Raw genomic sequence first — 56677 nt, forward strand, 5'->3', positions numbered from 1 at the left:
CCGTGGGCGTCGTACATCGTCGGGATGCCGCCGCCACCGGCGCAGATCACGATGCTGCCTTTTTCCAGCAGCCACTTGATCGGACGGATTTCAAAGATGCGCTTGGGTCGTGGGCTGGCCACCACCCGGCGGTACTTGTCGCCGTCCGGGGCGATGGCCCAGCCTTTCTCGGCGGCGAGTCTTTCGGCTTCGGTCTTGTCGTAGACCGGGCCGATGGGCTTGGTGGGGTGCTGGAAGGCCGGGTCGCCGGCGTCCACCTCCACCTGGGTCAGCAACGTGGCGAACGGCACTTCGAAGTCCAGCAGGTTGCCCAGTTCCTGTTCGATGATGTAGCCGATCATGCCCTCGGTTTCGGCCCCCAGCACGTCCAGCGGATAGGGTGTGACCGAGGTGTAGGCCGCCGCCTGCAATGACAGCAGGCCGACCTGCGGGCCGTTGCCGTGGGCGATGACCAGCTGGTTGCCGGCATGGATCTTGGCGATCTGCTCGGTCGCGGTGCGGATGTTGCTGCGTTGGTTGTCTGCGGTCATGGGCTCACCCCGACGCAGGAGGGCGTTACCGCCCAGGGCAACGACGATGCGCATGATGCTGTCCTTCTAAAAATGTGATGAGCAACGTAGCCCCTGTGGGAGCGAGCTTGCTCCCACAGTGATTCGCGTCGGGCATTCAGATATCCGCCAATGCCGACACCAGGATCGCCTTGATGGTGTGCATGCGGTTTTCCGCCTGCTCGAAGGCGATGTTGGCCGGGGACTCGAAGACGTCCTCGGTCACTTCCACGCCGTTGGCCAGGTGCGGGTAGCGGCCGGCGATGTCCTTGCCGACCTTGGTCTCGCTGTTGTGGAACGCGGGCAGGCAGTGCATGAATTTCACCCGGGGATTGCCCGAGGCTTTCATCATCTGGGCGTTGACCTGGTAGGGCAGCAACTGCTCGATGCGCTCGTCCCAGGCTTCCACCGGCTCGCCCATGGAGACCCAGATGTCGGTGTGGATGAAGTCCACGCCCTTGACGGCTTCTTTCGGGTCTTCAGTGATGGTGATGCGTGCGCCACTTTCGGCGGCGAAGGCCTGGCACTGGTCGATGAAATCCTGGTGCGGCCACAGGGCTTTCGGTGCGCCGATGCGCACGTCCATGCCCAGTTTGGCGCCGATCATCAGCAGCGAATTGCCCATGTTGTAGCGCGCGTCGCCCAGGTAGGCGTAGCTGATGTCATGCAGCGGCTTGTCGCTGTGCTCGCGCATGGTCAGGGTGTCGGCGATCATCTGGGTGGGGTGGAATTCGGCGGTCAGGCCGTTGAACACCGGCACGCCGGCGAACTTGGCCAGTTCCTCGACGATCTCTTGTTCGAAGCCGCGGTACTCGATGGCGTCGAACATCCGCCCCAGGACGCGGGCGGTGTCCTTCATGCTTTCCTTGTGGCCGATCTGCGACGACACCGGGTCGATGTAGGTGACGTGGGCGCCCTGGTCATGGGCTGCGACTTCGAAGGCGCAGCGGGTGCGGGTCGAAGTCTTTTCGAAGATCAACGCGATGTTCTTGCCCTTGAGGTGGGGCTGCTCGGTGCCGGTGTACTTGGCGCGTTTGAGGTCGCGGGACAGGTCCAGCAGGTAATGCAGCTCGCGGTTGGTGTGGTGCATCAAACTCAGCAGGCTGCGGTTGCGCATGTTGAAAGCCATGATGGATCTCCTTGGGTTTCGGTTATCCCCTGGGCGGGATCGGGTCGATGCCGCCCAGGCTCGAAGGTCAGTAGTCGATGGGGTCGCGGATGATCGGGCAGGTCATGCAGTGGCCGCCGCCGCGGCCGCGGCCCAGTTCGCTGGCGCTGATGGTGATCACTTCCACGCCGGCCTTGCGCAGCAGCGTGTTGGTGTAGGTGTTGCGGTCATAGCCGATCACCACGCCGGGCTCCACGGCCACCACGTTGTTGCCGTCGTCCCATTGCTCGCGCTCGGCGGCGAAGCTGTTGCCACCGGTTTCCACCACCCGCAGCGCCGGCAGCTTGAGGGCGGCGGCCACGGTGTCGAGGAAGCTGCCTTCCTCGCGGCGCACGTCGATGCCGCCGGGCTTGCTCTCGTCGGGCCGCAGGGAGAAGGCGACGATCTGGCCGACGACTTCGGGGAAGATGGTCACCAGGTCGCGGTCGCAGAAACTGAACACGGTGTCCAGGTGCATGGCGGCACGGGACTTGGGCAGGCCGGCGACGATCACCCGTTCCACGGCCTTGTGCTTGAACAGGTTCAGCGCCAGTTGGCCGATGGCCTGGCGGGACGAGCGCTCGCCCATGCCGATCAGCACCACGCCATTGCCGACGGGCATCACGTCACCGCCTTCGAGGGTGGCGTTGCCATGGTCCTGGTCCGGGTCGCCGTACCAGATCTGGAAGTCGGCGTGGGTGAACTCGGGGTGGAACTTGTAGATGGCGGTGGTCAGCAGGGTCTCCTGGCGACGCGCCGGCCAGTACATCGGGTTCAGGGTCACGCCGCCGTAGATCCAGCAGGTGGTGTCGCGGGTGAACTGGGTGTTGGGCAGCGGCGGCAGGATGAAGCTGGAGTGGCCGAGAAAATCGCGGAACATCTGGATGGTCTTGCCACCGAAGCTGTCCGGCAAGTCGTCGGCCGAGACGCCGCCGATCAGGAATTCGGCGATCTTGCGCGGTTCCAGGCTGCGCAGCCACGAACCGACTTCATTCACCAGGCCCAGGCCCACCGAGTTGGCGGTGATCTTGCGCTGCAGGATCCAGTCCAGGGCGTCGGGCATGGCGACGATGTCGGTCAGCAGGTTGTGCATCTCCAGCACATCGATGCCGCGCTCGCGCATCTTGGTGACGAAATCGAAATGGTCGCGCTTGGCCTGGTTGACCCAGATCACATCGTCGAACAGCAGTTCATCGCAGTTGTTCGGGGTCAAGCGCTGATGAGCCAGGCCTGGGGAGCACACCATGACTTTACGCAGTTTGCCGGCTTCGGAATGAACGCCGTACTTCACTTTTTCCGTGGTCATTACACATCCTCCAGTTGAACAGTCGGCTACAGGGTCAGGAAGCCGTCGTAGAGTCCATAGGCCGCCACCAGGGCGCCTGCGACCACTGCGGCGAAAATCAGCTTCTCGACAGAGGTGAAAACCGGTTTGCCCAGCTCGCGCTTGGCCTTGGCGAACAGGATCGCGCCGGGGGCGTAGAGCAGGGCGGACAGCAGCAGGTACTTGATCCCGCCGGCATACAGCAGCCAGACGGCGTAGACCAGGGCGATGGCGCCGATGGCCAGGTCCTTGCGCCGCTCGGCCGCGAAGCCCTCGTAGGTCTCGCCACGCACCGCCAGCAGCAGCGCGTAGGCCGCCGACCACAGGTACGGCACCAGGATCATCGAGGTGGCGAGGTAGATCAGGGACAGGTAGGTGCTGGCCGAGAACAGGGTGATGATCAAGAACAGCTGGACCATCGCGTTGGTCAGCCACAGGGCGTTGGCCGGTACGTGGTTGGCGTTCTCGCGGCGCAGGAACTCCGGCATGGTGTGGTCCTTGGCGGCGGCGAACATGATCTCGGCGCACAGCAGCACCCAGGACAAGAGGGCGCCCAGCAGCGAGATGATCAGGCCGACGCTGATGAGCACCGCACCCCAGTGGCCCACCACGTGCTCCAGCACCGCGGCCATGGATGGATTCTGCAGCTTGGCCAGTTCCGGCTGGGTCATGATGCCCAGGGACAATACGTTCACCAGCACCAGGAACAGCAGCACGGTGATGAAGCCGATCACGGTGGCCTTGCCCACGTCGGTGCGTTTCTCGGCGCGGGCGGAAAAGATGCTCGCCCCCTCGATGCCGATGAACACCCACACGGTGACCAGCATCATGTTGCGCACCTGGTTCATCACGCTGCCCAGGTCGGGGTTCATCGTGCCCCAGATGTCCCGGGTGAAGATCTCGAGCTTGAAGGCGAACAGCGCGATCAGCACGAACAGCAACAGCGGCACGACCTTGGCGACGGTGGTCACCAGGTTGATGAACGCCGCCTCCCTGATGCCGCGCAGCACCAGCCAATGCACCGCCCACAACAGCACCGAGGCACCGATCACCGCCGCCACGGTGTTGCCCTCGCCGAAAATCGGGAAGAAGTAGCCCAGGGTACTGAACAGCAGGACGAAATAACCGACGTTGCCCAACCAGGCGCTGATCCAGTAGCCCCAGGCCGAAGAGAAGCCCATGTAGTCGCCGAAACCGGCCTTGGCGTAGGCATACACGCCGCCGTCCAGGTCGGGTTTGCGGTTGGCCAGGGTCTGGAAGACGAAGGCCAGGGTCAGCATGCCGACGGCGGTGATGGCCCAACCGATCAGTACCGCTCCGACATCGGCGCTGGCGGCCATGTTCTGCGGCAGGGAAAAGATCCCGCCACCGATCATGGAGCCGACAACCAGTGCAACCAATGCACCAAGGTGCAGTTTTCCAGGCGCTTCAGACATGGCATGACTCCATAGGTGGCAAGCGGTGTTTTAGGCTCTGTACGAAAAGCCTTGATACTCGTTCAGGCAGCGTTGAAAACTGCCTGACCTTGATCTCAAGACTTTTCGTACAGCGCCTGGTTTTTAAATAACAAATTCCATGGTTTTGCCTTTCGCCGGATTGACGTTAGACAAGTTTTTAATGTTGTAAAGGATGCTTGTTTATTCTGTTTGTGCTTTGTATGTTTATTTGCAATTAAAAATAACTGCTGAGCTGTTTTTGTAATAAAGAGGGCAAGACATCGCCTCGATAGCGTGGTTTCTCGCGGAATGCTCGGGCAGGATTTCGTTTTGGGGCGTTCAATAGGGAATATTGAAAGGCAGGGGCAATATCCCAAGCGTTTGAAGGGTGCTTATGGATTTTGGCGATCAGTAAAGAAATTAATGGAATGGAAAGATATAGTTCATCCACGCAGCCATCCGCAACAGTATCTTGCGCATCATGCCTATATGGTGAAAGTGCTGACTATAAACCGCCGCCTGACCGTAGGCGCCACCGGGGACGAAGTCCCGATACTGGGTAAAATCCGGATCATTGATTTCAATGACGACAGGAACTCGACCTGGTGGCGGTGAGCCGGTATAGCTGGTGAGTGTTCCCGAAGGCTGAACCTGCCCCTCTCCGATGACGCTCAAGACACTCGCAACCTTGCCTTTGAATACTTTTCCCGGGATTCCGTCGAATGCCACTTCCGCTTCATCGCCAACGACCAGACGCAATAAACTGTTCTGGCGCATCCAGGCCGCGAAATATTGGCCCTCGTCAGGGATGAATATCATTGAAGGCCTTAGCGGTAGTTTGGTTGCCATCATCCCGGGCCGCAAGGAGACCTGTGCGACGAACCCTTTGCTCGGGGCACGCACGATCGTGTTATCCAATTCATATTGAGCGTGATCCAGCTGTGCTTGCAGATCGTCCGTACGGGCGATGGTGGCCTCCAGCTCACGTTGGGTGCCAAAGCTGCGCTTGATCAGCTCGGTGATCCTGGCGCGATCGCCTTTTGCGGCGATCAGCTGCGCCTTGATTGACTTGACCCGGTACGTGAATGGCGTCGGGTCTATGCGAAATAGAATATCGCCTTTTTGAATGAGTTCGTTGCCTTTTACCGGAACCTCGATGACTTGACCACTGACGACCGGAATCACTGGGACGGAAACAAAATAATAACGGGCCACCTCTGAATAAGGGTGGTTGTAATTCATCGTAAAAATCAGGGCGCCAATGATAAGGATGCCGCCCAGGACAGCGGTAGGCACCGTCCATTTATTTAACGGAATATGAAAGATTTTAAAGATGGCAACACAGAGGGCGGCATAGGTCAAAATGAGCAAAAGGTCCATGACCTAAATCCCCCCGTCGCTGTTGCTGGGTGCCGGTGTTTGTCGACTTTTGCCGGCGGATATTTCCAGTCGCTCAACGCGGCCTTGCAGTTCTGCCAGTTGCTGCTCTAACTGGGTAACGTGACTGAGGGGAGATTTACCATCGCCAAAACCCCAGCCCCGATCCTCGCGATAGGCCATTGCCCAAATCCATAGAAATGGCCAAAGCGCATGCAGCGTGAACAGGCTGACCCAGCCGGTCGCATGGATGGCATCCTGGTGCGGGTGGTTTCGGTGCACGGCAATTTCATAAGGAATGTCGTGCAATAAGATGATTCCGTAGAAAAGGAACAGTCCGGCAAAGATCAGGATACCCAGCGCAAAATAATCAAGCACGACAGCCTCCCATCCGCACGGTTCACCATGAGGAATGATTGTAGTCGTGACTTTTCCATTCGCTTGGTCGACAACAAAAATATCAGCGACCAGGCTTCACCACGGTGATGCAAGGGCTCCAGGCCGGGTCGAACAACGAGTCCCGGTAGAAGGGTGAACGATGAGTCTATTCGGTTCTTTCTGTTGGCTGCGCAGTCACTGACGCCTGCGGATAATCATAATCTGCGCCGGAACGCTTCCAGTATTTCCTGTGTGCCTTTTTTCAGCTGCAACTGGGCGATGGCGTCCAGTGGATGCCAGAGGCAGTCGTGGATTTCATTCAGTGGACGGGCCGCCTTCGAGTCGTTGACCGAGGCTTCGAATACGTGATGTTCGGTGCCGCCGTCGTTGAGGCGCATCAGGTAGAGCAGATTTTCAGCGGTCAGTCCGGTTTCTTCGGCCAGCTCCCTGAGGGCGGCATCGGCATGGGTTTCGCCGCGCTCGACGGTTCCACCCGGCAACGCCCAACGGCTGTTGGGCTTTCGCACCAACAGCACATGGCGATTTTCCTGGCAGATGACGGTCGCTCGAATTTTCATGGGGGTGTCCGGCACATCGCTGTCATAAAAATGAAATATAACTGAAACATAGGACGCAGGTCTTGTTGCAAGTGTTCAATCAGATTTTTGGACTCTCTATCGGTACGACCACATCCATCCAGGAAAGATTGAACCTGATTCGAATGAATAGGTGCGGTCGAGTATCCCGTCTGAATCATGGTCGCCGGACAGATGAGCTGACCGGCCATCGCCTAAAATGAATCAGATGGGAAAAAAGGTATCCATGTTGAGTGGATAGCCACCCCGGGCAGTGGGGAGAGAGGAAAAATGACCACTGTGGAAGACTTCAAGATCAAATCCCACGAGCTTCTTGTGGAGCTCGATGCGGCGACTTCGGAAATGATGACCCTTATCTGTGCCCACCAGATGACCGGTGCGGCCTGGGAAGAGGCGGTTCGGCGTCAGCATGAAGCCTATGAGCAGTGGATCGGCTATCTGAATGAGCGTCCCTCTTAGTCGCAGTACGAAAAAGCCTTGATACTCGTTTATGCGGCATTGAGAACAGGCTCGTGCGCGAGTCCGGTCGAGATGCTTGTTGACAGCCGGTAGACTCCGCTTCCTCGCCCCGTTTCCCTTGCCTGGCCTTCGCGCAAACCTATGCAGGCAACGCCAGGACATCTGGCAGATTTTTTGAACGGTCCCGGGGCGCCCAGGCCTAATCCTTAGACCTTGAATGGAGGATTGGGCCATGTCTGAATTAGCCAGTTATTTCTGGATTGCTGTCGCAGTGCTTTTGCTGCTGGTAGATCTCTGGGCAATCGTCAGCGTCTTTCGCAGCGACAAATCAGCCGGTACCAAGGCCGGCTGGGCCCTGTTACTGATTATCCTGCCGGTAGTGGGCTTGATCATCTGGGGCGTGGCTGGTCCACGCGGGGTCAAGGAGCCGCCGTCGTCGCCGGAGCACAGCAAAGGCTAGTCGTCGGGTATTGCTCGCAGGGCTGAACATCAGCGATTCTGCCAGCGGCCGCCGGTGGTTTCGCAGTCCTTTTTTGCCTGCTGCAGTTGCTCGACACCGTAGTAGTACCAGATGACTTGCGCGTCGTCCGGGATGTTGGCCGAGCCCCCCGTCCTGTCTTTGCTGGTGGAATGCGGATTGGCCAGGGCTTCCTGGGTCAGCCTGGCCTCGCATGTGGCGACGTGGCCGGCAGCGCAGCGTTCGACCGGTGTCTTGCGGGTGCTCAGGGTTCCCTTGCTTTCATTGCTGCAAGACCAGCCGATGGCTTCGGCGGGCACGCCTTTGTACTCATAGCAACTGTGGGTTTCGATTTCCGACACTGACTGGCTCTGGGACTGGGTCCTGACATCGCAGCCTTGTGCCATGACGGCGGTGGGGCTGGCGCAAGCCGTCATCAGCAGCAGGACTTTGGCGTTCATGATGGATCTCCTTTTCGCGGTTTTTGCACCTGTTTCAATATCGAGGAGCAAAAAGCCGCCGCGTTCCATCGATTTTCAGGGTCGACGTACGTGAGCAGACGCGGGTCTGACGCGCTTGAAGCTAGCGGAATTTGGGCAAGGGCCGTTCGACTGGCTTGAGTGACGACAGGGCGTGCTGGATCGATGGGGCATCCTTCTCGATGTCGTTGAGGCGGTCCCGGATGCGCACGGCCGTTGGGTGGCCGCCGTTGTGGTCGACCCAGTCGGCGATTTCCTTGCAGGCAGCCGTCAACCGGGCCTGGCGCGATTCCAGCAGGGTGAGCAGGGTGGTGATGGACTCTTTTTCAGACATGTCACACCTCCAATTCAGAGTTGATCGGGCAGCACGAGGCCCGCTGGAGGCGGGTCGTGCTGTCGATTAAGCGTAGTAGAGTTATCGGGGTTGCGCCGCAGGCTCCGGCACCCGGCTGGACAGCCGGCACGCCGGAAAAAGGGTTTGTATGATCAGCCGGATTCCTTGATCCAGCTCGGTGCGACGCTTGCGCGCCAGCGCACATCCGTGATGCCGTATTTCTCCGCAAGGGGCTTGGTGACCCGCTTGACCTTTTCTCTCCCGAATTTGGGTATGCGCCCGACACCTGCGTCGCAACTGGCCCAATGCCAAGCCTCGGAGTTATTCATCACCTCTGCTCGAATGATGAATGACTTGGGTTCGCCATGGAGCATGTAGTCGATGATGTAAAGCGATGGCCCGCCCATAAATCCTCCCTAATTTAGTCCTATACGGATGGATGCGGAGGCGTCCGGAAAATTCCATCGGATTTCCAGACGGTCAGGACAAGGCCAGAAAAGGGCGGCGTTGAGCGCCGGCAAGCGAAACCCACCGGAAGCGTTCGCGGCCAGGAACCAAACCCGGTTAACCTTCTCCAAGCTGGGCTTGAGCACCATGGCCAGGGAACGAAGGCGAAGCAGTCAGCATCATGAAAGGTAGAACATGAGGAACCTCGCCAGGGTAGTGGTCAGTGTAGTCCTTGCCTGTGGTTTGGCGGGATGTATCGGACCGCCCATCGAACTCACCGCGCAAACCGAGCAACGCCTGCGTACGCAACCGCCGATCCGTTTCCTCCTGACATTCGATGACGGGCCCAGCGCATCGTCTTTCTGGAACCCTAGCCTGAGCGTGCTGGATGCCCTTGCGGATAATCCGGTGCAACCCGGTATCAAGGCGGTATTTTTCGTACAGACTCGTGCCCCGCGTGCCGGTGGCAGCGAAATCGGTCGCTCGGTGATGCAGCGTGAGCAACGCGAAGGGCACGTACTGGGCTTTCACACTGCCACAGGGTGGCATACCAATCATCGCTCCCTCGGTCCCGACGAGCTGGAGCAGTCACTGGTCAACGGCGCAGCCGATATCGCGGCGATCACCGGTGTCGCTCCGACCCTGGTGAGGCCGCCGTTCTGGAGCTATGACAGGCGCACCTTCGCGGCTTATCAACGGCAGGGCATGCACGTATTGCTCACCGACCTGAGCGCCAACGACGGCAAGGTCTGGGGCATCACGGCCAGTCCGCGTCGGCGGATCAACCTGATACGCCAGCTTTCAGAGGTACGCGAGCGCATCGCGGCCGGGGAGCTTGCGGCGGTGGAGGGGGTGATCCCGGTGGTGGTGACCTTTCATGATCTCAACCGCTACACCGCCCGGCACGCCCGGGAATATCTGCAGATCCTGCTGGACGCCGCCAGGACCACCGGGGTCAAGACCGATGCCAAGCCGTTCTATGACGACCGCCAGGCACTGGAGCGAGCCGCCATGGCACGTACGGTCAAGGAAAGCGGTCAGCCGGTGCGCCTGCCGGGCCTGTGGGACTGGATATGGGATTCGGACGCGCGATGAGCTGCATGATCGGTGGTGTGCGTCACGACGTTCGGTGCGCATCCCGGCACGAAGTGCGTGTAAGGTAGGCGAGCTAACCTGGTTATCTCGGAGGAGTTGACGATGAGTACCGCGATGCTGACGAAAATGCACATCAACGGTTATGACGTTCTCAGCGTAAACAGCGGCCCTTGGAGGGTCTGTACCCAGGCTGACCGACTGGGATCCTTTGCTTCCCGTGAAGAAGCGCTGGCATACGCCGCCGCGTTGCCGGTCAGGAAGAACCGTGATGAGCGTACTGCCAGCGACAAATAGCGCCGGTGGTTGACGGTTTGGCTCGCGAAGGCGCAGAACAATTGCCACGAGGCGGATTGTCTCGTCGTCTTCGCGGGCTCGGGCTCCAGGCCGTGAGCCAGCGCTGCTGGCAATCGGTTTGAAGCGTGTCCAATGCTCTGCGGGCGCCGTCAGGCGAGCCACCTTCAGGCAGGTGCCAGTTCCAACGGAATCTCCAGCGTGAACAGGGCGCCTTGCCCGGGGCCGTCGCTATGGACATGGAGGTGACCATTCATCTCGACGGCCGCCAGGGCGCAGCTGTGCAAGCCGAACCCATGACCCTCCTTGCGCGTCGTGAAGCCGTGGTTGAAGATGCGGGCCAGGTTCTCGGGCGCAATACCTTCCCCTCGATCCTGGACGCTGAGGCATAACCTGGTCTGGTCGAGGATTCGTATGCCCAAGGTCATTTCCCGTGGATGCTCGCAGACATGGGACATGGCGAACTTGGCGTTGCTGATGAGGTTGATCAGGATCAGCAGCAGCCTGTGCTTGTCGCCCATGATCGTGGGCGTGTCCTGATAGTCCTTGATGACGGTGACGTGGTGTCGGCTCAGGGCGCCGGTATTCATGCGCAGCGCGTCTTCGAACAGATCGCTGATCCTGAGCGGTTCCACCAGCCTTGCGGCACCGGCATAGGCTTGCTGGGTGGTGACGATTTCCTTGATGTGGTCGACGCTTTTGGTCAGTTGCGCCAGCTCCTCGATCAGCTGTGCCTGCTCGGCGCTGATGGACTCCACCAGCTCGTTGAAGTAGCGGGGCAGCAACTTGCCTTTTTCGTCGAGGGTGATGAACCGGCCCACATCGTCGGCATGTTCGTTCATCATCCTGACCGCTTTCCCAAGCCCTGCCGTCCTGCTGTTCTTCAACTTGCGGGTCACCAGGTCCGCTGAAATATTCACGCTGTTCAGAACGTTCCCGACGTTGTGCAGCACGTTGGTGGCAATTTCCGCCATGCCCGCCATGCGGGCGGCGTCCACCAGCTCGCGTTCGGCTTCCCTCAGTTCGCGAGTGCGTTCCTCCACTCGTTCTTCCAGGCGTTCGTTGGATTGTTGCAGCTCATGGTTGATCTGGTTGATGACCGAATAGCTGCGAACCAGCCGTACCGCCAGGTAGATCATCAACAGTGCCATCAGGCTGGCGCATACGGCCAGGTAAATATGGTATTGGCGGTCGGTGGCGGCGGTCCTGCGTTGTGTCTCGTTCAGCAGCTCATTGATGTTGTCCAGCTCCTGGGCCACCGGAATGACGCTGATGCGGTCGAGCAGGTCATTGACGATGGGCTGCTCCTGGATGATGGTCCTCACATGTTGCGTCAGCCTGGCGAAGGCCGGCCGATATTCGTTGGGCAACCGGTCGATGTAGCTGTCCAGCTTGCTCAGTTGGCCTTGGATTTCCCGAGCCTTGTCCGACGTGACATAAAGCGCGAATTCCAGCGTCGTCAATGTCAGGTCCAGAACATCGGAAGCCATCGCCAGATGCTCCGCCGGGGCCGGTCCATTCATCCCGTTCAACAGGTCCTGGATAGCGTCTTCCGCCGACGGTAGCGCGTCCAAGGACGAGCGCAGGCTCGCATTATGGTGGTCGAACTGCTCGACCAGCGCGGTCTTGTTCCTGACCGCATCGACATAGCCCTGGCGCCGGGACTCCCAAAGCGTGGCCAAGGGACCGCTGTCGTTGAGCCGTTCCAGTTGTTCCCAGCGGCTACTCGCATCGGGTGGTGGGCTCAGTGACAGGTTGTTATTGAGCCCTGTCTTCTTCTTCAGGATCTTGACGTTCCAATTGGCGTCGGATTGCTTGAGCTGCCGGATGAAGTCGCGGGACTCGAAGTATGTCGTCGTGTCATAGGTATAGGACTTGATGAGAAAGAACATCAGGGCCGAAAACGTCACCAGCGCCACAGCCAGCAAGGCGGGCCATTTATATTTCCTGATGAGCATGGTCACGCAGCTCTCCTGTCGGGGGCGGGGGAAGACGCGGTGGATGAGTTCCGGAAGGCGCGGGCACTGGGGGGCTTGAGTCGATGAGGCGAGGGAGCGATTGATTGTCGCGTCGTGGTGTTTCGGCCTGGGTACACGTTGAGCTCCCTGCTAACGCTGGATATCGAAATCGTCACTCAAGCCAGTGTAGCGTCAACGGAGCGCCAGGACGGCAAGGCGGGCGCGACCAGGACAGGTCGCGCCGCGACGAGGGATCAGCGGTTGTCGGCCCGAGTATCGATGAAAGGCAGGGCACCGTTCGGCAGCACGGTGGTCGGCAGCACGCCATTCCAGCGCTCGGCCTTGGTCAGCTCCACCAGGTTCTGGTTGCTGGCCAGGGCCTGTGCCCGCGCCTTGATGGCCTCGGCTTCAGCCTTGCCGCGAAGTTCGGTGGCCAACGCGTCCGCCTTGGCCTGGGCGACCTGCGAGTCGGCTTCGGCCTGGGCCTGGGTGACGCGGATCTGGGCCTGGACCTGCTCGGTGGCCAGTTGCTGCTCACGGGTCTTGACCTGGACTTCCGCCGCCATGCGCGCTTCGATGGCCTTCTCATAGGCGTCGCTGAAATCGATGTTTTCCACCTGGACACTGTCGATGATCACAGGCCCGGTGATGGTCGACTTGATGGCGGCCGAGATGTCATTGACCAGCTGGACGCGATTCTGCACGGCGGCCACGGCGTTGAACTTGCCGAAGACGTTCTCCACCTGAGTGGGCACCTGCCGGCTGATCATCCGGTCCCGGATGCCTTCGAGATCCTTGAACTGGGTGTAGACCTTGGCCACATCGGACGGCGCGATGTGCCAGGACACCGATACCTTGAGCTGTGCGGACTGTTGGTCCTTGCTGTATGCCTGGAGATCGTCGTACGAAGTGACCTGGCTTTGAACGCTGATCAGACGCACGGATTCGATGAAGGGGGTCTTGAAGGACAGCCCGGGTTCCACCACGCCCACCAGCGCACCGTTACGCAGCAGCACGCCGCGTTCGGTTTCGTCGACTGTGTACCAACTGCCGAAGAAGACGCTCAGCAGGACGACGCCGATGACGGCGGCAGCGAGGGAGCCCATGGTTTTTCTGGTCATTTTTTCTTTCCTTGTAACAGCCACCGAGGCTGCGATGTTTTCCGAGTGCCAGACACGAAAAAGCCCTGGATAACCAGAGCATCAACGTATGGATATGGCGCAGGCGATGGGATTCTAACTCACGGGGCTGTCATTTTCCGTGATGAACGTTCCAATCCTTTCTTCCAGGTCCTGGGCAGCAACAGCCAGGTCTGTTGGCCTGAGGTGCAGTGCCCTTGACCTGGGTAGCGCTTTACGCGGGATCGGGCACGCTCAATGATTGGTCCAGCCACTGCGTGACGACCTTCAAAGCCTCATCGGAATTACGTTCATAGATCAATCCGTGGCCGTTGCCGTGAATGCCCAGTGCCGGTAGATCCAGGTGATGAATGTTGGCACCGGCATTTCGCAGGAAAGCGACGATGCTGGATGCGTAGGCAACAAACGCCGATGTCTCACCTGTCAACAGCGCTATCGGGACGCCCTGCAGGCCAGGGACCCTCAGGGTTGAAGGTTCTGCTGTACGCACTTGTTCAGGCGTTTTGCGAGGCGGATCGAAGGTCAGAGGTGCGGCAGTCAGCCCCCAATCGAGGCTGCCTATGCCCGGTGTGTGGCCAAATACCGGACCCATGGGTTCCACCGCCACAATTCCTGCGACCAGGCCGGGTCGACGATCGGCGGCGAGCCAGCCACTGGGCCCGGACGCGGAATGCGTAACGATGATCGCTTTGCCGATCTTGTCGAGCAGCGCGGCCAGTCGATCCGCATCCAGGGTCTGGGATGCCGCAAGGTCAGCCGGCATGGGGCCGTAAGCTGCGACGAAGGCGTCAAACGCGGGTCCATCGTCCGGCTCGAATGGCCACTGCGTTTCTCCTGCGCCTTCTGGAAAGTAGACTTCACGCGCGCGCTCATAGGAGAACGCTGGCCCCATCGGCCCCATGATGTCTGGGTGATACGGCGATCGGCCATGGCCTGGTCTGTCGACGCGAAAAACGACGAAACCGGCTTCGATGAACCGCTGCGCCCACCCTGGTCGGCCATCGGGTGTGTCCAGCCATTCAGTGCCCTGCAGCGTGCCTCCGTGCACCAGCACCACGGGATAGGGCTGGGTGATGTGCTCAGGGGATTCCCAGGCCACGTACATCGGACCTTTCTGGAAGCTCTTACCGTTATGGGTAACGCGGGCTCCGGTCACCCAGAAGTTGCCACGGCGCGAGCGTTTCACCGGAGCGGTTCGCCAGGGTTGCGAGGCATGATCGAACGATCGGGACACTGTCTGCGTAGCGAATGCCGACCAGTCCTTGTGCCCGTATCCCCGGGCCAGCGCCGACGTCATCTTCGATCGCACAGCATCGGCCGCCGGCAGTTCCAGGCCCTTGCGACGGGCCGCCTCGATGGCCAGGTTTATATCCTTGAGGCCAAGAGACAGTTTGAAACCCGGTTCAAAACGGTTGTTGACGATGTTCTGCCCGTACCGCTGATAACTGGGGCAGGCGAACAGGGTCTGGGTCATGAGGTCGACGAAAACCTGCGGACTCAGTCCGTGGTGTTGAACGAGTTCGGTTGCTTCGCCCAGCGACTGGATGGCTTGAGTGATCATCATGTTGCCCGCGATTTTCGCGATACAGGCCTGTTCAGGTCGAGCGCCCAGGTACCAGGTCTTTTTGCCGAGCAGGTCAAAGATCGGTTGGACCGTCGAGATGGCTTCCCGCGATCCGGCCGCCAGGATATTCAACTCGCCGTTTGCCGCCACGGCAGGCACGCCGAAAACCGGCGCCGCGATCAGTCCGATGCCGATTTCATCGTGCACGCTTTGCAACTCCACCATGAGCGAAGGCGACAAGGTCGACATCACGACATGAACGCAAGCCTTGCCTGCATTTTCCAGAGCTGCGCTGGCCAGCAGCACTTCCCTGACGGCGGCATCATCGGCAAGCATGCTGATGACGACCTCTTGCTGAAATGCCGAGGCGGGAGATTCGAGAATGCTTGCTCCTTCGAGATCCTTGATCGCCGCGTGACTACGGTTCCATGCCGATACGCGGTGGCCTGCCTGGATGAGCAGAGCAATGATCGCTCTGCCCATGCTTCCCACACCGATAAAGCCAATATTCATTTTCCAGTCCCCGGATGGTGTTTCGACGAACGTGTTTGCGGACAAGTATGTCGGGCGCGGGATTGCTACGGCAGTGCCATTGCTGCACTCTCTGCGTTCATTTTTGTACGGGGTAGCGCATGGACTGGAGTGATGTGCGGGTCTTTCTCGCGATTGCCCGCAGCGGGTCGTTGGGCGCTGCCGCCAAGCTGTTGGGAGTAAGCCATCCGACCGTGGGGCGACGCTTGCAGGTGCTTGAGCAGTCCAGCGGCCAGCCCATTTTTCTTCGCACCGCCCAAGGTCTGGTACTGACCGACAGCGGAGAAAAGCTACTCAGCCTGGCGCAGGAGATGGAGCGAAGTGCGTTGGCAATCGAAAGGCGCCTTGCGGGGGACAGCGCACAGCCCGAAGGTGTGTTGCGCATTTCTTCCGCCGACTGGTTCGCCTGTTATGTGTTGGCCCCGGTACTGAATGAACTGGGGCGACGTTACCCGCTGATCGTGCCTGAGGTCATCGCGGGGCATCGGTTGTTTGACCTTGCTCGTCGCGACGCCGATATCGCGTTCCGAATCGTTCCTTTCACCGAGCCGGATATCGTTCACCGCAAGCTGACTACCCTGAACTATGGGTTGTATGCGGCCGTCGGATCTCCCGACCCTGAGCCGCAGGGCGATGGGCTTGGTTTGATCACCATGAGCATCGCCCAGTCTCATTATCCAGATGTGCAGTGGCTGCAGCAGCGTTACCCTCTGGCTCGTACCGTATTCACCAGCAGCAGCCGTACAGTCCAGGCACAGATGTGCGCGCAAGGGCAGGGTGTCGCCGTATTGCCCCGCGTCCTGGGCGACCAGTTAACGGCGCTGCGGCTGATTGATCCGCATGAGCCGCCACCGGGTCGCGATATATGGATGGGGTACCACCAGGACATGCGGCAGCTGGACAGCCTCCGTGCCCTTGCAGACCTTGCCTCCCTGATGATCGGCTCGCAGGGAGGCGGTTGATTCACTCTGCTGGGCGCATGGCTGCCGTTTGCAGGCCCGCAGCCGGTTGGCGGGCCAGGCCAAGGCTGAGTGCCGCACCTGCCGCCAGGCATACCGCGATGCACAGTATGGAGACGGTGAAGGCGTGGGTGATGGCCGCCGCGTCCGTATCCGTGCCCAGAAGGGTGTAGAAAATCCCGCCGATGATCGCCACGCTCAATGACGTGCTGATTTGCAGGGTGGAGCTGGTAATGCCCGCAATCATGCCGGAATACGCGGGTGCCACGCGTCCTGTGATCATCCGCATCAATGTTGGAAGGGCCAGTCCTTGTCCGAAACCGATCACAAAAAGAATGACGGCAAGGGGCAGCGCAGTGGGACTGACGGTCATCGGCGTCCGCACCACGAGCCAGGCCAGGAGCACGAACCCCAACACTTCAAGCCCCATTCCGACGGGATTGACGTAAGCACCCAGAAAACGCCTGAAACGATTGGTGGAGAGTGGTCCCAGCAAAAATCCCGCGCCGAAAGGAAGAAAGACGAGACCAGCATCGAGTGGGCTCATATGCAGTGCTCCCTGTAGATAAATGGAAAACAGCAGGAAAAACACGCCGATCGCATAGAAGGTCAGGGCCACGAGCAACGCACGGCCCAGGCCAGGCGTGCGCAGTGCGGCAGGATCGAGCAACGGTGCGCCTTGCGCTTGATGCAGACGGGTTTCGTAGCGCCAGAACAGCCAGGCCAGCAGCGGCACCGCCGCAAGCGAGAGCCAGGCCCACAAAGGCCAGCCCGCTTCGCGCCCTTCGATCAATGGAACGATCAGAGCCCCAAGCGTCACCATGGACAGTGCCGTTCCGCCCAGGTCCAGCTTGCTTGTATATGGCGCTCGGGTTTCCTTGACCACTGCAATGGCGACCAGAATGATCAGTACCGCGATCGGCAAATTGACCAGAAATATCGCCCGCCACCCCAAGCCCATCAGGTTAAGCGATATCAGGATCCCGCCAAGTGCCTGGCCGACTACCGACGCCAGGCCAAAGACCGCGCCATAGAGACTCAGCGCCAAGGGTTTTTCCGATTCGGGGAATATAGCCTGCACTGAAGCGAGTGCCTGGGGTGCCATTACGGCCGCCGTTACGCCTTGCAGTGAACGTCCGGCGATCAACACCCAGGGTGAGTCGGCGACGCCGCAGACCAGTGAGGCGACTGCAAAGCCAACCAGGCCAACGAAAAACATCCGCATGCGGCCGTAGATGTCACCAAGCCGTCCACCGGTGATCAGTGTCACGGCATAAAGCGCCGCGTAAGAGGAAATGACCAACTGTTCGGCGGAGGAGGCCGTGCCCAGCGATTCCTGAATCGAGGGCAGTGCCACGTTCACGATAAAAAAATCCAGGGGCGGTAAAAACGCACCGACCAGCAAGATGGCGAACATCAACCAGCGCCGCGGTTCTGCGAGCGCTACTTTTTCCCGAGGCATAGGATCTCCTGCCTGGAACCGTTCGGTTCCAGAGTATTGAATGTCTGAATGTTCGAGCTTCAGTCGAAAAGACGGCCCATGCGCTGAACCAATGAGTGGCAATCTAAACGATTCAACCTTTGCCGACGCCTCACATAATTGAACGACCAATGTTCATTTATGGCAGTGCCAACCAGCACCTGACCCCCCACAAAATGCCCGCACTGTGGTTTCAGTCGATCCACACAACCAGGACCGAGGAGTCAGCTATGTCAGGTAAATTCGCTAATCGGATTGCAGTCGTCACCGGCGCATCCACCGGGATCGGCTTTGCGATTGCGCAGGGTTTGATTGCCGAGGGGGCCAAGCGTGTTTACATCACGGGGCGTTCTGCTGCCACACTGGAGGCGGCGGTCGCCAAGCTCGGTGATAAAGCGGTTGCGGTAATTTGCGATGTCGCGCGCCAGGCTGATCTCGATAAGCTCAAGGCGACGATTGATGCTCACGACGATCAGTTGGACTCGGTGTTCGCCAACGCGGGTATCTGTGAAAGGAACCCGGTGGGGGAGACCACCGAGGCTGCTTATTTCAACATGTTCGACATTAATGTGAAGGGGGTCTTTTTTACTGTCCAGACGCTGATGCCCTTGTTGAAAAATGGCGCTTCGATCGTGCTGACGGCTTCTATCTGCTCCAGCAATGGGATGGAAGGATTGAGCCTCTATAACGCATCCAAGGCAGCGGTGCGATCTTTTGCAAGGACCTGGGCCAACGAACTCAAAGGTCGCAAGATTCGAACGAATGTCCTGAGCCCAGGCTTCACCCGCACCCCGCTGATGGATAACGGCTTGAAGATGAGTGAAAGCGACATAGCGGCGCTGCGCCAACATGTCGAGCAGATCACGCCGCTGGGGTATATGGCTCAGCCCGAAGAGATCGCCTCATCGGCGCTGTTCCTTGCATCCGCCGATGCGAAATATGTCAACGGTGTGGAACTGATGGTCGACGGGGGCCTGTCGCAGATCTGAACACCCGCTTGACCGTAGCGCAGCCCTCGCCGTGGGTTGCTTTTTTCGCTGTTGCGAAGCCTCAGACAGGAAGTGTCATCATGAACATTGAAGAGCTGACCACTCGACTGGAAGCCTTGGAAAGTCGCGCCGCTATCGAGTCGCTGATCAGCGCCTATGCCAACGCATTCGATCGCATCGACGTGTCGCTCCTGGGCCGAATCTGGCACGAAGAATCGACACTGGACTTACCGGGTTTCGGCAAGGCCGGAAATAGGAATGAAATCCTGGCGATGGCTCAAGACAGTTGGCGCCAGATGCCACATATGCACCACTGGATGGCCAACCCGGTGATCGAAATCGAGGGTGACAGTGCCTTGGGTACGGTGGCAGCGGATTGCCTGTTCCTGGACATTGAAAAAGGTCCAGTTCAAGTCAGCGGGCTGTACCACGATAAGTTTGAACGTCGGCAGGGGAAATGGGCATTTCTGTCACGCCGTTTTGAACTCCATTTCCTGACGCCGTTGAAAGACTGGATACCCTTGGCGGGCGATGAAAAGTACGCCGTGGACGAACATCGGAGCCTGGACTTGCTCCCGACAGGTTGACGTGCTTGCGGGATCTGCGTGAGAGCGCGAACGACAAGTGCTGCCTGTCCTAGTTGTTCAAGTTCCAGGAAACGATAGTAAAAAACGGATAATCCCGGGCTCTGGCCGTTCGACAGGCATGTGGCCTCCATCGGACGCACCTCGAAAAGACCCGGAAAACGACCCTGAAGGGAGCCACGAGGTTCCTGGATCCCAGAAACGACAAAGCCCTGAATAATCAGGGCTTTGTCGCAAGAAGATGGCGGAGGCGATGGGATTCGAACTCATGGACCTGTTACAGTCGACGGTTTTCAAGACCGTTGCCTTAAACCACTCGGCCACACCTCCGTATTGCATTGCGGGCGCCATAATACCCGAATGAAACACACTGTCAAACTCTCCACGTAGCTTGTTACAGAGCGTCTGTTATGATCCTTGCCACTGAATGTTTCAAAACCGGAGGAGTGTCGCCATGCGCGAACAGGATTACGCAGTGAACAACAGCGTGCAGGCCGAGCAGCTAGAGGTTAGCCGTGTCCTGCGCAACACTTATGGCCTGCTGGCACTGACGCTGGCTTTCAGCGGTGTGATGGCCTTTGTCGCCCAACAGATGCGTGTCGGCTACCCGAACATCTTCGTGGTGCTGATCGGCTTCTACGGCCTTTTCTTCCTTACCAACAAGCTTCGCGATTCGGCCTGGGGCCTGTTGTCGGCGTTCGCGCTGACCGGTTTCATGGGCTTCCTGCTCGGCCCGATCCTCAACCGTTACCTGGGAATGCAGGGAGGCGCCGAGGTGGTCAGTTCGGCATTCGCCATGACCGCACTGGTGTTCGGTGGCCTTTCGGCCTACGTGCTGATCTCCCGCAAGGACATGAGTTTCCTGAGCGGTTTCATCACCGCTGGTTTCTTCGTGTTGCTGGGCGCGGTAGTGGCCAGCTTCTTCTTCCAGATCAGCGGCCTGCAGCTGGCGATCAGCGCCGGTTTCGTGCTGTTCTCGTCGGTCTGCATCCTGTACCAGACCAGCGCCATCATTCACGGCGGCGAGCGCAACTACATCATGGCTACCATCAGCCTGTATGTCTCGATCTACAACCTGTTTGTCAGCCTGCTGCAGCTGTTCGGCCTGATGGGCCGCGACGACTGATCACTTCGTGACAACGAAAGCCCGCCTCCTGGCGGGCTTTTTTTCGTCCACGAAATTCCGATCATCCTCAGTTCATCGGTGGCAAGCGTCGCTTGACCGGCGTCTTCTTGACGATGGCGGTACTGGTTTCGGCCAATACGTTGAGCTTGTCCAGCACGGTATCCAACTGCTCCATGGAGCGTACGTGGAGCCGGGCGATGAAACAGTCATCGCCGGTGACCTTGTCACATTCGGTAAATTCGGCGATGGCCTGGATCTGCCGTTCCACTTCTTGCAGTTGTCCCGGTAACGGGCGGATACGCACGATGGCCTGGAGTTGATAGCCGAAGCACCGTGGATCCACCTCGACGGTGTAACCCTTGAGTACGCCGCGCTCTTCGAGCCTGCGCAGGCGCTCGGCCACGCTGGGTGAAGAAAGGCCACTCAGGTTTGCCAGCGCCTTGAGGGAAAGGCGGGAGTCTTCCATCAAGGCGCTGATGAGGATCTGGTCGATGTCGTCGGTCATTTGGGCTCCGTTAGGCGAATAGTCGATCTTGCCTTGATAAAAAAGGTCGAAACCCAGTTTAGCCTTTTTCCAGCTATGGAGAACGCGGCGGCCGGCTCGGCATACTGTGCCTCACTTGCTGAAGGAGCCTGAAGATGGACAAGACCTTACGTCGCGGTTCGCTGGAAATGACCGCTGCCATGCTGATTTCCGGAACCATAGGTTGGTTCGTGCTGGTATCGGGCCAGCCGGTATTGGACGTGGTGTTCTGGCGCTGTGTATTCGGCGCTGCCACCTTGCTGCTGATCTGCGCCGGCCTTGGTTTCCTGCGCCGGGATATCCTGACCCGGACGACCTTTCTGCTGGCGGTGCTCAGTGGCGTGGCAATCGTCGGCAACTGGGTGTTGCTGTTCGCTTCCTACTCCCGTGCATCGATCGCTATCGGCACGGCGGTGTACAACGTCCAACCGTTCATGCTGGTAGGGCTGGCGGCGCTGTTCCTGGGGGAAAAGATCACCGCGCAGAAGCTGTTCTGGTTGTTGGTGTCGTTTCTCGGGATGCTGGCCATCGTCAGTGCCCACGGTGAACAGGAGCAGGGGGGCGCAAACTACCTGGCGGGCATCGCGCTGGCCCTCGGGGCGGCGTTGCTGTATGCCATTGCCGCGCTGATCATCAAGCGCCTGACCGGTACGCCACCGCACCTGATCGCGCTGATCCAGGTCAGTACCGGTGTCCTGCTGCTGGCGCCCTGGGCGAACTTCTCGGCGTTGCCGCAACAAGCCCAGGCGTGGGCCAGCCTGCTGACCCTCGGCATGGTCCACACCGGCCTGATGTACGTATTGCTGTATAGCGCCATCCAACGGTTGCCCACCGCGATCACCGGGGCACTATCGTTCATCTATCCGATCGCGGCGATCTTCGTCGACTGGTTCGCCTTCGGCCATCGCCTCGAACCGCTGCAATGGCTGGGGGTGGCGGCGATCCTGCTGGCGGCCGCCGGCATGCAGCAGGGCTGGGGCATCAAGGCCCGTCGCCCAGCCCTGTCATGAGACGCCGTGGCGCGAGTCAGAAGATGTAGTCGGTGGTGAGGAAGTTCGAATCCCGCTCCCGGATGATGTCGCTGATCAGCGCCTTGTTGCTGTCCTGGAATTTGGTCGCCACCAGGGTTCTGATCGAAAAGGTACGCAGGGCATCGTGGACGGACAAGGTGCCCTCGGCCGAGTTTTTCCGGCCATTGAAAGGGAAGGTGTCCGGGCCGCGCTGGCATTGCGCGTTGATGTTGATGCGCCCGACCTGGTTGGCGAAGGTATCCACCAGCTTGCCGACTTCGGCTGGGTTGGTGCCGAAAATGCTCAGTTGCTGGCCGAAATCGGATTCCAGGACGTAGTCGACCACGGTGTTCAAGTCCCGATAGGGCACGATGGGGACAACCGGACCGAACTGTTCCTCATGGTAGACCCGCATCGCGGTGTTCACCGGATAGAGCACTGCCGGGTAGAAGAATGAACTGCGGGATTCTCCGCCATGGGCATTCACCACCGCGGCGCCTTTGGCAACGGCATCGGCCACGAGCGAATGCAGGTAATCGACCTTGCCCGCCTCGGGCAGCGGAGTCAGTGCCACGCCGTCTTCCCAGGGCATGCCCGGTTTCAGGGCGGCGAGCCTGGCGTTGAATTTTTCGATGAAGGCCGGCGCGACGTCTTCGTGGACGAACAGGATCTTCAATGCCGTGCAGCGCTGGCCGTTGAACGACAGCGAGCCGGTCAACGCTTCACTGACGGCGTTGTCCAGGTCGACGTCCGGCAGCACCAGCCCGGGATTTTTCGCATCCAGGCCCAGGGCGGCACGCAGGCGGTGCGGGCGCGGATGGAGTTTCTTCAAGTCGCTGGCCGCCTTGTTGGTTCCGATGAAGGCGAAGATGTCGATCTTGCCGCTGGCCATCAACGCACTGACGGTTTCCCGGCCGCTGCCGTAGATCACATTGATCACGCCTGCCGGGAAGCTGTCGCGGAAGGCTTCCAGCAGCGGTCGCACCAGCAGTACACCGAGCTTGGCCGGTTTGAATACCACGGTATTGCCCATGATCAGGGCGGGAATCAAGGTCGTGAAGGTTTCGTTCAATGGGTAGTTGTACGGACCCATGCACAAAGCCACGCCCAGTGGGACGCGACGGATCTGGCCGAGGGTGTCCTGTTCCAGTTCGAAACGGCTGGAGCGGCGGTCCAGTTCCTTGAGGGCGTTGATGGTGTCGACGATATAGTCGCAGGTGCGATCGAATTCCTTCTGGGAGTCCTTGAGGTTCTTGCCGATTTCCCACATCAGCAGTTTCACCACCGCTTCGCGTTGCTCGCGCATGCGTGCAAGGAAGCTTTCCACATGGCGGATCCGTTCGGCAACGCGCATTGTCGGCCATTGGCCCTGGCCGCGATCATAGGCACGGACGGCCGCGTCCAGGGCAGTGAGGGCGGTTTCGGCATCCAGCAACGGAGTGCTGCCCAGTACCACCTGCTCGTCCCCTTGTTCACCCGCCAGGTACACCGGGCTGCGTACCACGGCCAGCGGCCCCTGCCAGGTTTTCAGGACACCATCGACCAGATATTCGCGCTGTTCGATCCGCCCATCGAGACGGTAGGCCTGGGGAATGTCCGCGGCACTGGGAAACAGGTCGGCGAGAAGGTTGGCTGTGGTCATGTCGTTACTCCCTCAATGAAATGAGCCATGAGCTGATGGCAAGTCGTCAATACAGGGTTATACGCCTTAATGGAGGGAGTTTTTAAGGGGGGCAGGGGTTCAATTGCAGTGCAGGCGGGGCCTGGCGGTGTGGTTCGGCCACCGGCCCCGGCACGTCGCGCTACCAGCGCATGCGCACACCCAGGCTGGCGATGATGCCATCGAGGTCGTTGTCATCGACGTCACTGCTGTAGTCGGCGCTGACATACAGGCTCACCACGGGCGTGACCCGTGCCACCAGGCCGAGGCCCACTTCGACGGTGGACGATTTGCGGCTGCTGCTGATCTTGTCCACCTTGTCCAGGCTCAGGGTGTCCGCGTTCTGGACGGTGTGCCACAGGTTGGTTCGCACGTAGGGCTCCATGCCCAGGCCGTTGACTTGATAATGACCCTTGAGGCGCGCACCGACGCGACCGCTCCAGGTGCTCAACTCATTGCCGGTACCGTCGCCGGAATTGGGCGCGTCGAGGGTGATGCGTCGATTGATCAACTGCGCCTGGGGTTCGACCACCCAGTTTTCACTGATGCCGATGGGAAAGCCACCTTCGACCGACAACGTGACGGCGTTGCCTTCGGCGGCCTGGCGTTGGCCTTGCTCGTTGCGGCTGTAACCGCTGACCCGGCCGCCGCTGGCACTCAGGTCCACGTGCCAGCCGGCAGGGCCGGTCAGGCTCCAGTAGGCACCCAGGTTCGTCCCTTGCAGGTTCAAGGTGTCCTTGCCCTGTCCGGCAAGGGCGGGTGTCACCAGGGTACCCGTGACGTTGCCTATGACCTGGTGCTGTTCGCTGATCAGCCCCATGCGCTGGGTATGGCCGTTGTCGTTACGCAGCGTGAACAGCGCCGGACTCTTGCTGGAGACCGGGTCGGTGCCGATGAGCGTGGGGGACGGGTTGCCGGATTGTGTTCGGTCATACCAGGCTTGCGCTGATTGCTCGACAGGCCAGGCCAGGACTTCCATGGAGGAGCACAGCAACAGCGACGTCGATACGGTGTGGAAGGTGGTGGCGATCTCTTGTGGACGGTGGGAAGTTTTCATGGGGGTCTGCCTTGCAATCGCATGCATTTCTCGCTTGGCGTCTCTCCTACCCCGAATGAGGGGCGACCGAATGGATTGAGGCAAGCCTCGGGCGGCCCGCTGTGGCGGGTTTCAGAGGCCTGCCCCTGACTGTATTTCCGGGGGTAGTACGTTGTAGTCAAGAAGACCGATGCCAGCGCGTCAAGAAACCGAGCGATAAATGGCACTCTGAAATCAGGGTTGATAACTCTCTGATTTTTTTGATGATCGGAGTCGTCTTGCAGGCGTCAAAAAAACTTCCTCGAAGGCGCTGGATGACCCTACCAACTGACCCGCAGCCCCAGGTTCCCCGCCACGCTGCGTTGCTGGTTGCTATCGAGGTTATTGCTGTAATCCGCGCTGGCATAGACGCTGACGGAGGGCGCCAGGCTCACGATGACGCCGACGCCCAGGTCGCCGGTGGATGCGCGCTGCCGGGTCTCGATCCGGTCGGCGTTGTCGAAGGTGACCGAGTCGGTACCGGAAAAGGTGTGCCACAGGTTGGCCCGCAGGTAGGGCTCCACAGGCAGGCCGCCGACTTGATAGCGCCCCTTGAGGCGAGCCCCGAGACGGCCCGTCCAGGCGCTGTCCGAGTCGAACTCGACCCTGGAAACCCCGTCATCCTGGGTGTCCAGCGACACTTTCTGGTGGATGAGCTGGACCTGGGGTTCGAATACCCAGTCGCCCGCCACGGCGAAGGGATAACCGGCCTCTGCGGACAGGGTCAGTGCATGCCCGCGATTGTCGATCTTCAGGCCTCTTTCGGAGCGGTTGTCGCCGTTCAGGCGCGTGCCCATCACGACTGCGTCGACATAGCCACCGGTGGGATCGGTAAGCGTCCAATAGAGTCCATAGCTGTCACCGTCCAGCTCGATCTTGCCGGCGCGTCGCCCCTCGAAGCCCAGGTTGAAGCCATTGACGTTGCCGTTCAGTTCGGTATGCCCGACAAAAAAACCGATGCGCTGGGTCTGGCCACCGGACAACGGTGCGGCGTACAGGTCGTTGCCCACCTGGAAGCCTTTGATCGATCCATCGAACCGGGGGCTCACCGTACCGGCCCACGTCTGGTCCAGGTCCTTGCCATAGACCCGGCCCCAACCCGCGCCGAACGCCCCGGTCTCGGTGAGCAGGCGCTGGTCGCCCTGGCGGTCATGGAACGTGCCCAGGGCCATCAGGGTCAGCTGCGCCGCGGCCGGAGGCAAGACCGACCAGGTGGGTACTTCAGGGCGGTACAAAGGAATGGGCGCGGCGCCGGGCGCCGGCACCGGCAAGACAGGCAGGCCGGGGCTGGGCGCCGGTACCGGTCCCGCTATCACAGTGGAGCGCAAGTACCAGCTGTTCCCGTCGCCGGTCACGCCCCCCTTGAACAAGCGATAGTCGAACGCACCGGCCGACACCGAGTTCGCCAGGGAAAACGCGCCACTGTCGCTGACGGCCCCGCCCTGGGCCTGCACCAGTTCGATGCCGTTTTGGGTGGTCAAGGCGCCTGCGCCTCCCAGGTTTGTCACGGCGATGGAGGTACTGCCAGTGAGTGTCCCGCCATCGACCACCAGTTTGTCGCTGGATGAGCCGTCCGCACCCACCTTCGTCTGCAGGCGCAATTGTCCGTTATTGCCCACATAGTTGCCTTGGACGGTCAGCGTGTCGCTGGTGCGGGTATTGCCCTGGGTGAGATCCACCGTCCCGGCGTTGTTGAGGGTCACCCGTTGGCCGGCGGTAAAGGGCGCGATGCTGCCCTGGGAGGAAGTCAGCACGCTGCTGGCATCGATGTCGAGTTTCCCCAGGCCCGTGGCGCTGTCGCCCAATACCAGGGCGTCCTCCAGGTCCAGGCGCGAGCCCTGGGTGAGGTCGACATCTTCCCATTTGAGGTAGCGCGCGCCGGTGGCGGAGGTCGTGTTCTCGAACGTCAGCACGTCCTGGCCCAGGCCGCCGTCCAGATTAGGTGTGACCGCGAGCCCTGTTTCATCCAGCCGCCGCAACAGCGCCGTGTCACTGCCATCGCCCATCAGGATGGCCGAGTGAATGAGCCCGCCGCTCCACTCCAGTTGGTCATCGCCGGCACTGGCCCTGACCTGGCCAATGATTTCGCCGCCGCTCACGGTAATGCTGTCGTTGCCGCCGCTGACGCTGACATTGCCACCGATGCGTCCCGCGGACAGGATGATGGTGTCCTGGCCGAAGCCCGTCACCAGGTTGCCAATGATCTGCCCACCCGACATGTCGAAAAGGTTGTCGTCGAGTTTCATGTCGACCCGGCCGATGGTGCCACCGCTCATGCGGGCGATGTCCCCGTCCTCGAATGCATCGACGATGGTGCCCCCGGTCATGGCAAACGTATCGAGGCCGTCGCCCTGGGACAGGGACAGGATGCGCCCGCCGGTCATGAGGAAATCGTCGATTCCCGAGCCTTGGCCCACATCGCCGTCGATCACGCCATTGGCATGGATCTCGACGCGATCTTCACCATCGTCGAACGTGAGGTCGCCCTGGATGAGGCCGCTGCCATTGGCAGGCATCGTCAGGCTGTTATTGCCGGTAAGGTCAGTCAGTCCGGGGCTGGTGCCGCTGTCGCAGACATAGTTGTCATTGCCTGCCGTGGGTGTCAGCGTGCAGGCGGCCAGGGCACTGGGGACAGGGAACAGGAAGGGAACCGAAATCCATAGAACGTAGAACAGCCGATTGAATCCATGATCGCGCAGGCTCATGTGCTATCCCTCTGCATCGGCATTCCTGGAATGCCGGTTTCAGCATCGGCTGCACGACAGCTGGCACATGGGCCTGGCAACGCTCGCTGTATGGGATGGCACCCTAGCAACGAATACTCGTCGTCGCTACTGTCAGAACTTACAGGTCGTGAGCCCGCGAATTCCAATGAACAGGGGCACTACAGATGCACTTCCACTGAAAGGGGCAAGTGATCGCTCAGATGCGTCCAGGGCTTGTTGCCCAGGATCTGTGGGGCATGGCTGGTGGCGTTGCGCAGGTAGATGCGGTCCAGGCGCAGCAGAGGGAAGCGGGCGGGATAGGTCCTTGCCGGCCGGCCATGGTGGTGTTCGAAGGCTTCGTGCAGGTACCGGCGGCGGGCGAGGGCGGTATTACCACGTAGCTGCCAGTCGTTGAAGTCCCCCGCGATAATCACCGGGGCGTCCTCGGGCAGCGATTCGAGCAGTTGGCAGAGCAGCTTGAGCTGGAGCTGGCGGTGGCTTTCCAGCAGGCTCAGGTGCACACAGATCCCGTGGACCTCGGCATGGCCCGGCACGTCCAGAACGCAATGCAGCAAGCCGCGCCGCTCCGGACCGGTAATGGAGACATCGAGGTTACGGAACTGGCGGATCGGGTACTTCGACAGCAGCGCATTGCCGTGATGACCATCCGGATACACCGCGTTGCGGCCGTAGGCGAAGTCGTTCCACATGCTGTCGGCCAGGAATTCGTACTGGGAGGTCTGGGGCCAGTTATCGTAGCGCGAGGCATGACGGTCATGTTCGCCCAGCACCTCCTGCAGGAATACCAAGTCGGCGCCGGTGCTGCGTACCGCTTCACGCAGCTCAGGCAGGATGAAGCGACGGTTGAGGGCGGTGAAACCCTTGTGGGTATTGACGGTGAGAACCCGCAGCCGATGGACCGGCACGGGGGTGTCCAACGGCACCGATTCGACAGCCCGCCAGTCGGGATCTCGAGTCACGTTCACTCCTGAATCAGAGGTATCTGTTCATGCGACTGACAGGCGCTGTCGCAGTTCCGGATTTTTCCTGACGAGCGTGGGAGTGTTCCTGTTGCCGCACCGCCTGGCACCGGCCCGCGGGGCGTGACCGTTTCGGCATGCAGGCGCTTCAACCCGCAGCCGATTCAGATGAAGACGATTTCGTACGGCAAACCCATGCGATCCAGGATGACCCGGGGCACCAGGGGGGCGATGCCGCTGGCGGGCTCGCGATTGAGCTGGCTGGCATAGGCATGCATGGCGTGGCGCTTGCGGGCAGTGGTCCACACGTCCAGCCTTAGCTTGCGCGCCCGGTGCCAGGGAATCCTGCCATGTTCGCGGGCCGGCCAGTGCCAGGCCCATACGGGCAGCTCGTTGAAGGTTGCACCGATGCTTTCGGCCGCCACGGCTCCGGCGCGGCCGACCGTGTCGTGGTCGCTGTCGCCGTCCTTGCGCCAGGTGCTGAACACCACGTCGCCGGGGCGCAGGTAATGCCCAATGAAGGCGGTCAGTTGGGCCTCATGGTCGGCTAGGGTCTTTTCCGTGAAGCCCCCGCGTACCCACTGCAAAGCCTGGATCGATACGCCCAGGCGATGCAGGGCGTCCACGCTCTCCTGAGGGTGGGGGCGGTAGATGCGCAGGCGTTCGTCGGTCCACAGTGGTGACCCGGGGTGGCTGAGCTCCCCGTCGGTGACCGAGATCAGCAGCATGGGCATGTCCAGGTTGCTCAGCAACTGGAGCAGCCCGCCGCAGGCGCCGATCTCGTCGCCGGGGTGTGGGGCGAGGATGACGGCGCGGGCGCCTTCGGGAACCAGTGTCTGGGTACTGATGATGGGAATGTCGGCCAGTTGGGAAGCACTGTTCCAGATCTGCGGGTGCTGCCGGCCTTGCAAGCGAGAGGCAAGTTTCATGAGGGGACATCCTTGTTGTGTTCAATCTTTCAGCCATGCATCGCGCTCACTGCGCGATGATGCCGCCGGCTTCGTACGAAAGGTGCCTGCGCGACTTTCGTACAAACCCTGATGGCCTGGCTGCGATTCGCGGTACTCCGAATCCTGGAATCGACCGCATGGGAAGTATTGACCATGACGGCCAATTCGTCGCGTCACTTGTGTATCTGAACTGCAATTTTTCGTTCGAACTGAGCTGCGTGAGCCCGGAGCACCGCGTCCTTGCGGTGCCTGGCCCTGTGTAACCTTTCTTATCGCCGGCGTTATTGCTCCTCTTCCCGCTGCAGCTCGAACAACAGTAGGGAGCGCCCGGTGACGGAGTATTCGGCGCCGAACTCGAAACGCTCCTGGCCACGAATCGTTGGCTGGTTGGTGTCCACCATACAGGTCCAGAAGTCACCTTCGGGTACCTCTGGCAGGCGGAAATTGACGATATCGTGATGAGCGTTGACCACCAGCAACAGCGTCGCGTCGCCACCCTTGCGCCGGATACCGGTTTCCTGGGCACGGCCGTCCATCAGCATGCCCAGGCAGCGGCCATGGCCGTCCTGCCACTGCTCGACGGTCATTTCACTGCCGTCCGGCGCCAGCCAGGTCACGTCCTTGACGCCGATGTCCTCGTTGTAATTGCCCACCAGGAATCGGCCACGGCGCAGGATCGGATAGGCCAGGCGCAGCTTGATCAGGCGCTTGACGAACTTCAGCAGTGCCGCCCCGTCCTCGCTCAGGTCCCAGTTGACCCAGCCGATCTCGCTGTCCTGGCAGTAGGCGTTGTTGTTGCCGTGCTGCGTCCTTGCGAATTCGTCCCCGGCCACGATCATCGGCGTGCCCTGGGCCAGCAGCAGGGTGGCGAAGAAGTTGCGCATCTGGCGATGGCGCAGGGCGTTGATCTCGGGATCGTCGGTCGGGCCTTCGACGCCATGGTTCCAGGACAGGTTGTTGTTGCTGCCGTCCTGGTTGTTTTCATCGTTGGCTTCGTTGTGCTTGTCGTTGTACGACACCAGGTCATGCAGGGTGAACCCGTCATGAGCGGTGACGAAGTTCACCGAGGCATAGGGGCGCCGGCCGCGCTGGTTGAACATCTCCCCCGAAGCGGTCATGCGGCTGGCGAAATCGGCAAGCTGGCCGTCGTCGCCTTTCCAGAACGCCCGCACTGTGTCGCGAAACTTGTCGTTCCACTCGACCCAGCCCGGTGGGAAACGCCCCACCTGGTAGCCGCCGGGGCCGCAGTCCCAGGGCTCGGCGATCAGCTTGACCTGGCGCAGGACCGGATCCTGGCGGCAGGCGACGAGGAAACTGTGACGCTCGTCGAAACCGTCGTGATAGCGGCCCAGGATGGTCGCCAGGTCGAAACGGAATCCGTCCACGTGCATTTCCGTGGCCCAGTAACGCAACGAGTCCGTGACCATCTGCAACACGCAGGGGTGGCTCAGGTCCAGGGTGTTGCCGGTGCCGGAGTCATTGATGTAGAAGCGCTTGTCGTCGGGCATCAGCCGGTAATAGGAGGCGTTGTCGATGCCGCGCATGGACAGTGTGGGGCCCTGCTCGTTGCCTTCGGCGGTATGGTTGTAGACCACGTCCAGGATGACTTCCAGGTTGGCCTCGTGCATGTGCGCGACCATTTCCTTGAACTCGGCGATCTTGCCGCTGGCCAGGTAGCGCGGATCCGGGGCGAAGAACGCGATGCTGTTATAGCCCCAGTAGTTGGTCATGCCTTTGTGCAGCAAGTGCTGGTCATTGACGAACGCATGGATGGGCAACAGCTCCACCGACGAAACACCCAGTTTGCGGATGTGGTCGAGCACGTCGTCCACCATCAGCCCGGCGAAGGTGCCGCGCAGGTTTTCCGGCACCGAGGGGTGGCGCATGCTGAAGCCGCGTACATGGGTTTCGTACAGGATGGTCTTGTCCCACGGCACGTTGACGCGATGGTCGTGGCCCCAGGTGTGGGCCGGGTCGATGACCTTGCATTTAGGCACGAACGGGGCACTGTCGCGCTCATCGAAGCTCAGGTCGCCGTCGGGGTGGCCAATGGTGTAGCCGAACAGGGCCTCGGACCACTTGAGTTCGCCCACCAGTTGCTTGGCATAGGGGTCGATGAGCAATTTGTTGGGGTTGAAACGGTGGCCGTTTTCCGGGTCGTACGGGCCGTATACCCGATAGCCGTAGATCATTCCCGGATGGGCATCGGGCAGATAGCCGTGATAGATCTCGTCGGTGTATTCAGGCAGTTCGATACGCTCGATCTCGACTTCGCCGGCGGCGTCGAAGATACACAGTTCGACCTTGGTGGCATTGGCGGAAAACAGCGCGAAGTTGACCCCCAGGCCATCCCAGGTCGCGCCAAGGGGGAAAGGCAGCCCTTCGCGAATCCGCGAAGCCTCGATGACGGGCGGCGGGGTGGTTTTCTTTGGACGGGTCATGTTTGCTCCTGCAAAAGGCAGCCAGATTGAGTGAGGCTGTTGACTCGGAATACGTTCATTTCTATTGGGGCCGGGACCTGTGCAGCCAAGGCGAAGGATCACTCCCCGCTAAGGCGCACAGCGGACCTGTGTTGACGGCTGTCGCGCCATCAGGCGGGGACAGCTGGCCCCGCCATCCGCGCGACGTGAGAAGCCGTGAGCCTGATGATCAGACCGCTGGGGGCTTGCGCGCCGCGCGTGGCTTTTTATCCGCAGCCTTGCTGGCCGGTGGCACCACTGCCGGGCTGGCAGAAGGTTTGGCTGCCGGCTTGGCCTTGGGCGTGGTGCTTTTGGTGGCGGCCTTGGCGGCTGTGCTCTTGGCTGCGGCTGGCTTGGCACCATCGGCCTTCGCCGCAGGCTTGGCGGCGGCCTTGGGCGGCTTGCTCGGTGCCAGCGCTTCGGCCTCGGCAAGCTTGCGTGCCATCTCCCAGTGGCGTTTTTCCTGCCCGGTAGGTTTACCTTCGGATTCCCAGATCTGATAGGCAAACTCCCGGATGCGTTTATCGTCGGTACTCATCGCGATGCTCCTGACTTCACTCAAGATTGGATAAAGATGTTGACCGGGAAATCCCCCAGCGCGGCGCTGACCATCAGCTCCCCTTGGGGTGTGACTGCTGCGCTTGCAAAAAGTCCCTTCAGTTTTCCATCCTCGGCGGCGAACGGTAACGACACCCGGGTATCGCTCCAATCCGATGCAACCACCTGTGGCTCGGCACTGTTTTCCAGCAACCGGGCCGCATGGATCGGTACCACCACGATCGCCCGCTGTTGTCCGTGCTCGCGCATGAACGCCAGGACCCGGCCGGCATGCTCGCCCACCACCTGCAGCGGTTGATAGCGACCCTCACGGAACAGGTGCGGGTATTCGGCCCGCAGGGCCAGTGTCCTGGCGATCAGGGCCTGTTTGATCCGGCCGTCGCGCCAGTCGCGGACCAGCGTTGCCGCCTGGTCGTCGGCCTGCAGGCCCTCTCGGCGGGCATCGAAGTCCACAGGCCGGCGGTTGTCCGGATCCACCAGGCTGAAATCCCAGAACTCGTTGCCCTGGTACAGGTCGGGTACGCCGGGCACCGTCATGCGCAGCAAGGTTTGCGCCAGACTGTTGAGGGCGCCCGCAGGGGCGACGGCCTGTACCGCATCGGCGATGGCGCTGCGCAGTGGCAACCCTTCGTCCCCGAGCAGCAAGCGTTCGAGGAACATCTGGGTCGCCTGTTCGTAGGCGTCGTTGACGGACGCCCAACTGCTTTGCAGCTTGGCTTCGCGCAGGGCCTTGCGCTGCCATTGCCACAGGCGCTCGTTGTAGTTGGCCAGAGCACTGTGGTCCTGCAGGTCGAGGTCCAGCGGCCAGCTGCCAAGCAGCGCCTGATACAGGATCAGTTCGTCGCCGGCGGAGGGGGCCGCGGGATCGCTGTGCAGGGAAGGAGAGAGGATGCGCCATTGATCCACGCACGCGGTGTACCAGTCGGCGCGTTCGCTGAGCACCGCCAGCCGGGCACGGGTGTCTTCGCCGCGCTTGTGGTCGTGGGTAGCGGTCGTGATCAGGTTGTCGGGGAAATGTTCGAGTCGCTCCAGGCAGGCGTCGTGGAATTCCTGGGGCGGGGCGCTGAACCGCTCGGTGTTGTAGCCCACGTCATTGCGTGACAACAACACTGCCGAACGATACAGCGCCGTATCTTCCACCGCCTTGGCGGCGGCGGGCGAGGTCAGTTGCTGGAAGCGCACACAGGCATGGCGCAGGCGCTTGCGCTGGCTACCCCGTGGACGTTGTCGCCAGGCCATGCCGCCGAGCCAGTTGGCCAGGCAGTCGAGCACCGGCCAGTCGGCTTCGCTGAGGGTTTGCCGGGCGCCTGCCAGCGCCTTCTGGAAAAACATCTCGTCTTCGGCGCTGCGGCCCAGGGCACTGATATAGGTGCGATAGACCGGGAAATGCACGATCAGCTCCTGCAAGGCCCGCCTGATCGCGCCCAGGGTCAGGTCCCGGGTCATCACGTCGTCCCGCGCCACCTGGAGCAGGGCCTGGGCGACGCTCTCGAAGTCACCGGCCAATGAGCCGTTGAGGATCTGCTGGCGAGCCAGGCGGGCTTCTTCGATGAAGTGCGCCGGCCGCTCGCTGTTCCGGCTCCAGAACTCGGCCAGGACATCGGCGCCGGCCGGGTCATGCTGCAGCAGCGACACCTGGTTCATGAACTCATAGCCGGTGCTGCCGTCGACCTTCCAGTCCTGGCGCAGGGTCTCGCCATCGCCAAGGATCTTCTCGATGAAGATCGGCAGGTGTCGCGAAGGCGACAGGCTATCGACACGCCTGCGCAACTTGCGACAGTAGCCGCGTGGGTCCGCCAGGCCGTCGATGTGGTCGATGCGCAGCCCGTCCACCAGGCCCTCGGCGATCAACTCGAAGATCTTCGCATGGGTGGCTTCGAACACGGCGGGGCGTTCGACCCGCAGCCCGCCCAGTTCATTGACATCGAAAAAGCGTCGCCAGTTGATATCGTCCGCGGCGGTGCGCCAACTGGCGAGCCGATAGCTCTGGCGTTCGAGCAACTGATGCAGCAGCTCGAAGCCCTGGGGCTGCGTGGAGTCGTAGCCTTGCAGGCTGCCTTCGATGGCGGCCAGGATGCCCGGCTGGGTCGCCAGGTCCCGCAGTTGCGCCTGCAACGGGCGGGCGAGGGTATGGGCGTCGGTCTGGTAGTTCAGCGTGGTGAAGCGTTCGGCCAGGGCCTTGAGGGCTTCGGCTTGCTCGGATGGCAGGTGTTGCGCAGGCCTGAGCAGTTCGCCGTACTGCATGGGGCAGATGGGGAAATGATGCTCGTAATGCTCGGCATAGAAACTGCCGCGGCTCGGGTCGAAGCGCAGTCGCAGCGTACCCTCCTGCAACGCCACCCCATAATCGCTGCCCAGGAACGGCAGCAGCAACTGGCCTTCCATCAATGGGTCGGGGGAGTGCCACTGGATATCGAAGAACTGGCCGTAGGGACTCAGGCGTCCCCATTCCAGCAGGTCCAGCCACCAGGGGTTGTCGTTGCCGCCCACGGCCATGTGATTGGACACGATGTCGAGGATCAGGCCCATCCGGTGTTCGCGCAGTGTCGCCACCAGGCGCCTGAGGGCGGCTTCGCCACCAAGCTCCGGGTTGACCAGGGTCGGATCGACCACATCATAGCCGTGCATCGACCCGGCACGGGCCTTCAACAGCGGGGATGCGTAGATATGACTGATCCCCAGCGAGGCGAAGTAGGGCACCTGGGGGATCGCGTCGTCCAGGGTGAAGCCTTTATGGAATTGCAGGCGCAAGGTGGCCTGCAAGGGTTGGATCAACGTCTGTTTCATCGGTCACGCTCGTTCGCCTGAAGTCTCGCGCAGGCGAGTATTTCCAGACGCCGGGCGGCGTCCGGGCCATCCAGCAGCGCCTGGCTCTCGCAAGGCAAGCGTCTGCGCCAATTGGGGTGTGTGTCGATCGTGCCGGGCAGGTTGGCCTGCTCGTCGATGCCCAGGGCATCTTCCAGCGGCAACAGCACCAGCGGTGCCCGAGTGTGGCCGAGGAAACGGACGCTGGCATCCAGCACCTGATCGGTTTCGCGATGTTCTTCGCGGAAGTTCTGCGGGTCCTGGTTCAGTACATGGCGCAAGCCTTCGCGTTCTCGCTCGCGGTGCCTGCGCCAGTCCATCTCGGTGTGGGAATCGATCAGGTTCAGGCGCGCGTTCCAGTCGATATCGTGGCCATGCCACCAACCGTTGAGGGTCGGCAGGTCATGGGTGCTGGTGGTTGCCAGGGCGTTGTCCGGCCAGTCGAGGATCGGCTTGAAGTGGGTGTTGTCCTGCTCGAACAACAGCACGCGCATGCCGAGGATCGCCCGCGCGCTGAGTTTTTCCCGCAGGCCATCGGGCACGGTGCCGAGGTCTTCGCCCAGCACGATGGCCTGGTGGCGATGGGATTCGAGGGCCAGCAGGCGCAGCAAGTCGTCCACCGGGTAATAGAGGTAGGCGCCGTCAGTGGGGGGCGCGCCGTTGGGGATCACCCACAGGCGCTGCAGGCCCATGACATGATCGATGCGCAAGCCGCCGGCATGGGCGAAGTTGGCCCGCAGCATTTCGATGAACGCGCGAAAGCCGTTGCGCACCAGGCCTTCCGGCGAAAACGCCGAGATTCCCCAGCCCTGGCCGGAACGGTTGAGAATGTCCGGTGGCGCCCCCACGGTCAGCGAGGCGAGCAGTTCGTCCTGCCGGCTCCAGGCCTGGCTGCCGGCACCATCGGCCCCTACGGCCAGGTCGGCGATCAGGCCGATGCCCATGCCGCTGGACTTGGCGGCGCTCTGGGCACGCTCCAGGCAGCGGGCGATCAACCATTGGCAGAAGGCGTAGAAGCCGATTTCGTCGGCGTTCTCCTCGGCGAAACGCGCCAGGGTGGGGCTGCGCGGGTTGCGCCACTGCTCGGGCCATTCGCGCCAGTCCAGGCTTTCACCCCGGGCGGCGCGTTCGGCTTGCAGGGCTTCGAAGCGGCAGTGGTTCTCCAGGGCTTCGCCACTGCTGTGGCGGAAGCTGGCGAAGTCTTCGTGCAGCGGGTGTTCGCCCTGGTTGAAACCGTCATACAGGGCGCGCAGGATCTTCTGCTTGGCTTCGGCCGCCACTGGCCAGTCCACCAGGGGCTGGTCTTCCAGATGGCGCAGCTGATTGGTCAGCCCGGTGGCATCGATGGCCGTGCGCAGCGCCCGCTCGCCGAGGATGGTGCCCGGTGCGGCGTACAGGCTGTTGAGGAACAGTCGGCTGGAGGGCGAGTAGGGGCTGTAGCGCCCGGTGTCGCTGCTGAACATCGCATGGATCGGGCTGATTGCCAGGGCGTCGGCCCCGCGTTCGCCGGCCGTACGTGCCAGTTCTTCCAAAGCCTGGGTGTCGCCGAAACCACCGTCCCCAGGGCGACGCAACGCATACAACTGCGCGCTCAGGCCCCAGGCCCTGGGTGTCGGGTCGTCCACCGCATCGGCCACGCTGTAGCAGCGGGCCGGTGCCACGGCCAGGGTGAAATGCTGGTCCTGGATGCTGACATGTTGGTAACCCACCGGGACCATCCCCGGCAACCTGGCGTCGGCATCGAGTTTCAGGTTCAGTGTCGCGCCATCCTCGAGGCGGATTTCACAGGGCGTCGATCCCTCGAAATAGCGACCCAGGTCCACGCTGACGCCGACGTCGGCGGTGATCAGCGGTGGCAGGCGATGGTCTTGCTGGTCTTGCTGCAATTGCAGCAGGCTGGCGTCGATTTCCTGGGCAGTGCCGGCTGGATGGCCGAGGCCTGTCAGGACCGAACGCAACACGGCGGGAGAGACTTTTTGAGCCCGGCCATTGGCGTCGATCCAGTCCACTGCCAGGCCCGCTCGCCCGGCAAGGATCTCCAGTTGTGCATCGCTCATAGGCGCTCTCCAGTGATATTCGGTGACATTACCGCTTGAGTCAGGGTGACCAGCGCGCTGTAAGGCGCAAGTGCACCTTGCTGCAACAGACCCATGGCTTGCGGCGGATGTTCGAAAAGAATGCGCACATCTTCGGGGGCGGTATGTTCGATCGACTGGTCGCCGAGGTTCAGGTCGATACGCAGCACGCTGCCGTCTTCCAGGCGCCAGCGCGCACTGATCGCAGCGTGCCCCAGCACATCGGCGCCCAGGGCCTGGATCGCGGGCAGGCGCGGGACGATTTCCTCGCGACGAATCTTCAGCAGTTGGCGGTAGAAGGTCTCATTGGCCAGTTGCTCCGGTTCAAGGGTTTCCAGGGCCGGACGGGAGGCCTCGAAGGTCTCGATCGCATTGGGGTCGGGGATCCGCTTGCGTTTTTCCGGATCGGCGAAGGCACTGAAAGCCTTGAACTCGTTGCGCCGACCTTCGCGTACCAGTTCCGCCAGCTCACCGTGATGGCTGGTGAAAAACAGGAACGGCTGTTGGGCTTTCACTTCGTCGCCCATGAACAGCAGCGGAATCATCGGCGACAGCAGCAACAGCACCGTTGCCGCTTGCAACGCCTGGGGATTGGCCAGTTGATGCAGGCGCTCGCCCAGGGCCCGGTTGCCGATCTGGTCGTGGTTCTGCAGGAACAGCACGAAGGCGTTGGCCGGCAGGTGGCCGCTGGGTTCGCCCCGGGGTTCTCCATGGCGGTTGATATGGCCCTGGAAGACAAAGCCCTGGCTGAGGCAGCGCGCCAGTTTCTCCGTGGTCTGTTCGGCATAGTCGGCGTAATAGGCGTCGGTCTCGCCGGTCAGCAGGACATGCAGCGCGTTATGGCCGTCGTCGTTCCACTGGGCGTCGTAGCCTTGCTCCAGCAGGCTGGCCTGGTTGTGTTCGTTCTCCACGGTCAGCCAGACATGCCGCGTCGGGTCGACCTGCTGGCGCACCCTGGCGGCCAGTTCCTGGAGAAAGTCCGGGTCTTCGATGGCGTGCACGGCATCCAGGCGCAGACCGTCGAAACGGTACTCCAGCACCCACATCAACGCGTTGTCGATGAAGAAGTCCCGCACCTCGCGGCGGCGGAAATCGATGGCCGCGCCCCAGGGGGTGTGCCGGTCTTCCCGGAAGAAACCCTTGGCATAGCGGTGCAGGTAGTTGCCGTCGGGACCGAAGTGGTTGTAGACCACGTCAAGGATCACTGCCAACCCGTGCCCGTGGGCGCTGTCGATCAAGTGCTTGAGCTGCTCCGGCGTGCCATAGGACGCCTGGGGGGCGTAGGGCAGCACGCCGTCATAGCCCCAGTTGCGATCTCCGGGAAACTGCGCCAGGGGCATCAGTTCGATGGCGGTCACGCCCAGGCCGGCCAGGCGAGCCAACTGCTGCTCGACCCCCTCGAACCCACCGAGGGCGCCAACGTGCAGTTCGTAGATCACCGCCTCGTACCAGGGGCGCCCCGACCAGCCGGTGTGTCGCCATTGGTAAGCGTGGGGATCGACCACTACGCTGTGGCGGTCGATGTCGCCGGCCTGGGCGCGGGAGGCCGGGTCGGGGACCTCCAGTTCGCCGTCGATGTTGAAGCGGTAGCGGGTGCCGGCGGGGCAACGGGTCTGGATCATGAACCAGCCGTTGGCCTGTGGCAGCAGGGGTATTGATTCTCCAGTGTCGAGTTCGACACTGACGTAAAACGCATCCGGGGCCCACAGGGCGAAACGAGTGTGCTCGGTATCAAGCATGATCGCGCCGTGGGTCCAGGTCTCGGGCGTCCTTGTCGGCATCGATCACCTCATTGTCTGGCGGATTTACCCAGGGATTTCGCCACCAGTTGTTCGTAGAGTTCGGCGTAGGGTTCGACCGCCTTGCGCCAGTTGAAAGGCGCCGACATCGCCCGGCAACGCATGGCATTGAGCAGTTCGGGGAAGGCGAAGACCTTGAAGGCCCGGCCCAGCGCTTCCTTGTAGCTCTCGACGGTGGACTCGTTGAACAGGAAACCGGTGACTCCATCCTCGATGGTGTCCGCCAGCCCCCCGGTATTGCGGGCCACCGGCAGCGAGCCGAAGCGCTGCGCATACATCTGGCTCAAGCCGCAGGGTTCATAGCGCGATGGCATCAGCAGGAAGTCGCTGCCGGCGAACATCCGCCGCGCGTCGGTTTCATTGAAGCCGATGCGTACGCCGATCCGTCCTGGAAAGCGCAGGGCCAGCTCGCGCATGGCTTGCTCTTCTTCCGGCTCGCCGCGACCGATAATGGCGATCTGACCGCCAGATTCGACGATGAACTCGGCCACCGCTTCGGTCAGGTCCAGGCCTTTCTGATAGACCAGCCGGGACACCACGGCGAACAGCGGGCCGTTGGACTCGTCGAGGCCGAAAAGCTCGCGCACATGGGCAGCGTTGGCCGCCTTGCCTTCCCAGTCGCCAATGGCGAACCGGCGCTGCAGGTGGGTATCGGTGGCCGAGTCCCAGCTCTCATCGATGCCGTTGGGGATGCCGCTGAGCAGACCCTGCTGTGTCTTGGCCGCGAGGAAACCGTCGAGCCCGCAACCGAACGCCGGGGTGGTGATTTCCTGGGCGTAGGTGGCGCTGACCGTGGTGATGTGGCTGGAGTACGCCATGCCGGCCTTGAGGAACGACAGCTTGCCGTAGAACTCCATGCCTTCCTGTTGCAGCGCATGTTCGGGGATGCCCAGCTCCGGGCAGGACGCCAGGCTCACCACGCCCTGGTATGCCAGGTTATGGATGGTGAACAGGGTCGGGGTGCGCTGGCCGCGCCAGTGCATATACGCTGGTGCCAGTCCGGCAGGCCAGTCGTGGGCGTGGACCAGGTCCGGGCACCAGTGGATCTGCGCAAGGTTGGCCGCGATATCCGCCGCCGCCAGGCCCAGGCGGGCAAAGCGGATGTGGTTGTCGGGCCAGTCGCGGCCATTGTTGGCGCCGTATGGCGAACCTTCGCGGGCATACAGCTCGGGGCAGATCAGCACGTAGATCACCAGGCCATCGGCCATGTCCATGCGTCCGATCTTGCAGGGCGGCAGCGCGGCGTGGCCGCCCAGTTCGCCGATGATGTGGATCGGATTGCCGCTGTTCATGACCTGGGGATAGCCGGGAATCAGGACCCGGACATCGTGCAGGCCGGCCATGGCCCGGGGCAGGGCGGACGAGACGTCGCCCAGGCCGCCGGTCTTGACCAGGTCGGCGATTTCCGAGGTCACGAACAGGATCTTCTTGCGGTTGGGGTTTTGTCGAACGACGGGGAGCAGTGCCTTGCCTCCGGTAGTCAACACCGGTGCCGTCGGCGATCCTGCCGCCGGTGGCAGTTGTGAGCGGACTTGTTGTGGTTCCAAGGCAGCACTGATCATAAATATCTCCTGTTTTCTCGATCTGTTTCCGGCAAGCGCCAGAGCTGATGTTTCATTGGCCGAATCCTGCGGCCAGGCGCACAAGCGCTACGCAAGGAGAGCAAAGCGCTGCCCAATGCGGCAAAGCGAATCAGATGAAAGAGCTGTGCAAGGACTTGCAAGGACTGCACCAGCCACCGTTGCCCTACCTCTAACCTGACCCGTGGCCGCTGCGAAAAGTTTCGACTTTTTTTCGTCTGGATGACCGGTCGGTTTTTGCCCCGGTTTGGCAGTCTAGGCCAGAACCTAGAGCGCTACGGTGCGCTTCGTCGAATTGTCGGACAATCACGTTTTTTGGCGGCAATGTCTTACACGACAATCGGTGATACGCACCGACGAAGTGCAGGTTTCTGTCACGCAAGAGGAGTAGGAGGCGAGGGGGTGTTTCATCGCCGTGCGCGGTGCAATGGCGTGCTGCACCATCAGGGGGCGTTGAAAATAGAGGCGTTTTGATGGCGCTGTGAGCGCCGCGAAGGGGGAGCGAACTCCCCCGTGCAGTGACTCGGGCGGTCAGCCGGCCGGAATCAACGAGCGGATCGGCGCCCCTGCGGCCCAGGCCCGGATGTCCTCGATCATCAGGGCGTAGAACTGTCGGTAATTCTGTCGGCTGACGTAGCCGATGTGAGGTGTGGCCAGGACGTTGTCCAGCGTCCGGAACGGATGCCCGGGCGGCAAGGGCTCCTCGGCAAAAACGTCGAGGGCGGCGCCAGCCAGGCGCTTGTGGCGCAAGGCATCGATCAGGGCGCCCTCATCGACGATCGGGCCGCGGGCGGTATTGACCAGCAACGCCCCGGGTTTCATCCAGCCCAGGGCCTGGGCGTCCACCAGCCCACGGGTACGCTCGCCAAGGACCAGGTGGATCGAGAGGATGTCGGCCTGCTCGAACAGCTGCTGCTTGCTTACATAGAACACCCCCGCTTCGGCGGCCCGCTCCGGGGTGAGGTTCTGGCTCCAGGCGATCACACGCATGCCGAACACCTGGCCGAACTGCGCCACGCGCTGGCCGATGCTGCCCAGGCCGAGGATCGCCAGGGTCTTGCCGTGGAGGTCGCCCCCCAATCCTTGCTGCCACAGACCGGCGCGCAAGGCGTTGGCTTCCGGCAGGAGGTTGCGGCTCAGGGCCATGACCAGTGCCCAGGTCAGCTCGGGGGCGGCATGCTTGTAGCTTTCGGTGCCGCAGACCTGGATACCCAGCTCGGCCGCGGCCTTGAGGTCCAGGGCGGCATTGCGCATGCCGCCGGTCAGCAACAGCTTGAGCCTGGGCAGGCGTCGCAGCAGGCCTTCGTCGAATGTCGTGCGTTCACGCATCACGCAGATCACCTCGAAAGGCTCGAGGCGTTCGGCCAGGGTATCGCGGTCGGCGGGGTAGTCATGCAGGAACGTCACCTGGCCGATGTCGTCCAGCACTGACCAGTCCACCACGTCCCGCGCCACGTTTTGCCAATCATCGATGACCGCTATCTGCACCGCCATGGAACACCTCGTCAGGGGATGGGTTTGTTCAGCCAGCTCAACAATGCTTCATGGAACCGGTCCGGCTCTTCCATCTGCGGTGCGTGCCCCAGGTTGGCGAACTCCACCAGCGTCGAGCGCGGGATGAGCTGTGCCACCTGTTTGCCCAGTACGTCATAACGGCCCAGCCTGGCCTTCACGGCGGGTGGCGCTATGTCGCTGCCGATGGCGGTGGTGTCGGACGTGCCGATCAGCAACAGGGTCGGCACCTTAAGGTCCTTGAATTCGTAGTAGACCGGCTGGGTGAAGATCATGTCGTAGATCAGCGCCGAGTTCCACGCGACCTGGGTGTGTCCCGGCCCTTTGTTCAGGCCGGCGAGCATATCCACCCAGCGGTCGAACTCCGGCTTCCAGCGGCCCCCATAGTAAGTGGTGCGCTCGTAATTGCGAATCCCGTCGGCGTTGAGCTTCAGCTCGCGTTCATACCATTGGTCCACGGTGCGGTAGGGCACGCCAAGGGCCTTCCAGTCTTCGAGACCGATGGGGTTGACCATCGCCAGGCGCTCTACCTGATCTGGGAATTGCAGGGCGTATCGGGTGGCGAGCATACCGCCCGTGGAGTGGCCCAGGACAATGGCCTTCTGCACGCCGAGGGCCTTGAGCAGGGCCTGGGTATTGGTCGCCAGTTGATGGAAACTGTACTGGTAATAGTCCGGCTTGCTGGAAGTGCAGAAGCCGATCTGATCGGGCGCGATCACCCGATACCCGGCTTCGCTGAGGGCCTTGATGGAGTCGCCCCAGGTGGCTGCGCAGAAGTTCTTGCCATGCATCAGCACGACACTGCGGCCGTTGACCTTGCCCTGGGCCGGTACGTCCATGTAACCCATCTGCAACGATTGGCCCTGGGACTGCAGGTTGAAATGCTTGAGGGTATAAGGGTATTCGAAACCCTGTAGCTGCGGCCCGTAGGCCGAGCCTTCGGGGGGATTCGCGGCGTGAGCGAACAGCGGCAGGGTGCTCAGCAGCAGGCTGGGAAGCCAGCGGGCGGTCAAACGCGACATGGTCAATCTCCTTGGGGCAACCGGCCGATCCTGGGGCTACCCGATTATGGCGACATTAACCACAGGCAATCGAACCGCCCGAACGTTCCCGGCCGCCTCCGTCAGTGGGCCGGATAATCCGCCACCACGGTCTGGCTTCCATCCTTTTTCTGACCGATCACCTGGTAGGCATCGCTCATGCCGTCCATTTCCATGCCGGGCGAGCCCATCGGCATGCCAGGCGCGGCCAGGCCAAGCAGGTCGTCGCGCTTGCTCAATGCCAGTACCTGATCCGCCGGTACGTGACCTTCGACGAACTTGCCATTGATTTCGGCGGTGTGGCAGGAACGCAGGTTCGTTGCCACGCCCAGGCGCTGCTTGACCGCGCCCATGTCGGTTTCGACATGGTCGTTGACCTTGAAGCCGTTCTCTTGCAGGTGCGAAATCCATTTCTTGCAGCAACCGCAGTTGGCGTCGCGGTGCACGTCGATGGCCACCGGTTCGGCGGCCTGGGCCAGGGTGGAGATGAACAGGGCGCTCAGGGCGAGCAGATGCAGGGGATTAGCCATGGGAGCGGTCTCGTGTGGAGCGGTTTGCAAAGGAGGATAACAGAGTAGTGCAGAGGAGCTGACAGGCAGCTGAGGAGCAGATGACACAATTGTCAGCTTATGGTGAATGACATCGTCATTCGAAAGATGACATCATTTTGCCTTCATTGATTGAAATGGATGACAGGGAAGACATGCACATCGAAAATCTCAAGCGGTTCCTGGATGCCGGCACCACGTTTTCCTTCGGCGACCGCGTCACGCCCCATACGGCCAACGATTTCTGGCGATGGGCGTTCTCCAACATGAACGTACCCGTGTTGCGGGGCGTGTTGATCGAATACCTGGTGGCCCAAAAACTCATCGCCCACTGCGACGACATCGTCGGCGATACGGTGAGAGCGTTGACCACCTATACCCCTGGGCCCGGCGACCTGACCCGCAGCATCGAAAAGCACTATCAGGTCCAGCCCCATGGTGATGTGTTCGACCTGCAATTGAGCTGGGGCGTGACGCTGGAAATCAAGAGCACGGCTTCGCCGGCCAACTGGCGCCTGAACAAGACCTGCCGATGGAACATCATCGAAGACAAGAATCTCAAGGAAACGGTATTTCCGGCCCAGTTCTACATTCTCGCCCAGATGGGCCCACAGGTGAGCTTCAGCGACAGTGCCCTGAACCTGGGGGCGATCACCTTTCATGTGCGTACCGGCGAAGAACTCGAACGCCTGGCCGCTGGGCAGCAGTCGCTGGGATTCGCCCGGTTCGTGGGCGACGAGAGTGCTCGTCCCGGCTGCGGATATGACCAATTGCCCGCCGTGCTGCTCGATCTGCAGACACAGCGCCTGCAGCGTGTGCGCAAGAAACTCCGGCCAGACTGGAAACTGGTGCCGCGCGATGGCCAGGATGACTTCATGCCGCTGGCCGTGGAACGGGACGGCAAAGTGGAGGCCTGGTGGTATTGGCAAGTTGAGGTGGAGGGTAAATGGACTGCGGTGCCCATCGAACCGATCGAGTCTCCCTGGTTGCCGGACGAGACACCTGGCTGGCGGGATTGGGAGGCGGCGGGGTTTGCCTATGTGCCGGAGGTGGTGGCCATGGCCGAGCCCGAAGAGGCCATCGTCGGCCCCTGAGGCAAGGCCGTTTGCCGAGCTATCGGCTGATCCGTCCCTTCTTTGCGCAGCCTTCGCTGTGCAACTTCTCTGACCCATGAGTCGCCTGCCAGGCACCTGTCTTCGAGGCAGGCGCCCAGGCAGCTTTTTCCTTTCCAGCAACGATAAAAAGCCTCGTTTCGCAAATCCCCGCCGGCCAACACAATCGCTTCGACATCGCTCCAAACACACCGCAGAACAACAAGACAGAACCCGAAGCGGTCGCGATGCAGCTCTGAATCGAACCCACTGCCGGAAGTGCACACATGCCCTTTGAAACGATCCACATCGATACGCTTGTCATTGGCGCCGGCCAGGCCGGCGTGGCCATGAGCGAACATTTGAGCAGGCAAGGCGTGCCTCACCTCGTGGTGGAGCGCAACCGCATTGCCGAAGCCTGGCGCACGGCGCGCTGGGATTCCCTGGTCGCCAACGGTCCGGCCTGGCATGACCGGTTTCCCGGGCTCGAATTCGAGGGGCTCGATCCCGACGCCTTCGCCGGCAAGGATCAGGTGGCCGATTACTTCGTTGCCTATGCCAGCAAGTTCAACGCGCCGATCCGTACCGGGGTGGACGTGAGGAAGGTTCAGCGCAATGTCGGTCGTCCCGGCTTCAGCGTTGAAACGTCGGAGGGGCTGATCGAGGCGATCCATGTGGTGGTCGCCACCGGGCCGTTCCAGCGGGCGGTCATTCCGCCCATCGCACCTGATCTGGCCGGCATCGTCCAGATGCACTCCGCACAGTATCGCAATCCCGGGCAGTTGTCCGAAGGCGCGGTCCTGGTCGTGGGAGCGGGCTCATCGGGTGTGCAGATCGCCGATGAGTTGCTACGTGCCGGCAAGCGCGTCTACCTTTCCGTGGGGGCCCATGACCGTCCACCCCGGTCCTACCGCAACCGGGATTTCTGCTGGTGGCTGGGGGTGCTTGGGGAGTGGGATGCCGAGGCTGTCCGGCCCGGCAAGGAGCACGTGACCATTGCCGTGAGCGGTGCCCGTGGCGGTCATACCGTGGATTTCCGCAGGCTCGCCCATGAAGGCATCACCCTGGTGGGCCTGACGAAAGCGTTCGATGGCGGCCAGGTTCGCTTTGAGCCGAACCTGGCCGAGAACATCGCCCGCGGCGATGAAAACTACCTGGCGCTGCTGGATGCCGCTGATGCCTACATTGCCCGCAACGGGCTGGACCTGCCTCTCGAACCTGAGGCCCGCCAACTGCCGCCCGACCCGCCATGCCTGACCCATCCGATCCTGACGCTCGATCTGCTGGAGGCTGGCGTCGGTACGATCATCTGGGCCACAGGGTATTCGGTGGACTACAGCTGGCTGAAGGTCGACGTCCTCGATGCCAACGGCAAGCCCCGTCACCAGCGAGGCGTGTCCAGCGAGCCGGGTTTGTATTTTGTCGGCCTGCCTTGGTTGTCGCGGCGCGGGTCGGCGTTCATCTGGGGCGTCTGGCACGACGCCCGGCATATCAGTGACCACATCGTCAAACAGCGCACGTACCTGGCCTATCGTCGCCCGAGCGACAGCCTGGACTCGCCTGCGCCCGCCATCGATTCGCACAACTCGAAAACCAGCCTGATGGGAGTCCGCTGATGCCTACTCACACCCGTATCCGCATGTTCAACACCAAGGACACCTACCCGAACCAGGCCCTGGACAACGACCTGTGCCAGGCCGTACGGGCCGGCAACACCGTCTATGTCCGCGGGCAGGTCGGCACCGACTTCGAGGGGCGGCTGGTGGGGCTTGGCGATCCCAGGGCCCAGGCCGAACAAGCCATGCGCAACGTCAAGCAATTGCTGGAAGAAGCCGGCAGCGACCTGACGCACATCGTCAAGACCACCACCTACCTGACCGATCCGCGCTACCGCGAGCCCGTGTACCAGGAGGTCGGTAAATGGCTCAAGGGTGTGTTTCCGATTTCCACCGGACTGGTGGTCAGTGCCCTTGGCCAGCCCCAGTGGCTGATGGAAATCGACGTGATCGCCGTGATTCCCGAATAAGGACCGAACCATGACTTTTTCCATTGTCGGACGCTGCGCCGAAACCGGCCAGCTGGGCGTCGCCATCAGTTCTTCGAGTATCGCCGTCGGTGCCCGCTGCCCCTGGTTGCGCGCAGGGGTTGGCGCGATGTCGAGCCAGAACATCACACTGCCGGCGCTGGGCCCGTTGATCCTGGACGAGCTTGCCACGGGCCTGGAGGCGCAAGAAGCCGTGGACCGTGTCCTGGCGCGCAATGGCTATAGCGAGTATCGCCAGGTGGCAGTGATCGATGCCCAGGGCAACACGGCGATCTACAGCGGCAGCCGTGCCTTGGGGATTCATCGTGCCTTGGCCGGCGAGCAGTGCGTGGCGGCCGGCAACCTGTTGGCCGACGATATCGTGATCGACGCCATGGTCATGGCCTTCCAGCACAGCGAGGGCAGTCTCGCCGCCCGTCTGATGCGGGCCTTGCGAGCCGGCCAGGAAGCGGGTGGCGAAGCCGGGGCGGTGCACTCGGCGGCGCTGTCGGTGGTGGACGACCTGACCTGGCCCATCGTCGACCTGCGGGTGGACTGGGCGGAGCAGGATCCTGTCGGCGAACTGGAAAAACTCTGGACGGCCTATCAGCCGCAACTGCAGGACTACCTGACCCGCGCCTTGAACCCCACCCTGGCGCCCAGCTATGGAGTGCCGGGCGATGAATGAACTGCGCAGTCGCGCACTGCTGGCCAGGCTGGTGGGTTTCGCCACGGTCAGTCGCGACTCCAACCTGGCGCTGGTCGGATTCGTGCGTCAGTACCTGGCGGACCTGGGGGTTGAATGCGAGCTGATCTACAACTCCGAGCGGACCAAGGCCAACCTGCTGGCCAGCATTGGCCCGCTGGAACCTGGCGGGGTCGTTCTGTCGGGGCACACCGACGTGGTACCGGTAGACGGGCAGGCCTGGACGGTGGATCCGTTCTGCCTGAGCGAAGCCGACGGCAAACTGTTCGGCCGGGGCACGGCGGACATGAAAGGCTACCTGGCCTCGGTGCTGGCAGCGGTGCCAATGTTCCTCGCCAGCCCACTTCGTCGGCCGGTGCATCTGGCGTTCTCCTACGACGAAGAAGTCGGTTGCCTGGGTGTACGCAGCCTGCTGGAAACACTGCCCGAGTCCATTGCCGAGCCTGCGTTGTGCCTGATCGGCGAGCCTACGCAGCTGCAGCCGGTGCTCGGTCACAAGGGCAAGTTGGCGATGCGTTGTCATGTCAGAGGGGCAGCCTGCCACTCGGCCTATGCCCCTCACGGCGTGAACGCCATCGAGCAGGCGGCACGGCTGATCGGCAGGCTGGGAGAGATTGGCGCATGGCTGGCCGATCCGGCACGGCATGACCCGCGCTTCGACCCGGCGTATTCGACGGTGCAGGTCGGGGTGATCCAGGGAGGCACCGCGTTGAACATCGTGCCGGCCGATTGTCGTTTCGATTTTGAAATCCGGGCCTTGCCGGATTTCGCTCCGCAGGGGGTCGTCGCGCAGTTGCAAGGCTTTGCCGAACAGACCCTTCTGCCGGCCATGCAGGCGGTAAATGGCGCCACCGCCATCCGTTTCGAACAGCTGTCTTGCTACCCGGGGCTGGCGACGTCACCCAAGAGCGCCGCCGCGCGCCTGGTCGCGCAGCTGTGCGGCAGCGACGCTTTTGGCACGGTGGCTTTCGGTACCGAAGGTGGCCTGTTCGACCAGGCCGGTATCCCCACCGTGGTGTGCGGCCCCGGCAGCATGGACCAGGGACATAAACCCGATGAATACGTGAGCGTCGAGCAGATGGCGGCCTGTGATCGCATGATGGATCGATTGGCACGCCACCTCAGCGAACCCCACCCTTTCTGGGCCGAGGAGCTTGCGTGAACGACTTCAACGACTGGCGAACCCGGGGCGCGACACTGCGCCTGACGGATACGGTGCCGATGGCGAGCTCCCCGGGTAACAACGAACGGGTCGACAAGACCGGTAATGCTGTAGACCGCACCGCCCGCGCTTACGGTCACCCCTGAGTCCCGCGCTGGCTCGTGCGGGCGAGCCGGCATTTCGAGGAACCGCTTCATGTCCAGATCCTTGCGTTGCAACATTGCGTGCGTCCTGGCTTTGCTGAGTACCAGCGCCTTGGCCGCGCCACAAAGCCTGACCGTGATTTCCTTTGGCGGCGCCACCAAGCAGGCCCAGGACAAGGCCTACTTCCAACCCTTCAATGCCAGCGGTGCAGGAAGCATCGTGGCTGGCGAATACAATGGCGAACTGTCGAAGATCAAGGCCATGGTCACGGCGGGTCACACCAGTTGGGACGTGGTCGAAGTGGAAAGCCCCGAGCTGCTGCGAGGCTGTGAAGAAGGCCTGTTCGAGAAACTCGACCTGACGGCCATGGGCGACCCGGCGAACTACGTACCGGGTGCGCTCAACGAATGCGGCGTCGCCACCTATGTGTGGTCGATGGTCCTGGCCTACGACCAGAGCAAGCTCGGCAAGGCGCCCAGGTCATGGGCGGACTTCTGGAACCTCACCGAGTATCCCGGCAAGCGCGGCCTGCGCAAGGGTGCCAAATACACCCTGGAAATCGCCTTGCTCGCCGACGGCGTCAAGGCAGAGGAGCTGTACAACGTCTTGAACACGCCGGAGGGAGTGTCGCGGGCTTTCGCCAAGCTGGACCAGATCAAGCCGAATATCCAATGGTGGGAAGCCGGCGCCCAACCGGCGCAATGGCTGGTGGCAGGGGATGTGGCGATGAGTGCCGCCTACAACGGGCGCATCGCTTCGGCGCAGAAGGAGGGCATGAAGCTGAGCATCGTCTGGCCGCAAAGCCTGTATGACCCGGAGTACTGGGCCGTGGTCAAGGGCACGCCGAACAAGGCCCTGGCCGAGCGGTTCATCGCGTTCGCCAGCCAGCCCCAGACCCAGAAAGTGTTCTCGGAAAATATCCCTTACGGGCCCGTGCATCGCCAGACGCTGGGTTTGCTGCCCGAGGCCGTGAGGGACCAGTTGCCTACCGCCGAAGCCAATCTGGCCGGGGCTCGGGCCGTGGACTCCGAGTTCTGGGTCGACCATGGCGAGGAGCTGGAGCAGCGTTTCAACGCCTGGGCGGCCCGCTAGGCGAACCAGCCGTGGCGAGGGGACTTTTCCTCGTCACGGCCTGCCTGGCGGGTTCACGGCAACCACTGCCTGAATTGTTCCCGGCAATACTCCACGAACAGCTGTGCCGGTTTGGTCAGGTGCGCGCGCCGCAGCCAGCCCGCCACCAGCGCCGAGCCTGTGACGTCTTCGGTGATACCGACGCAGACCACCTGTTGCCCATCGTAAGTGGTGGTGCAATGGGGGCGTGTCACCAGCACCGCGAACCCGAAACCCTGGCCGACCATGCCGCGTACCATTTCGATGGAGGGCGAGCTGAAGACGATATTCGGCGTCAGGCCCAATTCTTCGAAGATGCTGACGAAATACGTCCGGCTCGGTTGTACATCCAACAGGATCATCGGCTCCAGGGCCAGGTCGCGTAGCGACACCTGGGCCTGGCCGGCGAAGCGATGCCCCACCGGCAACAGGGCGTAGGGGCGCTGCGGCGCCGTCAGGGCCTGGGTCTCGATGGTGCTGTCGAGGTCGTGCTCATAGAAAATCGCCAGGTCGAAACGCCCGCCGGTCAGACCTTGCACCAGCTCCTGCTGCTCGCCGTCCTGCACACGGATCTCCACGCCGGGAAAGCGCTGGCGAAAGCCGGCGATCAGGCGGGGCAGGTAGAGCGGGGCGACGGTCTCGAAGCAACCGATGTCGATCTGGCCGCTTACGACATCATTGTCGGCCAGCGCGTTCTGCTCGAATTCCCGGGCCATGCGCAGCAGCTCCTGGGCCTTGCGGTAGAAACGAGCGCCTCCCGGGGTCAGCGAGACGCCCTGGGCATGATGGCGGATAAGCAACTGCACACCGAAGCTGTCCTCGAGCCCCTTGACGGCGGTGGCGATGGACGGCTGCGCGATGTACAGCTTGCGGGAGGCCTCGGCGACGCTGCCGCATTCAACGGTGGTGACGAAGTACTTCAGCTGACGCAAGGAATAGGACGCCACGACACACCTCTATACGGATGGTTTGGCCTACCTTACCTCGTGCCGCCGGGGTGAAGGGCGGGCCTTGCAACGGATTTTGCTGGGCAATGGCAATATCCAGGCTTGTTTATGGCGGAGCAGGAAAAAGACGCCCGCCTGAAAAGGGTGGGCGGGCGTTCGGGAAGGACCGGCTCGCAAAGGAGAGTGGCGGCCGGTCAGGACGAAAGGATCAGGCCACCGGTATCAGTGGGTCGGCCGCTGCCAGGGCGGTTGCGCGATCCGCCGCAGGTGGATAGATCCATACCGTGTTGATCTGGGTCTTGAGCGACTTGGCTTCCTGTCCCACCAGTTTGAGCTGGCGATCCCAGCCCTCGGTGAACACCGCGCCCCAGGCTCCCAGGTCCAGGCATGTGACGTACTTGGGCTGGCTGTAGGCCATCGGTGCTACGCCCAGCAGGTCGGCCGCCACGTTATTGCCGGCATAGCGACCCAGGGCGATGGCGTGCTGGCAGGACATGGCCGCATAGTTGCCCAAGGTGTCGGTTGCGGCATAGGCCACGTCACCAGCGGCGAAAATGTCGTTCTGGCCCAGCACCTTCAGGTTGCCATCGACGTGCAGGCGACCCTGGCGGTCCCGGGTGCCCGGCACTTGTTGAGTCAGCGCACTGGCGCGGAACCCTACGGTCCAGATCACAGTGTTGGACTCGATACGCTGGCCGTCAGACAGTGTGACGCCGCCGGCATCCACCGACTCGACCGAAGCGTTGAGGATCCACTCGATGCCCAGGTGGCCCGAGGCCTCGATGATCGACGGGCGGATACCGTCACCCAGGGACGCGCCGATCTGGGGGCCGCGGTCCACCACGATCACGCGGATTTTTGCCTCGTCCCCCAGCACCGCTCGCAGGCGGGCGGGCATTTCGGTTGCGGTCTCGATACCGGTGAAGCCTCCGCCGGCGACCACCACGGTGTTGCGGGCCGGGCTGTCTGGCAGGTGCTTGAGGGATTTGAGGTGGGCTTCGAGGCGCGTCGCCTGTTCGATCTCATCGACGTCGAAGGCGTGCTCCAGCATGCCTTCAAGGTCCGGACGCACCAGTTGGCTGCCGGTGGCGAGGACCAGGCGATCATAGCTCAGCGTGGCCTGGCTGCCTGAGGCGTCGCGGTAGCCTACTTCCTTGCGATCGGGGTCGATACGGTGGGCCGAGCCCTGTACGAAGTTCACACCCACCGCATCGAACAATCCATGAAGCGGTGCTGCCATGGTATGCACATCGGGCTCGTAGAAACGAGGCCGGATGCGCAGCTCGGCCTGGGGAGCCAGGACCGAAATCTGCACATCGTTGCGCTTGTGCAGGTCGATGAGCCGGGCAGCGCTCAACGCGCTCCAGACCCCGCCGAACCCCGCGCCTACCACCAGAATATGCTGTTTCATGATTTGCTCCCGAAGAAAGATCGATACGTTGAAGGGTTCAGCCCATTCATTGTGGCCACGCCGCGAATGCCCGAAAGTGCTTGGCTCATGCCTTCAGCTTCGGTTCGCCAGAGCAATGCTATTCGCCGGTGGGGGGGGCCAGCACTTCTACATAAGGTCAGCGGGAATATGTCTGGGTATGAAGGACCTATACGAAGGTGTGAGTGCCGCAACCGGCACGGCGCGGATCGACCGGAAAAATGCCTGGCCCACAGGCGACGCAGGATAGGCCGTCGCGTTCGCGGGCAAGCCTGTAGGGTTTGCAGTGACGCGCTGATGAGAAGGGCTGGCCTGTCAAACCGTGTGCTTGAGCACCGATTCGATGCAGGCGATCAGTTCCACGCATCCGAACGGCTTGGGGAAAAGCGCCACGGGCTCGGCCACGCCGGGCTTGACCCGAGGCGGTGGGCCGGGGTGGCCGCTGATGATAATGACGGGAATCCGGATGTTCCGCGCAGCCAGTTCGTTGCACAGCTCGATGCCGCTCATGCCGGGCATCCTGATGTCCGATAGCAGGCAATCGGTCTGTTCGGGGCCGCCGCCGGAAAGGAACTCCAGGGCGCTGGCGTAAGTGTGTACTGTGTACCCGCTGGAACGCAGCAGGCCGTCCAGTGCTTTTCGAACGGATTCGTCGTCATCGACAACTGAAATGATTGCGGTGTTTGACATTGAGAGACCCGGCAGCGATATCAGGTCGCCATAACGGCGCCGTCTTCACTGCAAGATACCCTGTCCATGACCCGCGCCTAGTATACGTGGGTATGAAGATTCAGCCGGGCATATCCAGCGCCTGGCCCATGCGTACCAGATCGGCGAAGGAGCGGGCGCACATCTTGCGCATGGCCTGGCCGCGGTGGATCTTGACGGTAATCTCGCTCAGGCCGATTTCCCCGGCGATCTGCTTGTTCATCAGGCCCGAGATGGCCAGCGCCATGACCTGCCTTTCCCTGGGCGTCAGTGCCGCATAGCGAGCTTCCAGCGCCTGGCGGGCTCGGTCGGACTCGCGGCGCAAGCGGTCTCGCTGATGAGCGGCAGATACCGCATCGATCAGGTCCTGCTCCCGGAACGGCTTGCTCAGGAAATCCACCGCCCCGGCTTTCATGGCCCGGACCGTCATGGGGATATCGCCGTGGCCGGTCATGAACACTATCGGCAGGTTGATGTTGGCCGCCGCCAGTTCCTGCTGGAAATCCAGGCCGCTGGTGCCCCGCAGGCGTACATCCAGCACCAGGCAACTGGGGACGGCGGGGCGGGGGAATTGCATGAACTGCGCTACCGAGCCGAACAGCTCCACCTGCAGGTCGATGGAGCGCAACAGGCTGCCAAGGGCCTCGCGCAGTGGCGCATCGTCGTCGACGATGTAGACGATCGGTTCCTGGAGATTGGCCTGGCGAGCGGCGTGATCGAAAGTCATGGGCGTGTCCGAGGCGGTCATGGGTCAAGGGATAAGCGGCAATGCGAACCTGAACGAAGTCCCTCGACCGGCTTCGCTGGTGGCCCAGATCCTGCCGTCGTGGAATTCGATGATGGAGCGACAGATGGCCAGGCCCATGCCGAGGCCGTTCTCTCTCGTGGTGAAGAACGGGGTGAACAGCGAAGGCAGGACATCCTGCGCGATGCCCGTGCCCTGGTCAGTCACCTCCAGGACGGCCTCGTTGTCCTCTATCCAGGTGCGTATCTGCAGGAGCCGGTCGCTGACCGCAACGGCGTCCATGGCATGACAGGCATTGATGACCAGGTTGATGATCACCTGCTGCAATTGCACCCGGTCGGCGCTGACATGGCCTGCGCAGGTCGCCAGGTCCACTTTCGCCGTGACCTTGTGCAGCACCAGTTGCTGCTGGACCAGGTTCAGGGTCTCGTTGACCACTTCGTCCAGCGACTCGGCCTGACGCCGTGGATCGCATTTGCGCGACAGCGACCGGATACGGTCGATGACTTCGCTGGCGCGGCTCGAGCTGGCGACGATCCGCTCGAGGGAATCGAGGGCTTCCTCCAGGTCGGGCTGCGGACGCTCCAGCCAGCGTCGACAGGCCTGGGCACTGCTGGTGATGGCGGTGAGCGGCTGGTTGACTTCATGGGCAATGGAGGCGGCCATTTCCCCCAGCGAGGTCAGGCGGGTGACATGGGCCAGTTGAGCCTGGGCGCGGAACAGCGCTTCCTCGGCCTGCTTGCTGGCCGTCATGTCCATCAAGGCCCCCAGGTACTGGAAACGACCCTGTGCGGAAGGCAGGAGGCTGGCGATCAGATGGATATGCTTGATGCGCCCGTCAGGCATCAGCAGCCGCAGCTCGACCTCGATCTGGGGGGCGCGACGGGCGGCCTGGCCGAACATATCCAGCACCCGTTCGAGGTCTTCGGGGTGGGTGCGTTCCAGCACCATCGAAACCGTCGGCGTCTTGCCGCTGGGGTATTCGAAGATCCGCGCCGACTCCTCCGACCAGGACAGGTCCGAACGATCGCCGCGAAAGCCGAAGCTGCCGGTCTGGCTCAGGCGTTGGGCTCCGACCAGATAGGCCTCGTTGTGGCGCAGGCTGTCGGACGCCTGCTTGCTGCGCAGCGCCAGGAACGCGATGGCGGACAGGGCCGTCAGGCAGCGAAAGAAGCCGGTGGTGGAGTCCCAGCGATGATAACCGCCGTTGTACAGGAACATCGCCGTGAGCAGGAGCATGCACATCAGCGCGACGGTGATGACCAGGTTGATGGAGAACAGGTTGGCCGCCATCAACAGCAAGGTGATGTAGAGCAGGGTGGGGGCCAGGTCGGATCGGGTCTCGGAATTGATGATGACAATGCCGCAGGCCACCACCAGCCCGACCGCCCAGCCCAGGGCGTTCACCAGCGGATGGGGACTGATCCCCATCGAAGGTCGCGAGGCGATCTGACAGGGGGTGTACCGGAGGCTGTCATGGATGCTTTTGAACATCGTGGCGGGTGTGGGCACGCTGGCGGACCTTTTGTATTTTTTGAGGGGCCGGCTCCGGGGCGTCGCAAGGACAGAGCTTCGGTCTCGTATCTTAAAAGTGCCGCGTTTTCGCCGGTAGGACAGAAAACCCTGAAATCCTGCCAGCATCGGGTCTGGCAGGCCGGGGTCAGCGGGAAAACCGTTGACGGTAGTCCCGTGGGGAAATCGAAAGGTGGCGCTGGAAGGTGAGGCGCATCCGCTCCTCGTCACCGAAGCCGCACGACCGGGCAATCTGGTCGATGTTGCGCTGGGAGTCTTCCAGCAGCCGTCGCGCGGCTTCCAGGCGGAACATCTCCACGGCCTTGGCCGGGGTATGTCCCGTGCGACGCTTGTAGACCCGGGCGAAATTGCGCGGACTCATCCGGGCCTGGCGAGCCAGTTGTTCGATGGTCAGGTCATCGTCCAGGTGCTGGCTGATCCAGACGTGCAGCTCGTCGAATCCGGCGCTGTCCCGGGTCTGCAATTGCAGCAGTTGGCTGAACTGCGCCTGTCCGCCGGGCCGCTTGAGAAACACCACCAGCTCCCGGGCCACTTGCAGCGCGACTTCGCGACCGCAGTCGGCTTCGACCAGGGCCAGGGCCATGTCGATGCCAGCACTGACGCCCGCCGAGGTCCATATCCGGTCCTGCTGGATGAAAATCGCGTCCAGGTCGACTTCGACCGCCGGGAAACCGTTCCTGAGCATCTCGCACATGGCCCAATGGGTGGCGGCCCGGCGCCCGTCGAGCAGGCCTGCCTGGGCCATCAGGAACGTGCCGCTGCATACCGATGCGGTGCGCCTGGCCTTGACCGAGGCGGCCCGCAGCCAATCCACCAGATCGACGCAGTCGATCATGGCCTGGCGGATATCGGGGGCGCCGGGCACGATCAAGGTATCGATAGGCGCCTCGTCGAAGCGGTGCAGGGCGCAGGTGTCCACGGCGAGGCCTTCGGCGGTTCGCATCAACCCGCCGTCGAGGCTCGCCGTGTGCACTGCGTAGCCGGGCAGGCCACGTTCAGTCATGGCCTTGGTAGCCGCCCAGAAGACGGTCTGGGCACCGGTCAGGTCCAGCAAGCCCATCTGCGGGTAGGCCAGGAAGACCAGGGTACGGGGCTGGCAGAT

At 62.0% G+C, this 56677-nt stretch carries 50 protein-coding genes, 1 tRNA gene and 1 pseudogene (1 of these 52 cut by a window edge); 16 read left to right on the forward strand and 36 right to left on the reverse strand.

All coding sequences use genetic code 11. The features are described from left to right. The 7 genes and pseudogenes from BT179_RS15165 to BT179_RS15195 all read right to left on the reverse strand — a co-directional run. Positions 1–584, reverse strand: a pseudogene (locus BT179_RS15165) (carbamate kinase); the annotation flags it as partial. A gap of 82 nt (positions 585–666) precedes the next feature. After that, positions 667–1677, reverse strand: a complete 1011-nt coding sequence (locus BT179_RS15170; protein ID WP_072431156.1) for an ornithine carbamoyltransferase — start codon at positions 1675–1677, stop codon at positions 667–669. A 67-nt stretch (positions 1678–1744) separates the two neighbouring features. Continuing rightward, complete coding sequence (gene arcA / locus BT179_RS15175) at positions 1745–3001, reverse strand: arginine deiminase (RefSeq protein WP_072431157.1); 1257 nt, start codon at positions 2999–3001, stop codon at positions 1745–1747. 26 nt (positions 3002–3027) lie between these two features. Next, positions 3028–4455, reverse strand: a complete 1428-nt coding sequence (gene arcD / locus BT179_RS15180) for an arginine-ornithine antiporter (RefSeq protein ID WP_072431158.1) — start codon at positions 4453–4455, stop codon at positions 3028–3030. Between the two features lie 420 nt (positions 4456–4875). Further along, positions 4876–5835 (reverse strand): HlyD family secretion protein, encoded by a 960-nt coding sequence (locus tag BT179_RS15185; protein ID WP_072398414.1) that lies wholly within the window; start codon positions 5833–5835, stop codon positions 4876–4878. 3 nt (positions 5836–5838) lie between these two features. After that, a complete protein-coding gene (locus BT179_RS15190; protein ID WP_072398415.1) occupies positions 5839–6210 on the reverse strand; it encodes a DUF3302 domain-containing protein in 372 nt (123 codons plus the stop codon). A gap of 215 nt (positions 6211–6425) precedes the next feature. Then, positions 6426–6788 (reverse strand): NUDIX hydrolase, encoded by a 363-nt coding sequence (locus BT179_RS15195; protein ID WP_072398490.1) that lies wholly within the window; start codon positions 6786–6788, stop codon positions 6426–6428. Between the two features lie 288 nt (positions 6789–7076). On the opposite strand from BT179_RS15195, the gene BT179_RS15200 reads away from it, so the two are divergent. Then, positions 7077–7265: a hypothetical protein gene (locus BT179_RS15200; RefSeq protein WP_072398416.1), complete on the forward strand. Its 189-nt coding sequence runs from the start codon at positions 7077–7079 to the stop codon at positions 7263–7265. Positions 7266–7497: 232 nt separating this feature from the next. Beyond that, positions 7498–7725, forward strand: coding sequence for a PLD nuclease N-terminal domain-containing protein (locus BT179_RS15205; protein ID WP_072398417.1), 228 nt, complete (start codon positions 7498–7500; stop codon positions 7723–7725). Positions 7726–7754: 29 nt separating this feature from the next. Here BT179_RS15205 and BT179_RS15210 read toward each other — a convergent pair whose 3' ends face one another. From BT179_RS15210 to BT179_RS15220, 3 genes are all read right to left on the reverse strand, one after another. Continuing rightward, positions 7755–8183 (reverse strand): hypothetical protein, encoded by a 429-nt coding sequence (locus BT179_RS15210; RefSeq protein WP_072431159.1) that lies wholly within the window; start codon positions 8181–8183, stop codon positions 7755–7757. 121 nt (positions 8184–8304) lie between these two features. Next, positions 8305–8535, reverse strand: a complete 231-nt coding sequence (locus BT179_RS15215; protein ID WP_072398419.1) for a hypothetical protein — start codon at positions 8533–8535, stop codon at positions 8305–8307. Positions 8536–8687: 152 nt separating this feature from the next. After that, positions 8688–8942 (reverse strand): DUF6555 family protein, encoded by a 255-nt coding sequence (locus BT179_RS15220; protein ID WP_041022040.1) that lies wholly within the window; start codon positions 8940–8942, stop codon positions 8688–8690. 235 nt (positions 8943–9177) lie between these two features. Here BT179_RS15220 and BT179_RS15225 point away from each other — a divergent pair, with 235 nt between their 5' ends. Then, positions 9178–10077, forward strand: coding sequence for a polysaccharide deacetylase family protein (locus BT179_RS15225; protein ID WP_072398420.1), 900 nt, complete (start codon positions 9178–9180; stop codon positions 10075–10077). 102 nt (positions 10078–10179) lie between these two features. After that, entirely contained in the window at positions 10180–10371 is a 192-nt protein-coding gene (locus BT179_RS15230; RefSeq protein WP_072398421.1) for a DUF2188 domain-containing protein, read from the forward strand. A 164-nt stretch (positions 10372–10535) separates the two neighbouring features. On the opposite strand, the gene BT179_RS15235 is transcribed toward BT179_RS15230, so the two are convergent. From BT179_RS15235 to BT179_RS27010, 3 genes are all read right to left on the reverse strand, one after another. Beyond that, the gene (locus BT179_RS15235) at positions 10536–12326 is read right to left on the reverse strand and encodes a DAHL domain-containing protein (protein WP_072431160.1); all 1791 of its coding nucleotides are present in this window, start codon (positions 12324–12326) and stop codon (positions 10536–10538) included. 254 nt (positions 12327–12580) lie between these two features. Then, the gene (locus BT179_RS15240) at positions 12581–13447 is read right to left on the reverse strand and encodes a prohibitin family protein (RefSeq protein ID WP_072398423.1); all 867 of its coding nucleotides are present in this window, start codon (positions 13445–13447) and stop codon (positions 12581–12583) included. A gap of 232 nt (positions 13448–13679) precedes the next feature. Next, positions 13680–15542 (reverse strand): NAD(P)-binding domain-containing protein, encoded by a 1863-nt coding sequence (locus tag BT179_RS27010; protein ID WP_256343842.1) that lies wholly within the window; start codon positions 15540–15542, stop codon positions 13680–13682. Positions 15543–15661: 119 nt separating this feature from the next. On the opposite strand from BT179_RS27010, the gene BT179_RS15255 reads away from it, so the two are divergent. Next, a complete protein-coding gene (locus tag BT179_RS15255; RefSeq protein ID WP_072398424.1) occupies positions 15662–16522 on the forward strand; it encodes a LysR family transcriptional regulator in 861 nt (286 codons plus the stop codon). Position 16523: 1 nt separating this feature from the next. Here BT179_RS15255 and BT179_RS15260 read toward each other — a convergent pair whose 3' ends face one another. Beyond that, positions 16524–17981, reverse strand: a complete 1458-nt coding sequence (locus BT179_RS15260) for an MFS transporter (protein ID WP_072431161.1) — start codon at positions 17979–17981, stop codon at positions 16524–16526. 248 nt (positions 17982–18229) lie between these two features. Between BT179_RS15260 and BT179_RS15265 the strand changes: the two genes are divergently transcribed. Together BT179_RS15265 and BT179_RS15270 are read left to right on the forward strand one after the other, a co-directional pair. Further along, positions 18230–18988: an SDR family oxidoreductase gene (locus BT179_RS15265; RefSeq protein ID WP_072431278.1), complete on the forward strand. Its 759-nt coding sequence runs from the start codon at positions 18230–18232 to the stop codon at positions 18986–18988. A gap of 80 nt (positions 18989–19068) precedes the next feature. Further along, positions 19069–19575, forward strand: coding sequence for a nuclear transport factor 2 family protein (locus BT179_RS15270; RefSeq protein ID WP_072431162.1), 507 nt, complete (start codon positions 19069–19071; stop codon positions 19573–19575). Positions 19576–19814: 239 nt separating this feature from the next. On the opposite strand, the gene BT179_RS15275 is transcribed toward BT179_RS15270, so the two are convergent. Beyond that, positions 19815–19902, reverse strand: a tRNA-Ser gene (locus BT179_RS15275). A 124-nt stretch (positions 19903–20026) separates the two neighbouring features. Here BT179_RS15275 and BT179_RS15280 point away from each other — a divergent pair. Then, positions 20027–20698 (forward strand): Bax inhibitor-1/YccA family protein, encoded by a 672-nt coding sequence (locus BT179_RS15280; RefSeq protein WP_072431163.1) that lies wholly within the window; start codon positions 20027–20029, stop codon positions 20696–20698. A 67-nt stretch (positions 20699–20765) separates the two neighbouring features. Here BT179_RS15280 and BT179_RS15285 read toward each other — a convergent pair whose 3' ends face one another. Further along, positions 20766–21203, reverse strand: a complete 438-nt coding sequence (locus tag BT179_RS15285; protein ID WP_072398427.1) for an Lrp/AsnC family transcriptional regulator — start codon at positions 21201–21203, stop codon at positions 20766–20768. A 134-nt stretch (positions 21204–21337) separates the two neighbouring features. On the opposite strand from BT179_RS15285, the gene BT179_RS15290 reads away from it, so the two are divergent. Further along, positions 21338–22231 (forward strand): DMT family transporter, encoded by an 894-nt coding sequence (locus BT179_RS15290; protein WP_072431164.1) that lies wholly within the window; start codon positions 21338–21340, stop codon positions 22229–22231. Between the two features lie 16 nt (positions 22232–22247). On the opposite strand, the gene BT179_RS15295 is transcribed toward BT179_RS15290, so the two are convergent. From BT179_RS15295 to BT179_RS15360, 14 genes are all read right to left on the reverse strand, one after another. After that, the gene (locus BT179_RS15295) at positions 22248–23873 is read right to left on the reverse strand and encodes an NADP-dependent glyceraldehyde-3-phosphate dehydrogenase (protein ID WP_072431165.1); all 1626 of its coding nucleotides are present in this window, start codon (positions 23871–23873) and stop codon (positions 22248–22250) included. Between the two features lie 160 nt (positions 23874–24033). Further along, the gene (locus BT179_RS15300; RefSeq protein ID WP_072398430.1) at positions 24034–24948 is read right to left on the reverse strand and encodes an autotransporter domain-containing protein; all 915 of its coding nucleotides are present in this window, start codon (positions 24946–24948) and stop codon (positions 24034–24036) included. Between the two features lie 299 nt (positions 24949–25247). After that, positions 25248–27671, reverse strand: coding sequence for an autotransporter family protein (locus BT179_RS15305; protein WP_072431166.1), 2424 nt, complete (start codon positions 27669–27671; stop codon positions 25248–25250). A gap of 179 nt (positions 27672–27850) precedes the next feature. After that, positions 27851–28651: an endonuclease/exonuclease/phosphatase family protein gene (locus BT179_RS15310; RefSeq protein ID WP_072431167.1), complete on the reverse strand. Its 801-nt coding sequence runs from the start codon at positions 28649–28651 to the stop codon at positions 27851–27853. Between the two features lie 164 nt (positions 28652–28815). Continuing rightward, complete coding sequence (locus tag BT179_RS15315; protein WP_072398433.1) at positions 28816–29580, reverse strand: PIG-L deacetylase family protein; 765 nt, start codon at positions 29578–29580, stop codon at positions 28816–28818. A 302-nt stretch (positions 29581–29882) separates the two neighbouring features. Beyond that, positions 29883–32042 carry a glycogen debranching protein GlgX gene (gene glgX, locus BT179_RS15320; protein ID WP_072431168.1) on the reverse strand — a complete coding sequence of 720 codons (2160 nt, stop codon included), beginning with the start codon at positions 32040–32042 and terminating at the stop codon, positions 29883–29885. A gap of 208 nt (positions 32043–32250) precedes the next feature. After that, the gene (locus tag BT179_RS15325; RefSeq protein WP_072398435.1) at positions 32251–32598 is read right to left on the reverse strand and encodes a DUF2934 domain-containing protein; all 348 of its coding nucleotides are present in this window, start codon (positions 32596–32598) and stop codon (positions 32251–32253) included. A gap of 20 nt (positions 32599–32618) precedes the next feature. After that, positions 32619–35405: a malto-oligosyltrehalose synthase gene (locus tag BT179_RS15330; RefSeq protein WP_072431169.1), complete on the reverse strand. Its 2787-nt coding sequence runs from the start codon at positions 35403–35405 to the stop codon at positions 32619–32621. After that, positions 35402–37480, reverse strand: a complete 2079-nt coding sequence (malQ, locus tag BT179_RS15335) for a 4-alpha-glucanotransferase (RefSeq protein WP_072431170.1) — start codon at positions 37478–37480, stop codon at positions 35402–35404. The genes BT179_RS15330 and malQ overlap by 4 nt, the downstream gene beginning before the upstream one ends. Then, positions 37477–39279 carry a malto-oligosyltrehalose trehalohydrolase gene (gene treZ / locus BT179_RS15340; RefSeq protein ID WP_072398438.1) on the reverse strand — a complete coding sequence of 601 codons (1803 nt, stop codon included), beginning with the start codon at positions 39277–39279 and terminating at the stop codon, positions 37477–37479. The genes malQ and treZ overlap by 4 nt, the downstream gene beginning before the upstream one ends. 8 nt (positions 39280–39287) lie before the next feature. After that, positions 39288–40859 carry a glycogen synthase GlgA gene (gene glgA / locus BT179_RS15345; RefSeq protein WP_072398439.1) on the reverse strand — a complete coding sequence of 524 codons (1572 nt, stop codon included), beginning with the start codon at positions 40857–40859 and terminating at the stop codon, positions 39288–39290. Between the two features lie 549 nt (positions 40860–41408). Beyond that, positions 41409–42371 (reverse strand): D-2-hydroxyacid dehydrogenase family protein, encoded by a 963-nt coding sequence (locus tag BT179_RS15350; RefSeq protein ID WP_072431171.1) that lies wholly within the window; start codon positions 42369–42371, stop codon positions 41409–41411. Between the two features lie 11 nt (positions 42372–42382). Next, complete coding sequence (locus BT179_RS15355; protein WP_072431172.1) at positions 42383–43411, reverse strand: alpha/beta fold hydrolase; 1029 nt, start codon at positions 43409–43411, stop codon at positions 42383–42385. 101 nt (positions 43412–43512) lie between these two features. Then, positions 43513–43959 (reverse strand): DUF411 domain-containing protein, encoded by a 447-nt coding sequence (locus tag BT179_RS15360; RefSeq protein ID WP_072398442.1) that lies wholly within the window; start codon positions 43957–43959, stop codon positions 43513–43515. Between the two features lie 173 nt (positions 43960–44132). Between BT179_RS15360 and BT179_RS15365 the strand changes: the two genes are divergently transcribed. The 7 genes from BT179_RS15365 (at position 44133) to BT179_RS15390 (ending at position 50195) form a co-directional block, all read left to right on the forward strand. Then, on the forward strand, positions 44133–45071 hold the full coding sequence (locus tag BT179_RS15365; RefSeq protein WP_143148710.1) for a hypothetical protein: 939 nt from the start codon (positions 44133–44135) through the stop codon (positions 45069–45071). 284 nt (positions 45072–45355) lie between these two features. Beyond that, positions 45356–46684 carry a flavin-containing monooxygenase gene (locus BT179_RS15370; protein WP_072431173.1) on the forward strand — a complete coding sequence of 443 codons (1329 nt, stop codon included), beginning with the start codon at positions 45356–45358 and terminating at the stop codon, positions 46682–46684. Continuing rightward, complete coding sequence (locus BT179_RS15375) at positions 46684–47094, forward strand: RidA family protein (RefSeq protein WP_072398444.1); 411 nt, start codon at positions 46684–46686, stop codon at positions 47092–47094. Before BT179_RS15370 ends, BT179_RS15375 begins: the two co-directional genes overlap by 1 nt. A 10-nt stretch (positions 47095–47104) precedes the next feature. Next, positions 47105–47779, forward strand: a complete 675-nt coding sequence (locus tag BT179_RS15380; protein ID WP_072431174.1) for a DUF1028 domain-containing protein — start codon at positions 47105–47107, stop codon at positions 47777–47779. Continuing rightward, positions 47772–48959 (forward strand): acetylornithine deacetylase, encoded by a 1188-nt coding sequence (gene argE / locus BT179_RS15385; protein WP_072398446.1) that lies wholly within the window; start codon positions 47772–47774, stop codon positions 48957–48959. Before BT179_RS15380 ends, argE begins: the two co-directional genes overlap by 8 nt. Next, positions 48956–49105, forward strand: coding sequence for a hypothetical protein (locus BT179_RS26770; RefSeq protein ID WP_156682196.1), 150 nt, complete (start codon positions 48956–48958; stop codon positions 49103–49105). Before argE ends, BT179_RS26770 begins: the two co-directional genes overlap by 4 nt. Before the next feature lie 49 nt (positions 49106–49154). Next, positions 49155–50195 (forward strand): ABC transporter substrate-binding protein, encoded by a 1041-nt coding sequence (locus BT179_RS15390; protein WP_072398447.1) that lies wholly within the window; start codon positions 49155–49157, stop codon positions 50193–50195. A 53-nt stretch (positions 50196–50248) separates the two neighbouring features. Here BT179_RS15390 and BT179_RS15395 read toward each other — a convergent pair whose 3' ends face one another. The 6 genes from BT179_RS15395 to BT179_RS15420 form a co-directional block, all read right to left on the reverse strand. Continuing rightward, positions 50249–51160 carry a LysR family transcriptional regulator gene (locus tag BT179_RS15395; protein WP_072398448.1) on the reverse strand — a complete coding sequence of 304 codons (912 nt, stop codon included), beginning with the start codon at positions 51158–51160 and terminating at the stop codon, positions 50249–50251. Positions 51161–51368: 208 nt separating this feature from the next. Further along, positions 51369–52571, reverse strand: coding sequence for an NAD(P)/FAD-dependent oxidoreductase (locus tag BT179_RS15400; protein ID WP_072398449.1), 1203 nt, complete (start codon positions 52569–52571; stop codon positions 51369–51371). A gap of 333 nt (positions 52572–52904) precedes the next feature. Further along, positions 52905–53279, reverse strand: coding sequence for a response regulator transcription factor (locus BT179_RS15405; protein WP_072398450.1), 375 nt, complete (start codon positions 53277–53279; stop codon positions 52905–52907). Between the two features lie 100 nt (positions 53280–53379). Continuing rightward, entirely contained in the window at positions 53380–54024 is a 645-nt protein-coding gene (locus tag BT179_RS15410) for a response regulator transcription factor (protein ID WP_072398451.1), read from the reverse strand. A gap of 24 nt (positions 54025–54048) precedes the next feature. Next, positions 54049–55473 (reverse strand): sensor histidine kinase, encoded by a 1425-nt coding sequence (locus BT179_RS15415; protein ID WP_072398494.1) that lies wholly within the window; start codon positions 55471–55473, stop codon positions 54049–54051. 229 nt (positions 55474–55702) lie between these two features. Beyond that, positions 55703–56677 carry the 3' portion of a GlxA family transcriptional regulator gene (locus BT179_RS15420; protein WP_092181767.1) on the reverse strand. 30 nt of this gene lie beyond the right edge of the window, so 975 of the gene's 1005 nt are visible here — the last part of the coding sequence; the start codon falls outside the window, past its right edge; its stop codon occupies positions 55703–55705.

It is taken from the genome of Pseudomonas sp. NFACC43, from assembly GCF_900119645.1.
GTDB lineage: Bacteria > Pseudomonadota > Gammaproteobacteria > Pseudomonadales > Pseudomonadaceae > Aquipseudomonas.

Excerpts from the sequence above, each read along its gene's own strand:
- BT179_RS15170 (WP_072431156.1), bottom strand. The coding sequence starts at position 1,677 with ATGGCTTTCAACATGCGCAACCGCAGCCTGCTGAGTTTGATGCACCAC.
- arcA (WP_072431157.1), bottom strand. The coding sequence starts at position 3,001 with ATGACCACGGAAAAAGTGAAGTACGGCGTTCATTCCGAAGCCGGCAAA.
- arcD (WP_072431158.1), bottom strand. The coding sequence starts at position 4,455 with ATGTCTGAAGCGCCTGGAAAACTGCACCTTGGTGCATTGGTTGCACTG.
- BT179_RS15185 (WP_072398414.1), bottom strand. The coding sequence starts at position 5,835 with ATGGACCTTTTGCTCATTTTGACCTATGCCGCCCTCTGTGTTGCCATC.
- BT179_RS15195 (WP_072398490.1), bottom strand. The coding sequence starts at position 6,788 with ATGAAAATTCGAGCGACCGTCATCTGCCAGGAAAATCGCCATGTGCTG.
- BT179_RS15200 (WP_072398416.1), top strand. The coding sequence starts at position 7,077 with ATGACCACTGTGGAAGACTTCAAGATCAAATCCCACGAGCTTCTTGTG.
- BT179_RS15205 (WP_072398417.1), top strand. The coding sequence starts at position 7,498 with ATGTCTGAATTAGCCAGTTATTTCTGGATTGCTGTCGCAGTGCTTTTG.
- BT179_RS15210 (WP_072431159.1), bottom strand. The coding sequence starts at position 8,183 with ATGAACGCCAAAGTCCTGCTGCTGATGACGGCTTGCGCCAGCCCCACC.
- BT179_RS15215 (WP_072398419.1), bottom strand. The coding sequence starts at position 8,535 with ATGTCTGAAAAAGAGTCCATCACCACCCTGCTCACCCTGCTGGAATCG.
- BT179_RS15220 (WP_041022040.1), bottom strand. The coding sequence starts at position 8,942 with ATGGGCGGGCCATCGCTTTACATCATCGACTACATGCTCCATGGCGAA.
- BT179_RS15225 (WP_072398420.1), top strand. The coding sequence starts at position 9,178 with ATGAGGAACCTCGCCAGGGTAGTGGTCAGTGTAGTCCTTGCCTGTGGT.
- BT179_RS15230 (WP_072398421.1), top strand. The coding sequence starts at position 10,180 with ATGAGTACCGCGATGCTGACGAAAATGCACATCAACGGTTATGACGTT.
- BT179_RS15235 (WP_072431160.1), bottom strand. The coding sequence starts at position 12,326 with ATGCTCATCAGGAAATATAAATGGCCCGCCTTGCTGGCTGTGGCGCTG.
- BT179_RS15240 (WP_072398423.1), bottom strand. The coding sequence starts at position 13,447 with ATGACCAGAAAAACCATGGGCTCCCTCGCTGCCGCCGTCATCGGCGTC.
- BT179_RS27010 (WP_256343842.1), bottom strand. The coding sequence starts at position 15,542 with ATGAATATTGGCTTTATCGGTGTGGGAAGCATGGGCAGAGCGATCATT.
- BT179_RS15255 (WP_072398424.1), top strand. The coding sequence starts at position 15,662 with ATGGACTGGAGTGATGTGCGGGTCTTTCTCGCGATTGCCCGCAGCGGG.
- BT179_RS15260 (WP_072431161.1), bottom strand. The coding sequence starts at position 17,981 with ATGCCTCGGGAAAAAGTAGCGCTCGCAGAACCGCGGCGCTGGTTGATG.
- BT179_RS15265 (WP_072431278.1), top strand. The coding sequence starts at position 18,230 with ATGTCAGGTAAATTCGCTAATCGGATTGCAGTCGTCACCGGCGCATCC.
- BT179_RS15270 (WP_072431162.1), top strand. The coding sequence starts at position 19,069 with ATGAACATTGAAGAGCTGACCACTCGACTGGAAGCCTTGGAAAGTCGC.
- BT179_RS15280 (WP_072431163.1), top strand. The coding sequence starts at position 20,027 with ATGCGCGAACAGGATTACGCAGTGAACAACAGCGTGCAGGCCGAGCAG.
- BT179_RS15285 (WP_072398427.1), bottom strand. The coding sequence starts at position 21,203 with ATGACCGACGACATCGACCAGATCCTCATCAGCGCCTTGATGGAAGAC.
- BT179_RS15290 (WP_072431164.1), top strand. The coding sequence starts at position 21,338 with ATGGACAAGACCTTACGTCGCGGTTCGCTGGAAATGACCGCTGCCATG.
- BT179_RS15295 (WP_072431165.1), bottom strand. The coding sequence starts at position 23,873 with ATGACCACAGCCAACCTTCTCGCCGACCTGTTTCCCAGTGCCGCGGAC.
- BT179_RS15300 (WP_072398430.1), bottom strand. The coding sequence starts at position 24,948 with ATGAAAACTTCCCACCGTCCACAAGAGATCGCCACCACCTTCCACACC.
- BT179_RS15305 (WP_072431166.1), bottom strand. The coding sequence starts at position 27,671 with ATGAGCCTGCGCGATCATGGATTCAATCGGCTGTTCTACGTTCTATGG.
- BT179_RS15315 (WP_072398433.1), bottom strand. The coding sequence starts at position 29,580 with ATGAAACTTGCCTCTCGCTTGCAAGGCCGGCAGCACCCGCAGATCTGG.
- glgX (WP_072431168.1), bottom strand. The coding sequence starts at position 32,042 with ATGACCCGTCCAAAGAAAACCACCCCGCCGCCCGTCATCGAGGCTTCG.
- BT179_RS15325 (WP_072398435.1), bottom strand. The coding sequence starts at position 32,598 with ATGAGTACCGACGATAAACGCATCCGGGAGTTTGCCTATCAGATCTGG.
- BT179_RS15330 (WP_072431169.1), bottom strand. The coding sequence starts at position 35,405 with ATGAAACAGACGTTGATCCAACCCTTGCAGGCCACCTTGCGCCTGCAA.
- malQ (WP_072431170.1), bottom strand. The coding sequence starts at position 37,480 with ATGAGCGATGCACAACTGGAGATCCTTGCCGGGCGAGCGGGCCTGGCA.
- treZ (WP_072398438.1), bottom strand. The coding sequence starts at position 39,279 with ATGCCGACAAGGACGCCCGAGACCTGGACCCACGGCGCGATCATGCTT.
- glgA (WP_072398439.1), bottom strand. The coding sequence starts at position 40,859 with ATGATCAGTGCTGCCTTGGAACCACAACAAGTCCGCTCACAACTGCCA.
- BT179_RS15350 (WP_072431171.1), bottom strand. The coding sequence starts at position 42,371 with ATGGCGGTGCAGATAGCGGTCATCGATGATTGGCAAAACGTGGCGCGG.
- BT179_RS15355 (WP_072431172.1), bottom strand. The coding sequence starts at position 43,411 with ATGTCGCGTTTGACCGCCCGCTGGCTTCCCAGCCTGCTGCTGAGCACC.
- BT179_RS15360 (WP_072398442.1), bottom strand. The coding sequence starts at position 43,959 with ATGGCTAATCCCCTGCATCTGCTCGCCCTGAGCGCCCTGTTCATCTCC.
- BT179_RS15365 (WP_143148710.1), top strand. The coding sequence starts at position 44,133 with ATGCACATCGAAAATCTCAAGCGGTTCCTGGATGCCGGCACCACGTTT.
- BT179_RS15370 (WP_072431173.1), top strand. The coding sequence starts at position 45,356 with ATGCCCTTTGAAACGATCCACATCGATACGCTTGTCATTGGCGCCGGC.
- BT179_RS15375 (WP_072398444.1), top strand. The coding sequence starts at position 46,684 with ATGCCTACTCACACCCGTATCCGCATGTTCAACACCAAGGACACCTAC.
- BT179_RS15380 (WP_072431174.1), top strand. The coding sequence starts at position 47,105 with ATGACTTTTTCCATTGTCGGACGCTGCGCCGAAACCGGCCAGCTGGGC.
- argE (WP_072398446.1), top strand. The coding sequence starts at position 47,772 with ATGAATGAACTGCGCAGTCGCGCACTGCTGGCCAGGCTGGTGGGTTTC.
- BT179_RS15390 (WP_072398447.1), top strand. The coding sequence starts at position 49,155 with ATGTCCAGATCCTTGCGTTGCAACATTGCGTGCGTCCTGGCTTTGCTG.
- BT179_RS15400 (WP_072398449.1), bottom strand. The coding sequence starts at position 52,571 with ATGAAACAGCATATTCTGGTGGTAGGCGCGGGGTTCGGCGGGGTCTGG.
- BT179_RS15405 (WP_072398450.1), bottom strand. The coding sequence starts at position 53,279 with ATGTCAAACACCGCAATCATTTCAGTTGTCGATGACGACGAATCCGTT.
- BT179_RS15410 (WP_072398451.1), bottom strand. The coding sequence starts at position 54,024 with ATGACTTTCGATCACGCCGCTCGCCAGGCCAATCTCCAGGAACCGATC.
- BT179_RS15415 (WP_072398494.1), bottom strand. The coding sequence starts at position 55,473 with ATGGGGATCAGTCCCCATCCGCTGGTGAACGCCCTGGGCTGGGCGGTC.